Genomic DNA, 57,244 nt, shown 5'->3' on the forward strand with positions numbered 1-57,244 from the left:
CCCCGCGATGAGCGTCTGGTCCGGCGCCGTCACCGGCACGACCTCTCCCGTCTCGATCACCGTCGCCTCGTCGAACTGGCGGGCGACGACGCTGGACAGGCTCTCTAGCTCGCCGACCGCGGAGAGCACCGTGTCGAGGAAGTGCGCGGCGACGATCGTGAGCACGTGGGCGCCGTTCTTCGCGTCGGCCGCGTACGCGTCGGCGCGCGGCCGCCGCGCGGCGGCCATCGGCAGCGCGACGTGCATCGTCACCGAGCGCAGCCGGCCCACGTAGCCCTCGGCGATCAGCTCGCGCAGGTGGAGCACGCTCGGCGCGAGGCGCCGCTGGAGCCCGATCGCCGTGCGGATGCCGGCGGCCTCGGCGGCCCCGGCGAGCTCGGTGGCCTCGGCGAGCGAGACGCCGAGCGGCCACTCGCACAAGATGTCCTTCTTCGCGGCGACGGCGGCGCGGACGGGCCGCGCGTGCTCGGGGGCGCGGACCGAGACGACGACGAGATCGACGTCGGGGTGCTCGATGAGCGGCTCGGCGCGGTCGAACGCGTGGCGCGCCCCGAAGCGGCGCGCGGCCTCGTCGGCGCTCGCCTGCCTCGTGGTGCTCACCGCCGTGAGCTCGTATGCGCCGCCGAGCGCCGCCAGCGCCGGCAGGTGCGTCGCCGCGGCCCAGCCGCGGTCCGGGCTCGCCCCGATGATCCCCACGCGAATCTTCTTCGATCCCCTGATTCCGCTCATGGTCGCTCCTCGATGGGCCGCTCCGGCCGAACCGGAGGGGCGCTCCGTTATAACCGGAGGGTTGCTCCGGTTAACATACGGAGGGATCCTCCGTTTTGCAATGCCCTCCGCGCGATCGACCCCGACCCCTCCGTCCGCCGGCGCGAGCGAGCCGTCTTCTGCCGGCGCGAGCGAGCCGCAACGCCCGCTCCGCGCGGACGCGCGGCGCAACCGCGAGCGGCTCCTCGTCGCCGCCGACGCGGTGTTCACGGAGCGCGGCGCCGACGCGTCGCTGGAGGACGTCGCCCGGCGCGCCGGCGTCGGGATCGGCACGCTCTACCGGCATTTCCCCACGCGCGAGGCGCTGCTCGTCGCGACCGTCGAGGATCAGCTGCACGCGCTCGCGCGGAAGACGCAGGCGCTCGCGGGGTCGGCGTCGCCGGGCGACGCGCTGGCGGAGTTCATCGCGGCGTTCGTCGCGCACGCGAGCACCTACCGCGGTCTGGCGACCTCGCTCGGCGTCGCGTTCCACGGCGGCTCGCCGGCGTGCTGCGCGGCCTCGGAGGCGGCTTCCCACCTGCTCTCGCTCGCCCAGGCAGCAGGAGAGATACGGCGCGACATCGACCTGGACGACATCGTGAGCCTGGTGACGGCCATCGCGCTCGCCGCGCAGCAGCCGCCCGAGGGCCCGGCGCGCGCGCAGCGCCTCCTGGCGACCTTCCTCGCGGGGCTCCGGACGCCCTCCGCGCCGCCGCAGGCGCCTGCCTCGCCCAAGCGGGCGCGCAAGGGCCCTCCAGCGCCTGCCGCCGGCCGAGGCGGCGCCGCGGCGTCGTCGGGCAGCAGCGGTGAGCGCCGGCGCGCCGTCAGGCGGCGATAGTTCCGCCCGCCAGAAGTCCGGCCAGGGATCCGGAGAGAGAGTTCAACGCAAAGGCGCAAAGGCGCAAAGACGCAAAAAAAAGATTTGTAGTTTTGCGCCTTTGCGCCTTTGCGCCTTTGCGCCTTTGCGTCTTTGCGTTTATTTCTCTTCGCTCGCGAGGCAGGTCCCTGGCGCGAGTTCTGATCCGCGGTACTAGACACTAGAAGGTCGCGAGCTTTTCGGGGTTCATCATCCAGTAGATGCGCTCGATGCCCTCGGCGGACGCGTCGATGGCCGCGAACGCCACCGCGACGCCGTCCCGGCGGATGAGGGCGGACGGCTGGCCGTTCGTCTCCAGCCACGTGACGGTGGTGCCCGGCCAGAAACGGCTCGCGAAGCCAGCGACGAGCTTCGCGACGCGCTCGCGGCCGTGCACCGGGACGCGGGCCGCCATCCGCACGCGTCCGTTGCTGTCCGTGATCGACGCGACGTCGGCCGCGAAGAGGCGCTCGAGCGCGGAGAGGTCCCCCTTCTGCGCGGCGGCGATGAAGCCCTCGAGGAGGCGCCGCTGCTGCTCGACGCCGACCGCGGCGCGACGCTCGCCGGCGAGGTGCTTCCGCGCGCGGACGAGCAGCTGGCGCACGTTCGCCTCGCCGAGGTCGAGGATCCCGGCGATCTCCTCGTACGGGTAGTCGAACACCTCGCGGAGCACGTACACCGCGCGCTCCGTGGGCGAGAGCTTCTCGAGGAGCACGAGCACGGCCAGGGCGAGGCCCTCCTGCGTCTCGGCGCCGAGCTCCGCGCTGGGGCTCGTGTCGATCGGCTCGGGCAGCCAGGGCCCGACGTACGCCTCGCGGCGGACACGCGCGGACTGGGCCACGTTGATCGCCAGGCGCGTGGTGGCGGTCACCAGGAACCCCGTCGGCTCCTGCACGGTCGCCCGATCGGTCGCCTGCCAGCGGACCCAGGTGTCTTGCACGACGTCATCCGCCTCGGCCCGGCTGCCGAGGATCCGATACGCGATGCCGAGGAGCCGGGGCCGGAGCGCGAAGAACGGGTCGGCCGCAGGCTGCGGGCCTCCGGGGACGCGGGGCGCCGTCACTTTTCTTGCTCCGACCTGTCACAAGGCGGCGGGCTGTCCGGTCCTCCCCGCAACGGAGCATCCGGTCGGGATGCGCGAACCAGGAGAATCGTCATGAAGGTCGTCGTGTTCGGGGGTAGCGGGCTCATCGGGAAGAAGCTGGTCGGGATCCTTCGCGAGAAGGGCCACGAGGTTATACCGGCGTCGACCTCCACGGGCGTCGACATCTTGACCGGCGCCGGCGTCGCCGAGGCGGTCCGCGGCGCCGAGGTCGTCGTGGACGTCGTCAACGCGCCCTCGTTCGAGGCCGATGCCGCGATGAGCTTCTTCCAGAGGGCGGCCGGGGTGATCCTGCCCGCCGAGGCCGCCGCAGGCGTCCGCCATCACATCGCGCTCTCCATCGTGGGGGTCGACCGCCTGCCGACGAGCGATTACATGCGCGCGAAGGTGGCGCAGGAGGCGGCGATCCGCGCGGCAGGGGTGCCGTACACGATCGTGCGCGCGACGCAGTTCTTCGAGTTCGTCAACGCGATCGTCGACGCTGCAACGAAGGGCGATACGGCCACGCTGACGCCCGCCCTCCTCCAGCCGATCGCGGCCGACGACGTGGCGGCCGCGCTGGCAGCCATCGCGGAGGAGCCGCCCAGGAACGGCATGATCGAGCTCGCCGGCCCCGAGCCGCTCGGCCTCGACGAGCTCGGCCGCCGGTGGCTCGCGGCGAAGAAGGACCCGCGCAAGGTCGTCTCGGACGCCGCAGCCGAGTATTTCGGCGCGCAGCTCGACGACCGCTCGCTCACCCCCGGCCCGGCCCCGCGCCTCGGAGCCCTCCGCTTCGACGCGTGGCTCGCGCGCGCGTGAGCGACCGACCGCGGCATCCGACGTCACCGGCGAGCTCCGCGTGTCAGAAATGCCGCCAGGATTCCGCCGCGGCGCCGAACCGTCGCGATCCGTTACTTTCGGCGGGATTTCGGGAGGGCGTGACGACGGATCGCACCCCCTCAGGAGGCCTACGAAGGCGGACGAAGGCGCCGCTTCGAAACGCAAGCGTGGCGGCTATCGGGCGATCGACAAACCGCGCCGAGCTCCTGCGCCGCACATTTGCGATCGACGTCCTCGAGTGCCCAGCTTGCAAGGGGCGGATGAAGCTCGTCGCCATGGTGACCGAGCCAAGGAACATCGCCCGCTTCCTCTCCGCGCTCGGCGAACCGACCGACGTCCCAGCACGCTCTCCCAGCGTCCACGCGGCGGCCGCCGTACTGGAAGAGCACCGTTGTGCGCCGCAAGGCGCCCGGGGACGCCGCATAGCGTCTCGCGACGCGCCTCCCGGGCCAGACCAAAGCCCGGACGGACACGTGTGCCCACGGCACGCCGATGCGCCCCGTAGCGCGCTCGGCGCCGCCCGGACCACGCTCTTTCGACCCAGGACCGAGCCATCACGACGCCCGCGGTCCCACCCTTTCGGTTTGCTGCGCTACACTTCTTCGCGCTGCGATCCGGCTTCTTTTACCTACGCGCTTATGGCTACAACCCCGACCAGGCCGACGGCGACGGCGACGGCCTCGGCGACGTGTACGATTACTGCGCGGGGTCGGGGTACTACGACAGCGACGGCGATGGGCTCTGCGATGGGGCGGACAACTGCGCTTATGACTACAACCCCGACCAGGCGGACGTCGACGGCGACGGGATCGGCGACGCGTGCGACACGTGCGGCGCGGTCATCGACAACGGCAACGTCCAGCTCGGCGTCAACTGCCAGGGCCATCTGAACGTCCCGACGCCCGACGATCCCATCGGCCTCGGGTACATCGGGCTGCGTTACCTGGCCACAACCAACCCGTCCGTCGAGCCGGGAGCGCAGGCCGAGGGGTGGGGCGACGAGTACGTGACGATCGACATGGGACGGCCTCGGAGCTGTTCCGAACGGACACCAACGGATTCAACAGCGCGACCCCGCTCACGTTCACGAGCTACCAGCCCGGCCCGGTGACCGACGCGGGCCCGAGAGACCACGGCGCGCTCTTCGACTTCAACTTCGGCGCGCTCGCGCCCGGTGAGAGCAAGGTCTTCAAGACGTTCTACGGCGCCGCGGGCACCGAGGACGACGCCTTGAGCGCCCTGTCGGCCGTCGGTGCCGAGGCCTACTCGTTCGGCCAGCCGAACACCGCCGGCGGGCCGGATCTCGGCGAGCCGAACACCTTCATCTTCGCGTATGCGAGCGTCGCCGACGCCGCGGTCTGCGGCAACGGCCTCGTCGAGGCCGGCGAGCAGTGCGACGACGGCAACGTGGCGAGCGGCGACGGCTGCGATGCCGACTGCACCGTCGGGTGCCTCGACGCGGACGGCGACGGCTCTTGCGACGTCACGTGCGTGACGATCCAGCGGGACGTCTACGGCCAGGTGGCCGACGCGACCATCTGGGCTCGGTATCCGAGCTACAACGACGGCGGCTCGGCCTACGTGCACACGGGGCTGAGCGACGGCGCGGCGAAGGAGGCGCTCTATCGCTTCGGCCTCGATTTCATCCCGCTCGGCTCCACGGTCGAGTCCGCCACGTTCAGCACCACGCTGTACAGCTCCGGCACAAACGAGATCCGGGTGCACCGCATCAACGCCTCGTGGGCGGAGTCCGCGGTGACCTGGAGCAGCTTCGCGGACAGCTACGATCCGGCGATCGAGGCGACGCTGGTCGGCGCGTCGTCCGGCGTCAGGAGCGTCGACCTGACCGCGCTCGTCCAGGGGTGGGTCGACGGCGCGTATCCGAACCACGACTTCGTCCTGGAGGAGGACCCGACGGCGCTCACCGCCTACCGTTCCAGCGAGCACGGCAACCTCAGCAACCGCCCCTCGCTCGAGGTGTGCTTCTACTGATCTCCGCCGGATGACCGTCCGCTGACCCCGGCCGTACCCGCCGTTCGCGGCGCCCGCCTCGCCGGCCGGGGTCCTTCTCCCCTCGACCTCTGCCGTCCATTCCTTCGCCGGCCCTTCGCCGGCCCCTCGGACGCTCGAGATCTCGAAGATGCCGTCGGGCAGCTCGCCCCGTGCGAGCACGCCCACGGCTTGTCGAAGCCGAACGCTCGCTGTTCCTTTCCGTTCCTGACGCTGCATGGCAGCTCGTGCTCGCCGATGCGCTGGGCGAGCTCCTGGTTGATGATCAGGTATTGCCGTCAGCGAGCGCTCGCGTCCGGGCGGTCCCCGCCGGCCGCGATGGATGTCCACTGGTCGTCCGCGTGTGGTCTCACGGGACTCCAGCCGTCATGGTAGACTCGCCGTCGTGACTCCGGGGCGATGCATTGGAAGGCGGTTCGTGATCGAGCACCGCGCCGGCGCCGGCGGGATGGGCACCGTGTATCGAGCGCACGACTTGACGACGAGGGGCCCGGTGGCGTTGAAGGTCGTGAGCGAGCGGAGCCCCGCGGCCCTCGACCGGTTCGCGCGTGAGGCGCGCGTGATGGCCTCGCTGCGACATCCGCGTATCGTTGACTACATCGCTCATGGCGTGACGGACGATGGCGAGCCGTATCTCGTGATGGAGTGGCTCGAGGGCGAGGATCTCGCGGCGCATATCGCGCGCGGTCCGATGTCTGCGGCGTCGGCCCTGTCGCTCTGCGCCCTCGTGGCGGAGACGCTCGCCCATGCGCACACCCGCGGCGTCGTCCATCGCGACATCAAGCCTTCGAATCTCTTCTTGCCGGGCGGGGACGTCCAGCGCGTGAAGCTGCTCGACTTCGGCATTGCCCGGCTCGACAACGCGACTCGCGGGCTGACCGGCACCGGAGCGAGCCTGGGCACGCCGTCGTACATGGCGCCCGAGCAGGCCCGCGGCGAGTCCAGGATCGACGCCCGAGCCGACTTCTTCTCGCTCGGGTGCGTGCTGTTCGAATGCCTGGCCGGACGGCCTCCTTTCCTCGGAGGGCACCCTCTGGCGGTGATCACGAAGATCCTGCTCGAGGAGCCGCCGCGGCTGCGGGAGCTCCTGGCGGACGTGCCCGAGGCGGTCGATGAGCTCGTGGGGCGCATGCTCTGCAAAGACGCACAGGAGCGCCCCGGAGACGGTATCGCGGTCGCCGCGGAGATGACGGCGCTTCGTGAGATCTCCAGCGCCGCGACGGTCGCCTCGCGCTCAACGGGCTGGTTGACGGACAACGAGGTGCGTCTGGTCAGCGTGATCCTCGTCGGCGCGACGCCGGACGCGGGCGGAGACGCGTCGGCGCGTACCCTGTCGATCGAGGAGTCCGAGGCCGACCTCGAGCGGATCCGCGCCGTCGCAAGGCAGTTCCGGGCGCACCCCGAGCCGCTCCGCGACGGATCGATCGCGCTCGCGATCCAGGGGCCGAGCAGCGCGACCGATCAGGCCACCCTCTCGGCGCACTGTGCGCTCGCGCTGCGGTCGTCGCTGCCGGGCGCCGTGATGAGCCTCGCGATCGGGCGGGGGATCTGCCGCGATCGATTGCCCGTCGGCGAGGCCATCGAGCGCGCGGTCTCCCTGCTCGGCGCCAGGGCGGGGCTGCCCGGGAGGATCTACCTCGACGAGGTGACCGCGGGGCTACTCGACCACCGCTTCGAGATCGAGCGCGGCGCTCTCGGCGTCGAGCTCCAGCGCGAGCGCGAGGCAGGACCCGAAGCGGCGCGCCTGCTCCTCGGCAAGCCGACGCCGTACGTGGGCCGCGACCGCGAGCTCGCGACGGTCTTGGCCACGCTCTCCGAGTGCATCTCCGACGGCGTCGCGCGGGCCGTGCTCGTGACCGGAGCGGCGGGCGCCGGGAAGTCTCGGCTGCGGCAGGAGCTGCTCGGCGCCCTGCGGCGCCGCGACGAGCCGGTCGAGGTGTGGAGCGCCGCGGGCGACCCGATGCACGCCGGGTCGCCTTTCCGCCTCGTTCGTCAGCTGATCCGCGCCATGGCCAGCATCTCGCCGAGCGATCCGCTCGAGGTGCGCCGCGACAAGCTGCGGGCGCGCGTGGCGCTCCGCCTCGCCGGCCGCGATGCAGAGCGCGTGACCGAGTTCCTCGGCGAGCTCGCCGGCGCTCCCTTCCCGGACGACGATCGTGTCGAGCTCCGCGCGGCCCGCCAGGAGCCGCTGCTCTTCCGCGATCAGGCGCGGAGAGCGTGGGTCGACTTCCTCACGGCCGAGTGCGCGGCTCGAGCGGTGCTGCTGATGATCGACGACCTCCACGCGGGCGATCTGCCTTCGCTCCAGCTCCTCGACGCTGCTCTCTCCTCCGAGCAGGAGCGCGCCCTCATGGTGCTGGGGCTGGCTCGACCCGAAGTGCACGACGTCTTTCCGAGGCTCTGGGCGGAGCGCGGCGTCGCCGAGCTCCGGCTCGTCGAGCTGTCCCGCAAGGCGAGCGAGCGCCTGGTGCGCCAGGTGCTCGGCGGCAGCGTCTGCGACGCAGCGGTGCAGCGGATGGTCGAGCAGGCGGCGGGCAACGCGTTTTACCTCGAGGAGCTGATCCGCGCCGAGGCCGCGGGGAAGGGCGAGCAGCCGCCGGAGACGGTGCTGGCGATGGTGCAGGCCCGGCTCGCGGCGCTTCCGGCGGAAGCGCGGCAGATCATCCGGGCAGCGAGCGTGTTCGGAGGGGTGTTCTGGGAAGACGGCGTGCGCCGGTTGCTGGGCGGGCCGGGCACTGCCCTCGACGTCGGCGCGTGGATGGCGGCGCTCGTGGAGCGAGAGATCGTCGTGAGACACCTGGAGAGCAGGTTCCCCGCGCATCGGGAGTACGCGTTTCGGCACGCGCTCGTGCACGACGCGGCCTATGGCATGCTGACGGAGAGTGATCGGGCGCTGGGCCACCGGCTCGCGGCCGAATGGATCGAGGAGGCGGGGGAGGAGGACCCGGCCTCGCTCGCCGAGCATCTGGAGCGCGGCGACCAGCGCCGCCGCGCCGCCACCCTGTGGGTCAAAGCCATGGAGAGCGCCCTCGAGGCGAGTGATCTCGAGGGCGTCCTGGCGCGAGCAGAGCGGGCGATCGCGTGCGGCGCGCAGGGAGCGGAGCTCGGCGCCGTGCGGGCGATGCAGGCGGAGGCCCATCGCTGGCGCGGCGACGACGACGCCGCGGAGAACTGCTGCCGGCGGGCGGTGCCGCTCCTGCCTCGCGAGAGCGCGCCCTGGTTCGGCGCCAAGGCGGAGAGCGCCGTAATGGCCGCGTACCGTGGAGATGCGGTGTTGCTCACGGAGCTCGCGGAAGAGCTCGGACGCAGCGCACTCCCCCGAGAGGCCCGTGGATCCGCGCTGATGGCGATGGCCCGGGTGGCGAGGAACCTGTTTCAGTTCGGGATGCATAAGGCCGCAGAGCCTCTGTTCGAGCGGCTCTCCGAGGAGATGGCCGGGGCGGACCCGCTCGTCGCGGGCCAGATCCACGCGGCCTTCGCCCTCCGCGCCTTCTTCGAAGGAGATCTTCCCCGGTGCTGCGCGTCGATGACGGCGTCCGTCGACAGCTTCGCGCGGGCGGACGACCTGCGCAACGTGTCGCTCCGCAGGATGCACCTGTCGTTGTTTCTCTTGGACCTCGGCGCACAAGAGGCAGCCGAGGAGAGCGCCCGCGGCGCGCTCTCGCTGTCGCAGCGCATCGGCGCCCACCGCGTGGAGGCATGGTCGAAATACGCCATTATCCTCGCGCTCTTGCGCCGAGGCGCGCTCGACGAGGCGCTCGTCAATGCGTCTTCGCTCGCCGGGGGCGGCGCGCGGGGCGACGAGAGGTGGAAAGCCATCGTGGCACGCGGCCTCTTCGCATGGGTTCTCCTGCAGGGTCAGAGGCTCGAGCAGGCCGAGCAGGAGGCGCTCTCCGCAGTTCAGGCCGGCGACTCGGCCGGCTTGTCGCACCGGTGCTGGAACCTCGCCATCCTCGCCCGCGCGCGCCTCGCGCGCGGCCTCGCCAGCGAGGCGCGCGCCGCGAGCGACGCGGCGATGCAGCACATGGAGCGCATGGGCGGGCATACCGAGGACGGAGAGGGGCTGATCCGGCTCACCCACGCCGAGGTGCTGCACGCGAGCGGCGCTCCACGCGAGGCGCGGGAGTCCGTCGCCGCAGCGCGAGCATGGGTCCTCCATCGCGCAGGGAGGATTACCGATCCTGACTCGCGCCGTCGCTTCCTCGATGCCGTGCCGGAGAATACGCGCATCCTTGAGCTCGCGGCGGCCTGGCTTTCCGATTGACGCTTGGCTCGAGCCCACGGCCGTCGAGTTCTCGCTGGATCCAGTGATGTCGCCTCTGGTAAACTCCAGAACATCCGATGATCGTCAACGACTTGGCCGCCAAGAGGCGACGGATCGAGCAGCTGCTCGACGACGAGCACGCCTACCCCACAGGCAACCTCGACCACATCGCCGCGAAGATCCTCGAGAAGCGCGGCGCCATCCTGGACGTGGCGGCTGGACGAGCCACGCCGTTCTACCTGTATGATCGCGAGTACTTCCGGAGCGCGCTCGCTGAATTTGTGGCCGCGTTCGGCGCCCACCTCCCCGGGCATCGGCCGTTCTATGCCGTGAAGTCGAACCCCCACCCCGGCGTCATCGAGGAGGCGGTCCGGCACGGCTTCGGCCTGTACGTCTCGAGCGGCCGGGAGCTTCGGCAAGGCCTCGCGATCCCCGGGTGTCCGATCCTCTTCAGCGGTCCGGCGAAGCTACTGGAGGAGCTCCACCTCGCCGTCCTCCACGCGGACAGGGTCATCGTCAACATCGATAGCTTCCGTGAGCTCGAGCGGCTGGGCGAGCTGGCGGCACGCCTCGGTCGCTCGATCCGGGCCGGCGTCCGCGTGCCGGTCGAGCATCACAGCGCGTGGTCCAAATTCGGTATCCCGCTCGCCGAGCTCCCGCGCTTCTGGCGTGCGGCCCGCGAGCACCCGCTCGTCGAGCTCCAGGGGATCCAGCTCCACCTGAGCTCGCACCGCGACCTCGCGGCCTATGAGGGCATCATCGAGCAGCTCGGGCGCTTCTTGGAGAGGGAGCTCACCGCCGAAGAGAGGGCGAGCATTGCGTTCGTCGACGTCGGTGGCGGGTACTGGCCGCATCGAGTGGAAGGCTACTCTCCGGAGCTCCACCCGCTCGGCAAGGTGATCCGCGCGGCCGACGCGCATTACGGGCAGGACACAGAGTTCGCGCAGGCATATTATCTCAGGGAATCCTTCCCGCTGGAGGAGTATGCGCGGGCGCTCGGCGGGGCGATCGATCTCCACCTGCGGCCTTTGCTCGACTGCGTCTACTACACCGAGCCGGGACGGATAGTCTCGACGTATGCCATGCACATCGTGCTCACGGTGATGGACAAGAAGAGCGAGGATCTGGTGATCGTGGACGGCGGCGTCACCATGGTCGGCGCGCCGCGCTACCTCCACACCTACTGCCCCGTCATCAACTTATCGCGCCCTGCCATGCGCGAGATCCCGGTCCGCATCGGCGGATCTCTGTGCGACAGCGAGGATTTCTGGGGGTTCCGCTGCTACGGCGAGAGGATCGAGGAAGGCGATGTCTTGATCGTGCCTCTCCAGGGCGCTTATACGTTCTGCCTCGCCCAGGACTTTGTCCGTCCCATTCCTCCGGTGGTGGAGTTGGATCATCCTGGCGACGAGCGCGCGAGAGGTCCGGGGTGACCAGCGCGCTCCCGAGAGGGCGAGCTGCGCGGCGGCCCGTCGTGCGCGTCAGCGAGCGCCCGCGACGTCTCGCCACCACGGGGCCGGTGTGTCGACGTGCTCGGGCTCGAAGGCCGCGCCGATGCGGGGCGTCACGATGCGCGCGCGGCGCTCGGCCGCCAGGGAAAGCAGCGTCTCGGCCGGCTCGTCCCAGTCGTGGAGGGCGAGGTTGAAGGTGCCCCAGTGGACCGGCAGGAGCGTGCCGCCGCCGAGCATCTCGAACGCGGCCAGCGCGTTCTCGGGGCCGAGGTGGATCGTCCCCCACGCGGGGTGGTACGCGCCGACCTCGAGCATCACGAGGTCGAAGGGGCCGTGTCGCCGGCCGATGTCCGCGAGCTCGGGGAACAGCGCGGTGTCGCCGGAGAAGAAGACCTTGCGCCGCTCTGCCTCGATGACCCAGGAAGCCCAGAGCGTCCTGTTGCCGCTGGTCGGACCGCGACCCGAGAAGTGCTGCGAGGGCGTCGCGGTGAAGTGGACGCCGCCCACCTCCGCGCGCTCGTGCCAGTCGAGCTCGGTGATCCGCGCGGGGTCGACGCCGAGCGCCTCGAGGTGCGCGCCCACGCCGAGGGCCGTGACGAACGGGACGCGCGTGCGGGCCAGCGCCTCGATCGTGGGCGCGCAGAGGTGATCGTAATGGTCGTGCGACACGAGGACAGCGTCGAGCGGCGGCAGCTCGTCGAGCGCGGCCGGGACGGGATGGAACCGCATCGGGCCCGCGAACGAGACGGGGGAGGCGCGCTCGCCGAACACCGGATCCGTGAGGACGCGCCGGCCGTCGAGCTCGAGCAGGACGGTGGATGCGCCGACGGGCACAGACCGTCGAGGAGCGCCGAGGGCGGCGCATCGCCGTGATCGCGCTGGCGCGGCGGTTGTCCTGCGTATTTGGGGCGAGGTGGCGCGACGGCGCCCTCAGGGGCTCAGGGCCACGTGCCCACGCCAAGCATCACGTGGTCGAACCCCAGCGAGGGATCCTTGTCGTCCGTGTGGGTGATGGGACCGTCATACGTTCCGGCGAACCGCACGCGTCCGTCGGGAGCGAACGCCAGACGCTCCACGATGACTTGTCGGGGCCCCTTCAGGAGGAGGGATTCCACCCGCTCACCCTGGGCATCCATCCTCAGCAGCATGCCCTGGCCGGACTCCGTCCAGCTGTTCGTGTCCACCTGCAGAAAATCCGTGACACCCGCGAACCAGGCACGCCCCTCCACGTCCACCTGGAAGTCGTACGGGAGGTCTTCCCGCGCGAAGTCGATGACGCGATGGTGGAGCAACGTCCCATCCTCCATGTGCGCACGCATCAGGATGAGATCCCACTCGGTGGTGTCATTGGGACGGTCATACTTGGGCACACGGCTCGTTGCTCCGATGAGGAGCTCACCCCGGTAGACGCCCATCCCCACCAGTTGCTCGTCATGCTCGTTGCCATGGAGCTGGGCGGCGTGGTGGCGGCCGTCGGGACCGATGCGCTGGACGAGGACGTCCACGCGTCCGCCGCGCCACGCAAGCTCACGGCCGAAGTGCTGTCGCCAGGCCGCCGCTTCGTTTCGATGCATGCTCCAGGCGACGAGCAGGTTCCCCTCCGCATCCAACGTGAGCTGCTCCTGGCCGGCCAAGCTATCCATCCAGTCATGGCCCGGCATCAGCTGCAGGTCCCAGGCGACGTCGAGCCCCGACGTGAGCCGATAGAGCTTCACCCCGTGGGACCAGAGGATGAAGGCGGCCTCCTCCCCGAGGGCCAACGCGCGCAGGTGTACCGATCGGGAACGTTCCCAGTGCAGCTCCTGCGCGGGACTCTCCACCACCTCTGCGACACCGTCCTCGTCCAACAGATACTCCCGCGACTCACCAGGGCGCCCCGGGTCATCGAAGCCGCGCGCTGCGAGGACCCGCCCCTCGGGGGACAACCGACGCAGCCTCAGTCGGTAGGAGGTCGTCTCCGGAATGCGCTGCAGCTCGAAGAGCGTGAGCTCGCCGCTGGGATGACGCACGAACCGGTAGGGCTCGACGTTCTCCTCGCGCTCGAGCGTGAGCACTCGCTGTCCGCTGGGCGCATACACATCCAGTGCCCATCGTCCGGTGATGTCATGCGGGGACATGAAGTCCTGCCGGATGACCCAGCTGCGGCCTTCCTCATCCACCTCGAGCTGATGGACCGTGCCCTGGAAGGACTCTCCCACCTGGCGGTACCGCGTCTGCGTGGGCCAGGCCTCATGCGAGGTCCATCGCGCCGCATCCGTGACGGGAACCAGGACAGCCCTCTCTCCTCCCTCCGGAGCGGAGGGCTGGCACGCCAGCAGGAGCAGGAGGGAACCCAGGAAGCCGCGTGTCACCTTCACCTCAATACTCCTGGCGAAAGGCCAGGTCAGTCGCCGAGCGCCGCCCGCAGCCGCGCCCACATCCGCGCGTCCCCAGGCCGGCCAGGGCCTGCTCGAAGCCCTCCTGCTCGCTGCGGTACATCGCGCGCTTGTCCGGGTGCTCTCGCGACGCCTCGGCGTTCGCGATCCGGTCCGCGAGCTTGAGGATCGCCGCCTCCGGGTGCTGCCGGATCTTCTCGTACACGGCGCGGTTCCGCTCCTTGCGGTTCCTCCCGGTCCCGGTCACCGCCCACATGAGCGCCGCCACGTCCTCCCCGAAACGGGCGGCGATCTCCTCGCGTGTCGTGGCGGTATCTTCCAGGGCGTCGTGCAGCCAGGCGGCGACGCCGAGCGCGCCGCCGTGGCCGAACGCCGCGAGCACCGCGCGCACCTGGGCGAGGTGCACGCAGTACGGGTGCTGGCCGTACCGCTGGCCGGCGTGTCGCTCCTCCACGAGACGCCGCGCCGCCGCCTCGCGGGTCTCCTGGTCGGCCTGCGCGCTGGTCGGGAGCGTGTAGGCGTAGGCAGGGCGCTCCGGCATGGCTGAAGCCTACGCGCTCCGGCCCGGGAGCGCACGGGGGCTCCGCACGTGTGCAGCCCAACCCCGCGTCGGTTCACCAGGGATCGATATCCCCCTCCCGCCTCCGCTCCCGTCAGGGCATCGGGTACACGAGCGAGAGCCCGGCGACGCACATCTCGTCGAACGTGCTCCCCTCGCCGTAGACCACGTCGATCGTCGCAACCATATTCGCCTCCTTGAGCGCCTTGACCACGTACGGGTTCTCCGTCGAGTTATTGTACGTGCACCGGATCCGGAGCACATCGCCCGGCTCGAGCGTCGGGAGCGTCTCGATGGGCGCGTCGTACGAGTACGAGCGCTGCCAGCCGAACTCCCACTTCGGCGCGTGCGCCAGGCACTCCTCCTCCGGTTGATCGGGTGAGCCGTTCGCCCGCGTGACCGTCACCTTCTCGTCGAAGCCCAGGTAGTGCATGTGCAGGAACTGGCCATAGATGCGCGTGCCCGGCGGGAACGGCATCTGTTGCGCTACGGGCGAGTCCGGGGCCGGGACCGTGATCTGCTGCGTCTCCACGTGGTTCTTGCTGTCCGCGGGGATCAGGAACTCGACGCCGTCCTTGTCGCTCGGCCCGGGGAGCAGCCCGAAGCCAAACTCGTTGACCGGATCGTCGAAGTTGCCGATCAGGTGGTACAGGAAGCCGTACTTCGGCTTCTCTTTGGTGAGCCTGAGCTGGATGCGCGTCAGATCCGGGTCGGCCGTCGTGCCGGCGGGGTGGTAATGAATCTGCATCACGATGAGCGACCCCTTCGGGATCAGCTGACCCACCCCCTCGGGCAGATCGACCGGGTCGGTGCCGGGAGCCCAGGCTGTGAGCATCTGGAGCGAGTCCACATCCATGCCCATCGGGACATCGCCGGCGCCACACGGAAAGCTCCCGTCGGGGCCGGCTTGGCTCGCGGACGTCCCCTCCGGATCGATGGAGATGATCCCATGGTGAACGACCTTGTGGTTGCCGGGCACCATCTGTACACCGCTGAGGTACTGGTCCTCGGTGAGCCCGGGATCGATGACGAAGCAGCGGAACTCGTCCTGCTCACCGGAGGTGACGTAGGGCTCGTTCGGATGAACCTCGAGGGTCATGCCCGGCAGCTCGGGGCTCTTCGGCACGAACGAGGCGGGCGCGTCCTTCGGATCACCCTTGGGGGCGCCGGCCTTGCTCCAGGCCTCCAGCGTGCTGATCTCCTCGTCGGAGAGGCGGATGTCGCCCTTCCACGCGTGTCGGGTCGAGCACTCGTCCGTGTCGCGCACGGCGAAGGGCGGCATCGTGCCCGCCTTTGTCGACTGGACCATGAGCGCCGCGACAGCCTTGGCGTCGTCGTACGCGGTAAGGCTGAAGGGCGCGATGTTGCCCTCGGAGTGGCAGCTCATGCAGCTCCTCTGCAGGATGGGCTCGACGTCCCTGTGGAACGTGGGGGTGCTCCCGGCAGCCTGGGGCTCCGTGGGCTCGTCGCCCCCGGAGCAGCCGGTGAACGAGGCGGCGGCTGGCAGGGCGAGGGCGAGGGTCAGGGCGGACCGCGAGACTCGGGCGACGGAACGCGAACGTCTTGAAGCAGGCATGAGACCTCCGGGCAGCCGGATCCTTCACGAGCGGAGGGTCCGGGCGCTTGGTAAGGAGCCACGTTTTGCGCGACTGCGTCTCTTATACGTGTATTATGCATATAGTCGCCCCGCCCGGAGCGTCAAGAAATTTTGTGCAAAATACACGCATCACACAAAAGAAGCTCCGCGAGCTCCACGGAGCCGTGGTCGATCCGATCGCGCTCATGAAGCAGCCGCAGCGCGATCGGGCGCTGCTCGCGGAGGCGGGGCATCTCCCTGGAACGAGCCGTCTCCGCGCTGCTGGTGAGGATCGAGCGCTTCGGGCCGATCGGCGTGGTCGACCTTTCGGACCGCGCCGGGCGCGACTACACGACCGCGAGCCGCCAGGCCGCAAAGCTCGCGAGCCTGGGGCCGGCGCCCGGCGCGTCCGCGCGGGGCCCACCACGGGGAGCGCGCCGGGCGCCCGTTGGCTCTCCCTCGCGGGCGCTCACGCGCCTGGGAAGAGCTCCTCGGCCGTCATGTACTTCGCCCCGAGCGCTTGCGCGAACTCCCGGTCGCTTTCCATATCGCCGACCATGACCAGGTGCTCTCGCGCGAGCTTGTGGCGCTGGATCAGCGCTACCCCGAGCCCCGGCAGGGGCTTGCGGCAGAAGCAGCCGACCGGAAACGCCGGGTGCGGGCAGTACACGACCTCGGCCACGGGCAGGCCGAGGAGCTCGATCGTCCGCGAGAACGCGGCCAGGACAGCCGCTTCGGTCACCGATCCTTTCGAGATGCCGCTCTGGTTCGACACGAAGAAGAGCGTGTATCCGTCGTTGACCCAGCGCTCCAGGACCGCGCGCCGACCGGGCAGGAGCTCGACGTCGTCGGGGTCGCGCGGGTAGATCTCGCCGCTCTTCGTCCTTCGCAGCGTGCCGTCGACGTCGAGGAGCAGGCCCTTGCCCGTGAAGAGCGGATCGACGCGCCGGGCGAACGCGATCTCCTCGACCACCGAGAACCCCTCATCCGCGTGCGGCGCCTCGAAATTCGCGGCCCACCGCGAGAGCGCCTGCGGCGGCGGCAGGTTGGGATCCTCTTTGCCGAGCGCTCTCATGTCCTCCGGGCCAAGCAGCTTGCCGTAGCGCTCGAGGACGCGCAGGACGACGTTCGCGTAGGCCTCGTTGATGGGCGTGGCCAGGTACCGGCACCGGACGGGCACGCCGTGCGCGTGCGCCATCCGGAGCACCGCGTAGCGCGACGCGCGCGTGCCGTACGTATTGTCGAGGACCACCCGCGTCTGCCCCGAGGAGAGCAGCTCCCCGAGCTTCTTGACCACGCCGTCGAGCGTGCCGCCGAGCTCATCTCGGTTCAGGCGCGCGTACCCCTTGGCCGTGTAGCGGGCGACCTCCGACGATTTGCCTGCCCCTTGGATCCCCATGACCACGACCACCTCGGGCGCGTCGCCGGGGCCCTCTCCGGGCTCGAGCTTGCGCAGGCCGGCGGGGACCACGGGGGGCGCGACCGAGGCCAGCACATCGGCCGTGGGCGCGAAGCTGGTCTTCGAGAGGTCGGCTCGATCGGGCGCGCCAAAGGGGACCCGGAGCGCGCGCAAACAGGACTCGACGCTCTCCCGCTTTGTCGCCCCGAACAGGGGAAGGACCGGGGGGCCGAGATCGAGCAGGGCCGCGAGGGCCGCCTCCTGGGGCGTGATGCCGTGCCGCGCGGCGATGGGCTTGATCGCGCGGTTCTTGAGGAGGCTATCGACCTTGGCGTGACCGCCGAGCGGCCGGTGGGCGAGGAACGGGATGCCCATTTGCCTGGCGAGCTCGAAGAGGCCTCGGGCGGCGCTGCCGCGATCGAGGACGCTCAGCTCCTCCTGGATGGCCCGCACCGGGAAATGCCGCTCGGCCTGGCGGACCTCGGCGATGGAGGTGTTGCTGAGGCCGAGGTGCTCGATGAGGCCCTCTCTCTGGAGCTCGGCGAGGGCAGCGAGGCTCTCTTCGAGCGGGGTCCTGGGGTCGGTCACGTGGAGGAGGAGCATGAACATCCGCGAGACGCCGAGCGCCTTCAGGCTGCCCTCGACCGTGCGGCGCAGGTGGTCGCGGCCGCCGTTCGGGGCCCATCGCCCTTTGGGTCGGGTGAGGCCCGCCTTGGTGATCACGCGCACGTCGTCGCGCGGGCCGGACCACGCGTCGAGCGCCTTGCGGACGAGGCGCTCTCCATAGTGGACCTCGCGGTCGGTGAGGCAGTAGGAGTCGGCGGTGTCGAGGAGGCGTATGCCTTGCTCGAGGGCAACGTGGATGACGGCGATCGCGTCGTCTTCCGAGGGGCGCCCCTCCGTGGCCAGCCGGAGCAGGCCGAGGCCGAGGGGAACGTCGAGGTGGCCTAGGACACCGTAGGGCGAGGGGGCGTGCGTCACGGAGGCGCCGACGTAACCAGGTCCGCGGCTCGACGCAAGCGCCAGCGCCGAGATTGCAGGGGCTCGCGCGCGCGGGCGATACCCCCGCCCGGGACAAGGACGCACGATCTCTCGCTCCGCGAGGCCGACCTCAGCCGGCTGGATCGCACGAGGTGACCTCGAAGCGCCCGCACACGGCGAGGTCCGTGCTGCCGGAGCCGACGGAGAGATCCCACGAGAGGCCCGAGGGCGTGCCGACGAATGGCTCGACCGTGATCTCGCCCTCGACCTCGTCGATCCCCCTCCTCGCGCGCGCGATGCCCCGAGGCGTCTCGACGTCGACGACGAAGGTGCCCGGTTGACCGTCCCAATCCCCGATCCCCAGGACGAGGACGTCCTCCGTGTTCACGTTGGATGACGGCACGCAGGCCGAGGAGGCGTCCGGCCAGATCTCGACGAAGAGCACGAGCCCGCCCCCTCCGCATCTCGTCTGCGAGAAGGTCTGGCCGGGTGGAACCATCCGGCTGGGCCCTGCGTCGCCGGGCGCAGCGTCTTGGGCAGCGCCCGCGCTGCTCGAGCTGCTGCCCGAGCCATCGCTGCCCCCGGAGCCCTCGGAGCTGCCAGGCTCCGGGACGGTGGTCACGGATCCGCCGCACCCGGCGAGCGCGGCAACGAGAAGGCAAGCGCGGAGACGCATCGCCGCAGCGTACCGACCAGGACGCGCAATCACAAGCGCGCGACGCGGCTTCGCGGCCACGCCCGAATGCCAGGCGAGGAGGTCGGACTACATGTCCTGAACGACCGCGGACGCCTGCTTCAGCGCGCGGCTATCGCGCAGCGGCGAGTTGCCGAACATGCGCGAATACTCGCGGCTGAACTGCGAGGCGCTCGTGTAGCCGACGCGGTAGGCCGAGACCTCGGCGCCCATGCCCTCTTCGACCATCAGGCGGCGCGCCTCGAGCAGGCGCAGGCGCTTCTGGTACTGCAGCGGGCTCATCGCGGTGGCCTCCTTGAACCGCTTGAAGAACGCCGCCCGGCTCATCCCCGCGGCGCGCGCGAGCGCGGCGATATCGACGTCCTCGTCGAGCGACGACTGCAGGCGATGCACCGCCTCGGCGATGCGGTGCGCCTGGCTGCCCGCGCGCACGAGCTGGCGGATCGCCGGGCCGTCGGGGCCCTTCAGCAGGTGGAACATCAGCTCCCTGGTCACGAGCGGCGCGAGCACGGCCGCGTCGTCGGGCGTCGCGAGCAGCGCGCCCAGCCGGATCGCGGCGTCGAGCAACCGGTCGCTCGCCCTGCCGATGAAGATCGCGCGCCCCGGGCGCTCGACGTCGTCCGGCCGCGCGCGGTCGAGCTGCGCCGCGACCTCGCGCAGCGCGGCCGCATCGAAGTCCAGCTTCAGGCACAGAAGCGGCTGCGCCGACGACGCGCCCACGACCCGGCTCGTCACCGGCAGGTCGATCGGGCTGACGACGTAGTGCGGCTCGCGCTCGCGATAGACCTGCCCCTCGAGCAGGATCTCCTTCGTGCCCTGCGGGACGATGCAGATCGACGCGCGCCAGTGCCGCTTCGCGCGCTGCTGCGGGCGCGAGACTTTGATGCAAGAAATTCCGGGCACCGGCGAGGCGTGCACACCGTCGTCGGGGCACCACCGTGCGATGAGGTCCTTCAGCCGTTCGCGCGCGGCGATCACCAGGGCAGCCTAGCCCCGCGTAGACGATCGGGCAAGAACTGGAGACGGCCGTGTATTTCGCGCGCGCCGCGCAGGTGCCATGGTGGCTCTCGAACCAAGGAGGTCTCTCATGCGTGTCTTCCTCACGGGAGCCAGCGGCTTCATCGGCTCTGCCATCATCCCCCAGCTCGTCCGCGCCGGCCACCGCGTGCTCGGCCTCGCGCGCTCGGACGCGTCCGCCGCAAAGCTCGCCGGCGCCGGCGTCGACGTGCACCGCGGCGATCTCACGGATCTCGATGGCCTGCGCCGCGGCGCCGCCGCCTGCGACGGGGTGATCCACTGCGCGTTCTCCCACGACGACTTCAACGATTACGCCAACAACTGCGCGAAGGACCGCGGCGCCATCGAGACGCTCGGCGGCGCGCTCGCGGGCTCCGATCGCCCGCTCGTCATCGCCAGCGGCATTGCGCGCCTCACGCCGGGCCGCGTCGTCACCGAGGACGAGACGCCCGACGAGTCGACCGGCGGCCTGCGGGCCGCCTCCGAGCGGCTCGCCCTCTCGTTCGCGAGCCGCGGCGTGCGGGTGTCCTCGCTGCGGCTGCCGCCATCGGTCCACGGGGATGGCGACCACGGGTTCGTCCCGATGCTGATCGAGATCGCCCGCAAGGCCGGGCGCTCCGGGTACGTCGGTGACGGCGAGAACCGGTGGCCCGCGGTGCATCGGCTCGACGCCGCGCGGCTGTTCGTCCTCGCGCTCGAGAAGGCGCCGGCCGGCGCGCGGCTCCACGCGGTCGGCGACGAGGGGATCCCGACCCGCGACATCGCCGGCGTGATCGGCCGCAAGCTCGGCCTGCCGGTCGAGTCGGCCCCCAAAGAGCACTTCGGCTGGCTCGGCGGGTTCTTCGCGCTCGACACCCCCGCGACGAGCGCGCTCACGCAGGCGCGGTTCGGCTGGAAGCCCGAGCAGCCCGGCCTGCTCGCCGACCTCGAGCACGGCACCTACTTCGCGCGCGCCTAGGTGAGCTCATGGCTAGGGCCCGGGGTCGGGAGGGCCGGCACGGCGGTCAGCCCTTGCTCAGCGGCCGCGCGATCTGGACGATCTTCTCCCGCGCGAACCTGCAAGCATCGTCGTCGTCGGTGGCGGCGGGCCAGAGCAGCTCCATGTACCCGGGCTGGATCTCGAACGGCAGGGGCTTGGTCCGGAGGTGCGGCCTGACGGCGCGGATGTCGGCGGCGACGATCTCGGGCACGGTCGCCAGCATCGCGGTGCCGTCGATCAGCGCGCCCAGGTTGGAGAAGGTCGCGACGGAACACCGGATCTTTCGCGTCTTGCCGAACGCGTCCTCCACGAAGCCGCGCAGGTCCCCGTTGTACGAGACGATGACGTGCTCGTGCGCGAAGTACTCGGCCTCGGTCAGCTTGCGCAGGCGCGCGTGGCGCGGGTCGTAGAGGCAGGTGAAGCCGGTCTTCAAGAGCCGCTTCCGGCGGATGTTCGAGGGGAGATCGTCGGCGACCGTGATCGCCGCGTCGACGCCGCCCGCGAGCGCCGCGCCCACGGTGCGGAACTGCACGGGCACGGCGATGACGCGCATGCGCGGCGCCTCGCGCTCGAGCGCGCGCAAGAGCGGCGGGAGCAGCCACACCTCGGCCGTGTCGGAGAGCCCGAGGCGGAGGGTGCGCTCGCACGTCTTCGGGTCGAAGCTCGGCGGCGCGAGCGCGGCCTCGATCAGGGCGCCGAGGTGCGGCTTCAGCGCCGCGCGCAGCCGTTCGCCCCGGCTCGTCAGCGCGAGCCCGCGCCCGCTCCGCACGAAGAGCGGCGCGCCGACCGTCGCGGTCAGCCGCCGGAGCGCGGCGCTCACCGCCGGCTGCGTCAGGTACAGCCGGCTCGCCGCCTCCGTGACGCTGCCCGCCTCGGCGACGACGGCGAAGACGCGGAGCAGGTTCAGGTCGAGGTCCTTTCCATAAATATCAGGCATGTCAAGAATACATACTATTCATTGGAGCAATGAAACGCGAGCCCCTAGGGTAACTGCATGACAACGACGAACACCACCAAGCTCGGCAAAACTGGCCCCTCCGTCTTCCCCCTCGCCCTCGGCTGCATGAGCATGGCCGGCGGCAGCCCGTACGGCGCGAGCGACGAGGCGGAGAGCATCGCGACCATCCACGCGGCGCTCGATCGGGGCGTGAACGTCCTCGACACCGGCGACTTCTACGGCATGGGCAAGAACGAGATGCTCGTCGGCCGGGCGATCAAGGACCGGCGCGACAAGGTCGTGCTCAGCGTGAAGTACGGCGGCCTGCGCGCGCCCGACGGCACCTTCATCGGCTTCGACACCCGTCCGGTCGCGACGAAGAACTTCCTCGCCCATAGCCTGTCGCGCCTCGGCGTCGACTACATCGACGTCTACCGGCCCGCGCGCCTGGACCCGGCGGTGCCGATCGAGGACACGATCGGCGCCATCGCCGACATGGTGAAGGCGGGGTATGTCCGCCATATCGCCCTCTCCGAGGTGGGTGTGGAGACGATCCGCCGCGCCGCGAAGGTGCACCCGATCGTGGACCTCCAGATCGAGTATGCGATCGTGAGCCGCGGCCCCGAGGCGACGATCTTCCCCGCGCTCGCCGAGCTCGGCGTCGCGGTCACCGCGTACGGCGTGCTCTCGCGCGGCCTGCTGGCCGGGAGCAAGCCGGCCGGCGCGGGCGACATGCGGGCCCACTTGCCGCGCTTCTCGGGCGAGAACGGCCGGAAGAACCAGGCCCTCGTCGACGCCTTCGTCCGGCTCGCAGAGAGGCGCGGCGTCACCCCCGCGCAGCTCGCGGTCGCCTGGGTCCGCGCCAAGGGGGCCGCGCAGGGCGTCACGATCATCCCGACGATGGGCGCGCGCACGCGGAAGCAGCTTGAGGATGCCCTCGCCGGCCTCGAGATCGCGCTCTCGCCCGCCGACGTCGCCGAGCTCGAGGCCGCCGTCCCCGCGGAGGAGATCGCCGGCACCCGCTACCCCGCGCCGATGATGGCGATGCTCGACAGCGAGAAGTGACCGAGGGGCGCCCGCAGGTGGTGGCCCAATTTACCCCGAAGTGATTCACATGAGGCGGGAAGGCAGGAAGAGCATTGATCTTTTCTTGCCGCCATCCCGCCTTCCCGCCTTCATGTTCAAATCCGGCCACCGCCCGCCAGCAGGCCGTGGCGTGACTACGGCCCCTTCAATGCATGGATGAGCTGTCGATACAGCGTCACTCTTCCAGGAGGGGCGGGTCGCGCCGGCGCGGGGCGGCGCCCAGCGGGCTCAGGGCGCGTCGAAGCGGTACGCGGTCGCCTGCGCCGACGCGCGCTGGCCGAAGTCGTCGCAGAAGGCCGACAGGGCGCGATAGCCGCTCGTGGGCAGCAGCTTCCGGAACTCGAGGTGCGTGACGAGGCAGAACGCGCAGGCCTCCAGGTAGCTGACGTCACGATCCGGGGGCAGCGCGGCGCGCACCGCCTCGATGTTGTCGTCGAGCCAGGCGAGCATGTTGAGCAGGCTCTTTTGCAGCTTCACGAGCTGCGCGTCCTCCTTCGGCGTCCCCGCGAGCTGGCCCATGATCAGCGTGACCTCGGTCGCCATCGCCTGCACGACGAGCTCCTGCGCGTTCGCGGTCAGCGCCTCGGTGAGGTGCTCGGGCCAGACCACGCGTCGCGGCGCGGGCGCCCGGCGGGCGAGCTCGCGGCAGATGTTGAGCGAGCCGAGCCACGTGGTCGCCCCCGTCCGCAGGATCGGCATGCGCAGCGCCGGGTTGCCCGCGTAATCCGCGGCGTCCACGGAGCGCAGATCGGGGACGACCTCGAAGGCGTAGGCGACCCCGAGCTCCGCGGCGAAGAGGCGCGTGACGCGCGTGAAATGGGAGCTCGAACGGCCGACGAGCGTGGGGATGCTGCCAGGATCGGGTGTGGGCTCGGTCACCCGAACGACGTACCACGAGCGCCGCCGCGAGGGCCAGACGGCTGCGGGGTTGCTGCGGCGGCAGGGGTGGCAGGTCCATCCCGTCGTACAGCCACGCTGCACACGTCGGCCGGACAGAGGATCTTCATTCAGTCCCCTCTCGCGAGAAAGCAGCGCTGAATCGAGAATCGCTCACGGATCGAGATCGGACGCTCGCGACGTCGGGCGGACGAGGCGCACCCGACATGGGCTGGCCCTGGACCGCGCCCGAGCGCGTCCCTCCGGAAAAAAACCGCCGAGACGCCGAGGACGCCGGGAGAGCAGAAGATTTTTCCGGCGTCCCGGCCGGCTGTCCCATCCCCGCCTGCGGGCTCCGCCCGTCGACAGCACATGAATCCGGGACACGCAGCGCGACTCGATAGATATTTCCAACACCCATCTTCCTGCGGAAAGCCCTCCAGATGAACGACAACACCCCCTGTGTGCGCACAACAGCAGGAGCTCGCGACAGCCATCGATGTCCAGCGCCGCGATTGCATTGCAGTATTGTCGTCACATATACGATCCCCTCATCCAGCATCGCGCATTGCGTCGCGCGCGCTCGCGTGCTTTCTAATCTTTTCATGAATCGGTCGAGCGGCGAACGTCGCGCGGCCATCACCATGAAGAGGTTACCTCGCTTTACTATAACACTCCGCTTCGACTGGTCCTGTGCCTGGCCATCGGCCTCTCGGCGACGGCCTGCAACGGCCTCAACATCGATCCAGAGGATTGGGGCATCGGCGGCGGCGACGGCTCGGACGACGGCGACGCCGCCAGCACGACCGACAGCGCCAGCAGCTCGAGCCAGGGCGGCGGCAGCGCCACCGCGGGCTCCGGCGGCGCGGGCGGCGACGCAACCACCGGCGGCGTGGGCGGCGACGCCGCCACCACGGGAGCGGGTGGCGACGCCACCACCGCCGGCGCCGGCGGAGAGGGCGGCAGCACCACGACCACCGCGGGCTCGGGCGGCGCGGGCGGCAGCACCACGACCACCGCGGGCTCGGGCGGCGCGGGCGGCGCGGGCGGCGGCGCCACCACCGCGGGCGCCGGCGGCGCGCCTCCGCTGGATCCCGCCTGCGGCCCGGACACCGCGACCTTCGCCGATGTGGCGCCCATCCTGGAGCGGAGCTGCTCGAACCAGTACTGCCACGGCAACGCCAGCTCGCCGGCCGGCGGGCTCGATCTGCGCACGGCCGCGGCGGTCTCCGCGATGGTCAATCAGGACGCCGGCTCGTGCTCCAGCGAAAAGGCGCTCGTCGTGCCGCTCATGCCGAGCAGCAGCTATCTCATGAACAAGCTGAAGGGGGTCGATCTGTGCGACCCTGACGAGTTCAGGATGCCCATAGGCACGCCGCTGCCCGACGCCGAGATCAAGACGATCAACGACTGGATCTGCGCCGGCGCCCCCGACCGCTGAGCATCGTCCGCCCCCGCGGACCTCGCGCCGCCCCCCGCCGGCGGCGCGCATCGACCGAGAACGCCCTCCCCGCCTCCCCCAGCTCGCCCCGTCCAAAGCTGACGAGCGGCCCATCGCGCCGATTTCCGCCGCGCCCCCCCCTGCCGCGCGCCTTATCGCCGACGCACGCGCGCGCGGCGAGGCCACGGCCGGGGCTCATGTGCGCTGCCGCGGTCGGAGACGCCCCCGCGGAGATGGAGACGGACGGAGCCCTCTGCCGGCGACGCCGCGCGCGGGCGCTCCCCCGCAACGCCGCGACGCCGCGAGCCACGAAGACAAACCAGCGCGGACGTCGTCCGCCTCCGCGGTAAGGCGTCGCGATCCGTGCTCTTCACCTACTTTGCAGTTGTCAGTCGCCACGTGTTCTGTAGCATCCGAAGCTGAGCATCTCTCCTTCGCTTGCATCTTAGGCGCACGAGCACGACCCCCCAATCAAGGAGGATCCATGAACGCAAGGAGCATCGGGCTCTCGAGGCGCGGCATTGGCCGTGCCCTCTCCAGGGTTGCCTTCGCCGCGACCCTGTTCGCCGGCGTGTCGTCGGGCCCGGAGGCCATCGCCGCTCCGTCCTACCGGCTGTTCGAGAGCGGGCAGGTCCGTCCGCTCGCGCTCTCGCCGAACGGCAAGCTGCTCTTCGCCGTCAACACCCCGGACAACCGCCTGGAGGTCTTTGCCGTCAACGCGGGCGGCCTGGCCCACCGCGCCTCGATCCCCGTCGGGCTCGAGCCGGTCGCGGTCGCGGCGCGCAGCGACGAGGAGGTCTGGGTCGTCAACCACCTGTCCGACAGCGTGAGCGTGGTGCGCCTCGGCCCGCTCGGGTACCGCGGCGCCGTCGTGCGCACCCTGCTCGTGGGCGACGAGCCGCGCGATATCGTCTTCGCCGGCCGGAACAAGCGGCGCGCCTTCATCACCACGGCCCACCGAGGGCAAAACATCCCTCACGACCCGCAGCTCACGACGCCCGGGGTCGGCCGCGCCGACGTGTGGGTCTTCGACGCCGCGAGCCTCGGCGCCTCGCTCGGCGGCGACCCGCTCACCATCGTCACCCTGTTCGGCGACACGCCCCGCGCGCTGGCGGCGACGCCCGACGGGTCCCGCGTCTACGCGGCCGCGTTCCACTCGGGCAACCGCACCACCATCGTCCACGACTCCCTCGTTCCCGACGGGGGCGAGGAGGCCGGCGGGCTGCCCGGCCCGACGACGAACTTCGAGGGGGTCCCGAGGCCCGAGGTGGGGCTCATCGTCAAGTTCGACGGCGAGCACTGGGTCGATGAGCTGAGCCGCCCCTGGGACGACAAGCTGCGGCTGTCGCTGCCGGACAAGGACGTCTTCGTCATCGACGCCAAGGCCAATCCGCCGGCGCAGCTCCCTGGCTCGAGCGGCTTCTACACCGGCGTCGGCACCATCCTCTTCAACATGGCCGTGAACCCGGTGAGCGGGAAGGTGTATGTCAGCAACACCGAGGCGCGCAACGACCTCCGCTTCGAGGGGCCGGGCATCTTCGCCGGCAGCAGCCTGCGCGGCCACCTGCACGAGAGCCGGATCACGGTGCTGAGCTCCGCCGGCGTCGCCCCGCGGCACCTCAACAAGCACATCGATTACGACGCTTGCTGCGCCCCGCTCCCGAACGACGAGAACGAGAAGAGCCTCGCGCAGCCGCTCGGCATGGCGGTGAGCGGCGACGGCAAGACGCTGTACGTCGCCGCGTTCGGCTCCTCGAAGATCGGCGTCTACGACACCGCCGCGCTCGAGGGCGACACCTTCACGCCGAGCACGGCCGCGCAGATCCCGCTCACCGGCGGCGGGCCGACCGGGATGGCGCTCGACCAGGCCCGCAAGCGCATGTACGTGATGACCCGCTTCGACAACGCGATCTCCGTGATCGACACCGCCGCGCGCGAGGAGATCGCGCACCTGCCCCTCTACAACCCCGAGCCGCCGAGCGTCGTCGCGGGGCGGCCGTTCCTCTACGACGCCCGGATGAGCTCGAGCCACGGGGACTCGTCCTGCGGGAGCTGCCATGTCTTCGGCGATTTCGACAGCCTCGCCTGGGACCTCGGCAACCCGGACGGCTCGGTGGTCAACAATCCCACGCTGGTCGTCCCGCCCATCCCCGGCGCCGGGTTCGGCGACGACGGGTTCTTCGGCGAGGACCCCGATTTCCACCCGATGAAGGGGCCGATGGTGACGCAGAGCCTGCGCGGCATGGACAACCACGGCCCCATGCACTGGCGCGGCGACCGCACCGGCGGCAACGCCGAGCCCACGTCGCAGCCGGACGAGGGCGGCTTCGACGAGGAGGCGGCGTTCAAGAAGTTCAACCCCGCGTTCATGGACCTGCTCGGGCGGCACGCGGAGCTCGGCGACCCGGAGATGCAGGCCTTCACCGACTTCATCCTCCAGGTCACCTACCCGCCCAACCCGATCCGCAACCTCGACAACTCGCTCACCCCGGCTCAGCAGAGCGGGCGCGACACCTTCATGAACACCGTCGTCGCGCCGACGGGCTCGTGCGAGAGCTGCCACCGGCTCGATCCCGGCGCAAACCCGTCGGAGGGCGTCTTCGCCGGCTTCTTCGGGACCGACGGACGCGCGGCGGTCTCACCGGATCCGCAGTTCTTCAAGGTCCCGCACCTCCGCAACCAGTACCAGAAGGTCGGGATGTTCGGCGCGGCCTTCACCACCCTCTCGCACGGCCCCGATCCGTTCCTCGGCGATCAGGTGCGCGGCTTCGGCTTCAACCACGACGGCGCTTTCCCGGACCTGTTCCGCTTCAACAGCGGGTTCGACCAGTTCGAGGGCAACCCCGTCGGCCTCCCGGTGACCCCCGAGAACGCTCAGCTCAAGCGGGACATGGAGCAGTTCATGCTGGCCTTCGACTCGAACCTCGCGCCGATCGTCGGGCAGCAGACGACGCTCACCGCGAGCACCTACGCCGCGGTCGAGGGGCGCATCGATCTCCTCATCGAACGCGCGGACGCCGGCGAGTGCGATCTCATCGCGAAGGGCCGGATCGCGCAGCAGGAGTTCGGGTTCCTCTACCTCGGCGGCGGCCACTTCGCGGCCGACCGGCAGTCGCTCGGCGCCGTGCCGGACGCGCTGCTGCGGTTGCTGGTCGCCCTGCCCGGCAGCGCGCTGACCTACACCTGCGCGCCGCCGGGATCCGGCGAGCGCATGGGGGTCGACCGCGATCTCGACGGGCACCTCGACGGCGACGAGACCTCGGCGGGCAGCGATCCGGCCGATCCCCAGAGCACGCCCTGAGGCGGCGCGCTCCGCCGGAACCCGGCCGCCGCGGCCCGGCGCGCCGCCGCGGAGAATCGGCGGTATCGAGGAGCGCTCGAGTTCTGCGGCGGCGCCGAGCACGCTAGAGTGCGGCGCATGACGTCGACAATTCAGGTGGGGCTCGTCGGTGATCGCGACGACGCGGTGACGGCCCACCGGGCCATCCCGGTGGCGCTGCGGCTCGCGGGGGAGGCGCTGGCGGCGCCGCTCGCGTTCGCGTGGGTGCCGACCGAGGAGGTTGTCGACGCGTCGCGGGTGGCGCGCTACGACGCCCTCTGGTGCGTGCCGGCCAGCCCGTACCGGAGCATGGACGGCGCGCTGCGGGCGATCCGCTTCGCCCGCGAGCAGCGGCGCCCGTTCCTCGGCACCTGCGGCGGCTTCCAGCACGCGATCGTCGAATACGCGCGCCACGTGCTGGGCTGGTCGGACGCCGAGCACGCGGAGACGGCGCCGGAGGCGCGGCGCGCGGTGATCGCGCCGCTTGAATGCGCGCTCGTGGAGGCCGCCGGCACGGTTCGTTTCCGCGCCGGCAGCCGCATCGCGCAGGCGTACGGCCGCGCCGAGGCCACCGAAGGATACCGCTGCCGCTACGGCCTGAACCCGGAGTTCCAGGCCGCGCTGGTCTCGGGGCCGCTGCGCGTCAGCGCGGAGGACGACGCCGGCGACGTGCGCGCCGTGGAGCTGGACGGGCATCCGTTCTTCGTCGCCACGCTGTTCCAGCCGGAGCGCGCCGCGCTCGCCGGTCAGCTGCCGCCGCTCGTGGCCGAGCTCATCCGGGCGTGCTCGGGCCGCGCCAGGTGAACGCCACCAATTCCCCGGGTCAGAAATCCCGCCAGAAAAACCGGTCGATGACGAGCGGTTGCCGGAAACAGTAGCGATTCTCATGGTTTCCGCCTGTTTCGCCGCCGAGGGCGGCTCTGGTGTGGCCCAACGGGGCGCCCTCCGCCGTCGCGTCGCCCGCGTTTAAGGGCCCGCGGCATCACCGATCGGGGTCGGCGCCTGGCCTGGCGGCGCAGCGCCGCGGGATTCTCCTTCGCTCGCCGCCCTGTCGTCGGGCCCCTTGATGCGCTGCCGCCTGTTTCGGGCTCGTGCCTGCGTGCCCGCACTCTGCCAGCCCAACCTTGAATTAATCGAATCGAGCTCCTGCCCGATGGACGCATTGCGTCCTTGCTGAAGACACCTCGGCGGGGACGCACTGACCGCGTCATGAGTCCAATGGAGTTCATGGCCCGGCTCGCGGCTTTGATTCCTCCGCCGAAGATCCCGCTTGTGAGATACCATGGCGTGTTCGCGCCTCGCTCGTCGTGGCGCTCTCTCGTGACACCCAAACCTCCGGCCCGCGCCGCGAAGTCTGAGCCGTGCGCGGGGCACGCGCCTCTGCCCGCCGCGCCCGCGCCCGCCGCGCCCGCGTCGCCGTGCGCTCCGCCGGCGCTCTCAGCGAGGTCGCTCGCGCATGCCGAGCCCACGGTGCGAGTTGAGCCGACCCTGATCTCGGCCTTGCACTGGGGGCGGCTGCTCGAAAGGGAGTTGTTCGCAACGTCGCGCTACGTCGAGTGGGCCGTGCTCATGAAGCGTTCGTTCGGCTTCGATGCGCTCCGCTTCCCGAGATGCGAACGGAGGATGCGCGTGCTTTCCACGATCACCGACTCAGCGGTGGTGCGCCGCATCCTCGATCATCTGAACTTGCCCTCGCAGCCCCGAACGGCAGCACCCGCGCGCGATCCAACGTGGGAACCGATGGCGTTCGGGTTCGACGCGGCGTAGGCGGGCACCCGGCCCGAGCCCGTCATGGCGAACGCACGTCGCGGTCGTCGAGCCAGAGCTGCACCCAATGCACGGCGCGCGGGCCCTGCGACGGGGCGAGCGGGTGTTTGATGCGCGATAGACGGCTCGCCCGGCGCCGTTCCCGCGGGGCTTGACACGGGCGAGAGCACTATGGTTTCCTATCCGCTCGGCCGCATGAAGGAGGGCAAGGACACCATCAGGCTCACCGGCAACGTGCTGCGCGACTACCTGACGGACCTGTTCCCGATCCTCGAGTTGGGCACCAGCGCCAAGATGCTCTCCATCGTGCCGCTCTTGGCCGGCGGCGGCCTCTACGAGACCGGCGCCGGCGGCTCGGCGCCGAAGCACGTCCAGCAGCTGCAGAAAGAGAACTACCTGCGCTGGGACTCGCTCGGTGAGTTCCTGGCGCTTCAGGTCTCGATCGAGGACCTTGCCAACAAGACCAACAACGCCAAGGCCAAGGTGCTCGCCAAGGCGCTGGACACGGCGATCGGCCTGCTCCTCGAGAACAACAAGAGCCCGGCGCGCAAGGTCGGCGAGATCGACAACCGCGGCAGCCACTTCTACCTAGCGCTCTACTGGGCGCAGTCCCTCGCCAAGCAGACCGAGGACGAGGAGCTGGCGGCCAGGCTCGGCAAGCTCGCCCAGACCCTGACGGACAACGAGTCCAAGATCGACGGCGAGCTGCTCGGCGCGCAGGGCAAGCCCGTCGACCTCGGCGGCTACTACCACTTCGACGATCAGAAGACGTTCGCCGCGATGCGGCCCAGCGCCACGCTGAACGCGGCCATCGACGGCTTCTCCTGAGCCGCGCCGGGTCCCCGCCGAGCGCGCGCGTGGTCACAGGCGACGCGCTCGGCGGCCACGGCCGTTCAACCACCGCACGACCGAGTTCCGCGCCGGGTGAGCGCCTTGACACCCACCACCAAACGATGACACCATGTCTGAAATCGTTTGGTGGACTGGAGCAGGGAATGGCCGGACGAGGACGATCGATCAGCGGAGATAAGCCCAAGCCCGGCGCTGGCGGCGGTGGAGAAATCTCTCCAGGGAAGCTGGATCCGTTCGAAGGGAAGGACTCCTTCGACGGTGAGACGTTCGATGGGCTCACCCTGGAACGAGCGGACCTGAGCGGCCGAGATTTTTGCGGTTGCGTGTTCCGGCGTTCGAAGCTCGGCGAGAGCCGCTGGACGCGCGCTCGGCTCGAGGACTGTGTCTTCGAGAGCTGTGATTTGACCAAGGCCGACCTCACCATGCTCTCGCTGCGCGGCGTGGCGTTCAACTCCTGCAAGCTGCTGGGCGTCGACTGGACGAACATCGCGAAATACCCCGACGTGTCGTTCGAGGATTGCGACTTGCGGTATGTCATCATGGATTCGCTCGCGCTGCGCAAGACGCGCTTCGAGCGGTGCGCGATCACCGAGTCGGTCTTCGCCGCGACGGACCTCTCCGGGGCGGTGTTCGAGGAGTGCCGCTTCGCGGGGACGCGCTTCGAGGACTGCGACCTTCGAAACGCGCAGTTCCCTCGATCCCAGGATCTGTTCATCGACCCGGCGAAGAACAACGTGAAGGACGCCCGCATCCCGCTCGAGGCGGCGATCCTCCTCGCGGCCTCGTTCGGCATGCGCGTGCTCGGCTTCACGGAGAAGGACGGCGGATAACGGCCCGGGTCGCCGTGCGCCGCGGCGCGCGCGGAGCGGCCAAGACCGGCTCCGTGACGGCCGTGCAACGCACGTCCAGCGACCTCGGATTGAATCCATACCTGCACGTGCTCTTTCTCGAGACGTGCTCGAGTGCCCGAGCTGCAAGGGGAGGATGAAGCTTGTCGCGATGATCACCGAGCCGAGCAGCATCGCCCGCTTCCTCACCGCGCTCTGTGAGCGTACTTGCGCGGTGCGCATCGCAGCGGATGACGGCGGTCGACGATCCGCGCGCGAGAGGCTCGTGCGGTACTGCTCCCGCTCGGCCTTCGCACTCGATCGAATCGAGCTCCTGCCCGATGGACGCATTGCGTCCTTGCTGAAGACACCCCGGCGGGGACGCACTGACCGCGTCATGAGTCCAATGGAGTTCATGGCCCGGCTCGCGGCTTTGATTCCTCCGCCGAAGATCCCGCTTGTGAGATGGCGTTCGGGTTCGACGCGGCGTAGGCGGGCACCCGGCCCGAGCCCGTCATGGCGAACGCACGTCGCGGTCGTCGAGCCAGAGCTGCACCCAATGCACGGCGCGCGGGCCCTGCGACGGGGCGAGCGGGTGTTTGATGCGCGATAGACGGCTCGCCCGGCGCCGTTCCCGCGGGGCTTGACACGGGCGAGAGCTCTATAGTTTCCTACGGATGGGCCCTGGTGAGCTTCACCGGCCTCGCCGAAGCGGGAAGTCTCAACATGCGCAGGTGGCTGCGGCAGACCTTGTCGGCGTGCGGGCAACCCGACTACAGCCTAGGCGGCATCTTGCAGCGTTTTTCTGAGCGTGCGACCGCGCACTTCCGGACGTGCCCCGACATACAGAGGGTAGCCGCGGCTTCGCGGCGCACGACGTTCATCTTCTCGGCTTACATGTACTACGTGGACGGGACGCCGCCACTCGGAGCGGTGGCGCTCGTGAGCAACTTCGAGAATGGTGCGCTGGAGAAACCTAATGACGAATTCACCATCGCGTGCATGAACGAGCCGCCGGAACTACCCGAGGATCACCAGTGGGTGATTCCGGCTGGAATCTTCCCTTGGGGAGTGGAGGTGCTGCGACCCGTTCGCGAGTTGCTCGCGCGCCGTCTGCCGCCGGAGCACGTCATTGGACGCGCCGTAGCCCTGATGCGTGAGCTCGCCAACCGCCCTCGCGCACAGGGCGCCATCGGGGAGCAACTGCTCTCTTGTATTCTTTGGCGAGACAAGCCCGGGCTGGTCCCATCGTATTATCACGCTCGAAAGGTATGCCTGACGGAGCCGGGACCCGACATCGCCTTTGCGCACCCAGACGGGTCGTGGAACAGCGCGGGCATGCGCATCAAAGGGTTCGGCCCGGATGGTAGGGAAGTGCCCATGTACGTACCACCCGCAAAGCCGAATGCGCCATGTCCGTGCAACAGCGGTCGGAAGTACCGCGACTGCCACGACGTAAGCCGCCGAAAGTACGGCGCACGTCACTAATCGGCGGCATCACCCCAAGGCGCTCTTCGACGCCATGTTCGACTGTCTTGAGACTGGGTCGGGAGGCCACGGAGGAGATCATGACGACGGCGGAGATGCTCAGGCGAGAGGGACGAGACCAGGGACTTCGGGAGGAACGTCAAGAGGGTGAGATCCTCGGCAAGCGGGGAACGCTCCTCCTTCAGCTCCGCCAACGCTTCGGACGCCTCCCCGTGGCAACCGTTACACTGATCGGAGTCCACGCGAGCGGCGGGCTCGACGTTCGGCCCAGGCCTGCTCACCCCTCCGCTGCGACCGGCAGCCTGAGCAGCCGGCCGATCGCCTCGTGAACGACCCGGGCGCCCACCTCATCCCCCAGGGTGACGGCGCAGCTCATGGTGCTGGCGAGCGAGGCGACCACCGCAGCCCGACGGGACGGCTCGGTCACGGCGAGCTCCCCAAGCCCGGGGTTTGGCCGTTGGGCCCGGGTTGGGCCCATTCCGCCCGACGGGCTGCGATCCGTCGTCACGCCCTCCCCAAATCCCCCGGGATGCGACGGATCGCGACGGTTCGCCCCCGCGGAACAGTCCCGCCAGGAATTCCCGGATTCCCGGTCGGAGAGGGGCTGTCGTCAGAAATCTTAGTGATTCCAATAGCCTCCGCCGGTTTCACCGCCGAGGGCGGCTCCGACGTGGCCCAACGCGGGTCCAACGGGCCGCCCTCTGCCGCCCCGTCGCTCGCTGTCGAGGGGACCGCGGCATCGCGAGCCGCTTGCCCACGCCGGCGGCGGCCGCGCTCCTGTGGACGCTCAGCCGGCTCGAGGCGATCCGCAAGACGGGCGCCGCCGGGCCCGGCGAGGACGCTCGGGGACCCGCTGCGAGACGCCATGCAGGAGTCGCGACGCCACCATCACACGGTGCGCGAGGAAGTGAGCTGGCTCCGGGGCTTCGCTCGGCTCCTGGAGTCTCGGCACGTCGGGCGGCTCGCGTTCGAGTGGGACGTGGGCCGCTCGGCGGAGGACTGCGTCCTTCCGGCATTGCTGCTGCAGCCGCTGCTGGAGAACGCGGTTCATCACGGCGCGCTCCGTCGGCCCACCAGCTCGCCTCCTATCTCGGCCTGGTCCCCTTGGAGGACACCTCCGGGGGGCGCGACAAGCGGCGACTGGGCTCGATCACCAAGCAAGGCAACGCCTATCTGCGCGCGCTGCTGACGCAGGCTGCGCACACGATCCTGCGGCACAAGAAGCGGAACGACGCCCGATCAGGGCGAAGGGAGACGCCCATACCGAAACGACCTGCACTGACGACGCCGAGCGCCGCGGCTGCCGAGCCGAAGCCGGCCAGCCGCGCAAGGAGAGCGCTCAAGCCCTTGACCTCAGGGCTGCCTCATCGTCGATGCATGGATAAGTTGCTGATACAGCGTCGCTTTTCCAGGAGGGATGCGGGCTGTACGGTGGGATGGACAGCCGCCCTTCAGAGCGGCCGCTTAGTTCGTTGGCATCCCCGGCGACGTCGAAGCGCTCGTGGTCTCTCCGAGCCCTCTTGCCCAGATCCCGGCGGGATCATCGCTGGCCGGCCTTGAGGCGCTTCATCCGCTCGGTGCCCCAGGCGCCCAGCGGGCGGAGGGCTTCATTGAGCGTGCGGCCGTGCTCGGTGAGCGAGTACTCGACCTTGGGTGGCACCTCGCGGTACACCTCGCGATGGATCAGTCCGTCCTCCTCCATCTCGCGCAGGTGCTGGATGAGCATCTTCTCGCTGACGCCCGGCAGGCCACTCTTCAGTTCGCCGAAGCGGCGGGTGCCGTGATTGTTCAGCTCCCACAGGATCAGCGATTTCCACTTGCCTGACACCACGTCCATCGCGGCGTCGATGCCGCAGATGTACGGACCACGTCTCGCTGTCGTTGCCATCGAACTCCTTTGCGTCATGACTGCGCCCGCTCGATCCTTACCAAAAGGTGTGTATCAAACAAAAAAGTAGGTACTTGTCAGCTCGGCGGTGCGAGCCAATGATGGCTTGGCATGAGAAACAACACCACCCCGACGACGGTGCTCGGCCTCGGCGCGATGGGTTCCGCTCTCGCTGCCGCGCTGATCGACGCCGGGCACCCCACCACCGTCTGGAACCGCTCGCCCGCCAGGGCACGGCCGCTCGTCGCTCGCGGCGCTACCGCAGCGGGCTCCGCCGAGTCTGCCGTCTCCGCCAGCCCCCTCATCGTCGCCTGCCTGTTCGACCACGCCTCGGTCCACGAGGTGCTCGGCCCGACCGCAGGGAGCCTGCGCGGGCGCACCCTCGTGAACCTCACAACCACCACGCCGAACCAGGCTCGTGAGCTGGCGGCGTGGTCGGCGTCCCATGGCATCGACTACCTCGACGGCGGGATCATGGCCGTCCCCGAGATGATTGGCGGCCCGGGTTCCTCGATCCTCTACAGCGGCTCGCAGACCGCGTTCGACGCACACCGGGCGCTGCTCGACTTGTGGGGTAAGAGCACCTACTTTGGGTCCGACGCCGGCATGGCCTCGCTCTACGACCTGGCGATGCTCGCCGGCATGTACGCGATGTTCGCCGGCTTCCTGCACGGCGCGGCGATGGTCGGCTCCGAGGGCGTGTCGGCGACCGAGTTCGCCGCCCGCGCCACCCCGTTCCTTGCCGCCATGACGGGCGCGTTCGCCGGGTTCGCCGCCACAATCGACGCCAAGGACTACGCGGGCGAGGGCCAGCAAAGTCTGGAGTTCTCCGACCTCACCAAGCTCGTCGCGGCGAGCACCGAGCAGGGCGTGAGCGCCGAGGTGCTGCAACCGGTGCACCAGATGATCCGCCGCCAGATCGCCGCCGGGCACGGCAAGGAAGGCTTCGCCCGCATCTTCGAAGAATTGAGGAGCACCCGATGAACTCATCTCACGATCTCGCCCCGGTGACCGTCATCGGCCTCGGCCCGATGGGTCGAGCGATGGTGACCACGCTGATGAACGCCGGGCACCCCGTGACGGTATGGAACCGCACGCCGAGCCGGGCCGCTGAGCTCGTCACTGCGGGAGCCACGCTGGCACCCACGCCGGCCGACGCCCTTGTGGCCAGCGAGCTGATCATCCTCAGCCTCACCGACTACCCGGCGATGTACGACATCCTCGGTGGTTCCACCGGCGCGCTGGCCGGCAAAGTGCTCGTCAACCTCAGCTCCGATACACCGGAGGCCTCGCGTGAGGCTACGGCGTGGGCCGCCAAGCACGGCGCCAGCTTCCTGACCGGCGGCGTGATGGTGCCCGCCCCGATGGTCGGCACCGAGGCCGCGTATGTGTACTACAGCGGTCCAGAGGCGCTGCTTCGGGAGCACGAGTCGGTGCTCCGACTCCTCGGCGCACCGCGCTACGTCGGCAAGGATCCCGGTCTGGCCCAGCTGTGGTACCAAGCGCAGCTGACCGTCTTCCTCACCGCGCTGTCGGGACTCCTCCAGGCGGCGGCGCTGGTGAGCGCGGCGGGCGTGCCGGTGGGCGACTTCCTGCCCGACGCGCTCGACACGTTCACCGGCATCCCGGTGATGCTGGCAGGCGGGCAAGAGCTGGCCAAGAGCCTGGAGACCGGCGTGCACCCCGGCGACCTGAGCACCGTGCTGATGATGGGCGCCACCGCCGATCACATCGTGCGCACCAGCGAGACGCTCGGCGTCGACGTCGACGTGCCCAAGGCGGTCAAGTCGCACTACGACCGGACGATCGCCGCCGGCCGCGGCACCGACAACTGGACCGCCCTCTATGAGGTAATCAAGTCCCGGCGTTGACCCCATACCTCCCAAGCGCCACGAGCGATTTAGCCGCTACCACCGCACAGCTTGCGTGAGGAACTTGTAGGTCATCAGAAGTCGGCCCTGCGGGCCTCGGGGTAGGTGGCTCGTGGCGCACCTCGGCAGCAGCTCGATCGCGGCGGGGCGCGGCGCCTCGGCGCGTAGGTAAAAGAAGCCGGATCGCAGCGCGAAGAAGCGTAGCGCAGCCAACCGAAAGGGTGGGACCGCGAGCGTCGTGATGGCTCGGTCCTGGGTCGAAAGCGCGGCGGCGGAACGCTGGCCGCGAGGCGGCACAAGAGCGAGAGCGGATCCATGTCCACCGCGACAGTCCCGTCAGCGAAGGCGCGCTTGAGCGACAGCCGCACCAGGAGTAGCGGCTTGTTCGGCAGCCCCCGTTGCGTGCGACTACACGTCATGGGCGGTTGGACGATATCACCACGGCGATCGAGCAGGTCGACGGCCGCACGGTCAATGTTCGTGCACTACCGCCTCCAGCCGGTGGCCGTCGAGGTCGCGAACGAACGACGCGTAGTAACCGGGATCGTAGTTCTCGCGAACGCCGGGCGGTCCCTCATCGACACCACCCTTGCTGAGTGCCTCCGCATGGAAACGATCGACCGCCTCGCGACTCGGGGCGGCAAAGGCGAGGTGGAAGCCCCGACCGGGAGGCTTCGCCTCAGGACCGGACGCGACGATGGCGAAGGGCGCCTCAGCTTCGTATCCCTCGGGTCCGTACCCCGCGCTACGGGCGTTTTGCCAAAGCCGGACATAACCGAGCGGCGCGAGACAGGCGTCGTAGAACGACGTAGCACGCTCGAGGTTCTCGACACCGACCGAAATATGATCGAAAACGAACACCCTGGCGTCCTTGGGCATTGCTACGAGATACCCCTCGCGGTCGTCCGAGGCAAGCGAGAAGGTGCGGGAGCGCCGCTGGCGTCGCGGGCTCCGCGCACGTTGGCGCGCCGCCATCGGTGCGATCCGTCATCACGCTCTCCCCACATGCCGGGGCATCCGACGGTTCGAGACGGTTCGCCCCCGCGGAACAGTCCCGCCAGAGATCTGCCTCGCGAGCGAAGAGAAGCTTCAATGCAAAGATGCAGAGATCGAAGGCGCAATACGTAATATTTGTCCCTTCGCGCTTTTGCCCCTTTGCGTTGAACTCTCTCCCCGGATCCATGGCCGGGCTCCTGGTGGCTGGAACTAGCAGTCGCGAGCCGCCCGAAGAGGAAGAGAGACACCGCAAAGGCCCAAGAAAGAAAGAGAGGCTATCTCTTCCTGGCGTCATTCTGGAGCGGTACATTCTCAGAGTTCTTCTTGCGCACGTCGTTTCCCCTCTTGCGCCTTCCGCGCATGGCGATGCGTCCACGCGAGGAAACATGGCGATACGTGCACACGACGAATCATGCCGATTCCTCGCGAGGCGCCGCGCTGCGGCGCAGGCGCTCAGCGCGATCGCAGGAAGTACCTGCGCGCCGCCTCGCAGAGCTCCGGCCAGCGCTGGGCGAGCGCGGGATCGGCGGCAAGGCGGGCGGCCCAGAAGGCGTCGAGCGCGGCGCGCGCGGCGGGGGTCGGGACGCCGTACCGCGCGTGCGTGCTCTCGATGTAGGCGGGGTACAGTTCGCAGGCGACGACGAGGCCGGCGTACTGGTTGAGCGTGAGCGGCGGCGGCGAGCGCATGCTGAGCGGATCCCCGACGCTCGCAGGCGCCGGCGCGGACGGCGGCGGGACGCTCTGCGCGGGGGGCGGGTGGGCGCCCGGCGTGGCCGCGGGCGGGATGCTCGGCGTGGCCGCGGGCGGGATGCTCGGCGTGGCCGCGGGCGGGATGCTCGGCGTGGCCGCGGGCGGGATGCTCGGCGTGGCCGCGGGCGGGATGCTCGGCGTGGCCGCGGGCGGGACGCTCGGCGTGGCCGCGGGCGAGATGCTCGGCGTGGCCGCGGGCGGGACGCTCGGCGCCGAGGCCGGCGGGGCGCTCGGGCCTGCAGCCACGGGAGGGCGCTCGTGGTGGGGCGACACCGACGCGGGGCCGGGGTGCGCCGCCGCCGGGGGAGGCTCGCGCGGCGGCGTCCCGTCGCTCGCGACGGGCTGGAAAGGGAGGGCCGCGTCGAAGCGCGCTACGGACGGCCGCGGGCGCTCCTCGGACGCCACCTGGATGAAGGGCAGCGCCGGGCCGACGAGCCGGCCCGTCTCGGGGAGCGTCTTGCTGAACGGCCTGGGCCGCTCGCTCCCCACGGGCGGCTCGATCCGAGAGGACGGCGGCTCCGTCGCGGAAGACGGCGGCTCCGTCCGGGAAACCGGCGGCTCCGTCCGAGAAACCGGCGCGGACTCGGACGCAGGCGCGGGCGCGGCTACCGGCGCGGGCGCGGCTACCGGCGCAGGCACCGCCACCGGCGCAGGCGCGGCCACCGGCGCGAAGGGCAGTCCCCCGCCCGGCCGTGACAGCGGCCCCGACGCCTCGACCAGCGCCGGCGCGCTCGTCACGGCACCAGCATCCTCCGCCTCGCGCACGGCCATCGGCGGGGGCACAGCCATCGGCGGGGGCACAGCCATCGGCGGGGGCACCGCCACCGGCGCAGGCACCGCCACCGGCGCAGGCACCGCCACCGGCGCAGGCACCGCCACCGGCGCAGGCACCGCCACCGGCGCAGGCGCAGGCACCGACGCAGGCGCGGGCACCGCGGCCAGCGCAGCCAGGCTCATCGGCGGGGGTGCCGCCACCGACGCAGGCGCCGCCACGAAGGGCAATCCCCCGCCCGGCCACGAGTGCGGCCCCGACGCCTCGACCAGCGCCGGCGCGCCCGTCGTGGCAGCGGCGGCCTCGGCCTCGCGCTGCGCAGCGGCCCGCTTCGCCTCGGCCAGCCGCTCGTCGAGCGCGCGGCGCGCGTCCTGAAGCGCGCCCATCGCCTCGGCGCTCTCGCCGTCCGGGCCGAGGACCCGGCCGATCGCCAGGATCATCTCGCGCGCGGCCCGCAGCGCCGGCTCGTCCACCGCGCGGCCAGGCAGGTGCCGGCTCGAGAACGCCGCGAGCTCGTCGTCCTCGCAGCGCGCCAGGTCCGCGAGCCGGGCCGCCACGCGGCGCCGCTCCGGATCGGCGCTGCTGCCCCGCAGCGGGCGCATCGCCGCGTCGAGCTTCGCCAGCGCCTCGGCGAGCGGGCGCCTCTCGGACGAGGACGCTTCCATCGCGGGCAGGGGGCGCGCGCCGCTCACGGGGAGAGCACGACCACCGTGGTGACGCTCGGCACGATCGCCATGCCCACCGTGTTCGTGCTGTTCTGCAGCGAGAGGCTCGTCAGGCGCGTCATCGGCGCGCAGCCGACGATCACCGTGAAGGCCGCGGTGATGTTGCGCGACGGGCCCATCACCATCCCGGACGCGACGCCGAGCGCGACGCCCGGGTTGTCCCCCATCGTGAGCGGCGCGACGGTCAGCATGTTGTGCGCCGGCGCGCACGTGACCAGCACGTTCGGCACGAACAGCACGCTCATCGGGTGCAGCGAGATGTTCGGGTACGGGATCGGCACCGGCGCCGGCGTGGGGGTCAAACACACGTCGGGGAACGCCAAGCACATCCCCCCTGCGGTCGTCTTCGCGAGCATCGCTTCACCCCTCGTCCTTGCCAGCGTCCGCGGCGCCCCGCGGCGCGGGCCCTCAGCCGATCTTCACCTGCTCGCCGTCGAGCTTCGCGAGCGTCCGCGCGGCGACGATCGTGTTCTCCCCGCGGACGGCCGCGAGCCCCTCCGCGCGCAGGTCGAAGACCCCCGCGCGCACCTGCTCGAGCGCCTCGACGAAGCGGAACGCCTGCTTCGCCCGCTGCACGAGGCGGCCTGCGCGCGCTTCCATGCGCTCGGCCACGACGACCGCCTTCTGGAGGTGCGCCTCGAGCGACCCGCCCACCAGCCCGAGCTCCTCGATCGCGGCGGCCGCCGCCTGCGCGCGGACCTGGAGCTTGCCCGCGAACAGCCCCACCTCCCGGGCGGCGGCGATCTCGATCTGGTCCCCCGCGCCGAGCGCGAGGCGCCCCGTCGCCTGCACCTTCAGGTCGCCCTCGGCGACCACCCGCGTCGTCGCGCCGGCCTCGCCCTCGAGCACCGCGAGGACGAACACCTGATCCCCGTCCGTCGCGCAGAGCACCCGATCCCCCGCGTCCGGCGCCACGAGGCAGCTCTTCGCGCGCCGCGCGATCACCGGGCCGCCGCCGAGCTCGACCAGGAGCCCCGACGCCGTGCCCCGGACGACGCCCGTCTCGAGCGACGGCGCGCGCCGCGGCGCCGCCTCCACCGGCGGCAGATCCACCGCGGCCAGGAGGTCGTCCTGCGCGCTGTCGTCGTGTGCCACCGTCAGGGGCTCGCGGGCCGCCGTGCTCTGCATCTCGGATCTCCTCGGCCCGGCTCCGCCCGTTCGGGACGTGCAGGCCGCCGCGCCAGTTTCTGGCAATTTTCGAGGGGAATCAACGGCATCTCGCGTCTCACGGGCGCTCTGCGTCGCGCTCGCCACGCTCGCCACGCTCGTCTCGCTCGCCGCCGCGCTTCGGCTTCCAGTCCTCGAGCGCGGCGAGCTTCTCGTCGTCGCCCAGCCACCCTGCCCCGGCCGGCAGCCGCGCGCCGTCGCGGCGGGCGCGGTGCAGCTTCGCGCGGAACATCGACGCCTGCGTGAAGTCGGCGCCGGACAGATCGCAGTGCGAGAGGTCCGCGTACGCGAGCTTCGCGCCGACGAAGCGCGCGCCGGGGCACGAGGCGAACGCGAGGTACGCCTCGACGAGCTCCGCGCCCGAGAAATCGGCCTCCGCGAGCGCGGCCCGCTCGAAGATCGTGTTCTTCAGCCTCGCCCGCGGGAACCGCGCCTGCGCCGCCTTCGCCTCGCCGAAGAGCGCCTGCGTCAGGACCGCGTCGCTGAAGTCGCAGCCCGACACGTCGACGCCGGTGAAGTTGCACTGCGTCGCGTCGCAGCCCGCGAAGCTGGAGCCCGCGACGCTGCCGCGCATGAACTGCGTGCGGAACAGCCTGATCCCCTGGAACGCCCGCGCGCCCAGCGCGGCCTCGACCAGCGTCGTGAGCGTCAGGTTCGCGCCGTCGAGCAGCGCGGTGCGCAGGTCGAGCCTGTACAGCGTCGCCTTCTCGAGGTTGGCGCGAGAGAAATTGGCGCCGTCGGCCCTGACCTCGACGAGGTTCGCCCGGTCGAGGTTCGCCCCCTCGAACGAGGCGCGCTCGACCGAGCACGTCGTCCACGTCGCGATGGGCGCCTCCGCGCCCGACAGCGCCGCGCCCTCGAGCGTCGACTCGACGAAGCTCGCGCCGACGAGCCTCGCCCCCGAGAGCGTCGCCCCGTCGAGGCGGCTCCGGAAGAAGGTCGTCAGGTGCAGGTCCACGCCCGCCGCGTCCACGCCCGACAGGTCGCACTCCGCGAACGTCGACTCCTTGACGAGCGCGCCCCGCATCGCGCGGGGCATGCGGACCCGGTCGAACACCGCGCCCGAGAGATCCGCGCCCGTCAGGTCGAGCCCGGAGATGTCCACGGCCTGGATCGGCTCCCCGTGGCGGACCTTGTCGAGCACCTCGTCGCGGTTCATGTCGCGCCTCCGGGAGCCGGCGCCGCCTGCCGGTCGAACCGGGCGAAGTCGACGCTCGCCTCGGCGAACGTCGTCCGGCTGTCCCCGCGCGCGCGGCTGAAATCGGCCCGGCAGAGCTGCGCGCCCGTGAAGTCGGCCCCCGCCAGGCGCGATTTCGAGAGGATCGCCTCCGTCAGGTTGCACCCGCGGAGCGAGGCGCGGTCGAGGTTCGTCCGGATCAGGAGGGCGTTCTTCATGACCGCGCGGTCGAAGATCGCGCCCGTCGCGTCGGCCTCGGAGAGATCGGTCATCGTCATCTGGGCGCGATCGAAGCGCGCGCCGCGCAGGTCGGTCGTCCGGAAGCAGGTCCTGTCGAGCACCGCGTCGCGGAAGTCGGCCTCGGGCAGGCCGCTCTTGTGGACGGCGACCCCCTCGGAGAAGCGCGCGCCCGCGAAGCGCGCCCGCGACCCCGTGCAGCTCATCAGCGACGTCTTGTGCAGCCGCGCGCCCGACAGGTCCGCGTCGTCGAGCGAGCACTCCAGCAGCGTCGCCCGCTCGAGGTTCGCCCCGGCGAGGTTCGCGTCGGCGAAGCTCGTCTGGACGAACGAGCAGAGCGAGAGGTCCGCGCCCGAGAGATCCACGCCGGCCCAGCTCACCTGGAGCACGTCCGCGCGCTCGAGCCGCGCCCGCTTCAGGCTCGCCCCGGCGAGCCTCGCGCCCATCAGGACGGCCTCGGTCAGGTCGGCGTCGTCGAGCACCGCGCCCTCGAGGTTCGCCTTGCCCAGGTTCGCGCCCCGGAGCCGCGCGCCCGTGAGGTTCGCGCCCGTGAGGTCGGCCCTCGCGAGCACCGCGCCCTCGAGCACCGCGCCCGAGAGGTCGCAGCCGCGCAGGTCGGCCCCCTCGAGGAACGCGCGCACGAAGCGCATCCCCCGCAGATCGACCCCGCGGAAGTCGGCGCCGGTGAGGTCGCGCTCGTCGAGCGGCTCGCCCGCTTCGCGCGCCGCATCGACGACGACGCGCGCCATCTGCGCGGCCTCGGCGGTCATCGGCAGGGCCTCGGACCGGAGGTGCGCCGAGCCGCGGTAGCCCTCGCGCGCCGTCTGCTCCAGGCGCAAGAGCTGCTCGTGGAACGCCGGATCGGCGAGCATCGCCTCGAGCTCGAGGTTGGGCACGCCGCCGCGGCGCCCCGCCTCGGCCAGCTCGGCGTACTGCTGGAGCTGCGCCTGCGCCGAGAACTTCGGCGGGCCGCCGGGCGGCTCGTCCTCGTTCTCGGCGCGCCGGAGCGTCTCCTCGGACACGCCCATGTCCGCGGCCCGCGCTTTCATGCGCTCCTCGGCCTCCTTCTTGAGGCGCGCGGCCCGCTCCTCCTCCTCCTTCATCTTCCGCGACGCGGCGTCCAGGTACACGACCAGCGCGTCGAGATCGTCGACCGGCGGCGGCGCTTCCTCCTCCGGCAGCGGCCCGTCGAGGCCGTAGCGCGCGGGGTCGATGCCGTCGGCGAGGAGCTCCTCGCGGCGGCGCTCGCGCTCCCGCTCCGCGCCGCGCCGCAGGTTCGGCGCGGCGAGGTTCTCGCTCTTGATCCACTGCATCATCTGGAGCCCGGCGACGTTCGCGACGACGCCCGACTCGCGCGGCGGCATGAGATCGCTGTCGCTGAGGGACGCGATCGCGCCCCGGTCCCTGTCGATCCGCCGGGCGAGCGCCTCGCGGTAGTGCTCGATCGGCCGGGGGCGGCCGATCTCCTCGCAGGCGACGACGAGATCGACGATGTCCGCGGCGTCGTCCTCGGCCACGGGCATCGAGCCGTGGAAGATCACCACGCCGAAATTGGCCGAGGGGAAGAGCCACACCGTGTCGCAGCGGACGGGCAGCTCCACGAACGCCTCCCCGCCCGCGTCGCGGCGGGTGACGAGCACGCGCGCGGCGAGGCCGGGGAGCGCGCCCTCGATGCGCGGGCGCGTCGGGTGCATGTTCTCCACGACGAACGCCTCGTCGCCGCGCAGCGGCTCGGCGCTCCATTGATCGCTCGGCGCGACGTTGAAGAAGGCGGGATCCACGTCGGGCGGCAGGCCGGGCGCCCACTTCTCGGCGTAGTCCGGGCCGTACGTCCCCGCGCGGGCGCGGCGCTGGGCGAACGTCACGTCCATCGGGAGGAAGGACGCCGGGCCCGGCCGGTCGCCGGGCGAGCGGATCAGCGCGCCGTAGTGCTCCACGTTCGGCAGCGGCCGGACGCGCTGCCCGCCGCGCTCGACCTCCTCGAGCCCCTTGCCGTAGGGGTTCGCCGCGTCCTTCGGCCCGCCGAGGGCGTGCGCCCAGTCGATGGGCATCTCCGCGAACGGCTCCGGCTCCGTGAAGCCGTGGCCGGTCCAGTGCCGGTCGCCCAGCACGGCCAGGCGCTTGTCGACGGCGCCGAGCCGCGCGCGCACGAACGACGCGGCGACGCGGCGGCCCTCCGGGGCGTAGCACCGGCCCGCGACGAGCAGCTCGCCGCGCGCCTTCGCGATGCCGTCGTCGAGCGGGAGGCTCCCGAGCTCCGGGGTCGCGGCCTGCCAGAACGTCATCTCGTCGACGAGCGAGCGCGGCGCGTCGAGGGGGAACGCCACCATCGCGCCCACGTGGAACCTGAGGCGCCGCGCGACCTCGACGACGCGCGTGAGCGCCGGGACCTTGAGGGGTTTGACGACTCGCATCCGCGCTCAGAGCTTCGTGAAGCCGGCGTTGTACGCGATGACCCCGGCGAGGATCAGGCCGATCGCCTTCTGCTTCAGGTAGGTGCCGAACTGGTTCATCTTGAGGCCGACGGCCTTCTTGTCCATCCCGACGTAGTCGAGCTTGATCCCCACGAGCTCGAGCTTGAGCCCGTACAGCGTCTGGTAGAGCGCGGCGTGGTCGGTCTTGAGGACGCCGCTCGCGCCCTTGTAGACGTAGAGCTCGTGCTTGTTCGGCGTGAGGTCGAACGTCAGCCCGAGCACCTCCCACTTCAGGTCGGTGGCGGTGATCTTCGCGCTCGGCGCCTTGATCACGAAGCTCGTGTCGCTCTTCAGGTCGACGTTGCCGCCGAAGTGGCCGTTCCAGGTGGTGGCGACCTCGGTCTTCCAGCTCTGGTAGTCGTCGAAGCTCAGGTCCGTGACCTTGTGCGTCCACGGCCCGGTCACCGTCGACGAGCCCTCCGGCTCGATCGTCTGCTCGTACGTGCCGTGGACGTCGTGCTTCATCCCGCCGCTCGTGATGGTCAGCTGCATCCCGTCGGTGATCGTCTGCTTCATGCCGCCGGCTTCCACGGTGTCCACGCGGCCCGTCTTGATCGTGGTCGTGCGCGTCGCGTAGTACGTCTCCGTCGCCGCGCCGGTGACCTGGAACGTGTACGTCGCGCCGACGCCCGCCCAGAGGTCGCCCACCACCATGCTGAACTTCTGCCCGCCGACGTTCTCCCAGGAGTCGCCGCCGATCCAGGACCCGCCGTCGCCGCACGTCGTCTCGAGGTAGCTGAACGTGACGTCAACGAGGCTGCTGCCCGCGACCGCCGGGTCGGCGTTCTCGGGGGACAGGAACGTGCCGACCTGCGTCTCGCCGTCGCCCGTGTAGACCGACGAGTGGCCGCCGCTCGGCGTGCCCATGTAGATGCCGGTGCGGTTGTTCGGCGTGTGGAGGAAGATGAACTCCTTGCCCTGCTCGTCCTCGAGCACGAGCTGGTTGCCGCTGCCGGTCCGGATGATGTTCTGGCTGAGGTTGCGCTCCCCGACGACGCTCGGCCGGTGCGCGTTCGGCACGACCCCGGCGATGAACGGCCGGTCCGGGTCGCCGCCGAGGAAGGCGATCATCACCTCGGTCCCCTTGCGCAGCGGGAAGTGGAAGCCCTCGGTCGTCCCGCCGTGGGGCTGCATCATGCGCACCCGCGTCGAGACGCGCGCGTCGGGCAGGCCGCTCGTGTCGAACTCGAAGCGCACGAGGTAGCGGCCGTCGGCGTCGATCTGGGCGTACTGGCTGTCGGCGGGGCCGCAGACCACGGCGTTCTCGAGCCCGTAGATGCGCGGCCACGGCGTCGTCTGCGGCGCGCGGAACTGCACGTCGGCCGGGATCGCGAGCAGCTTCACGCCGTAGATGTCCTTGTCCGAGAGCCGCGTGAGCTTCGCGATCTCGGGCGTGATCCCGGCGATCGACGCGGTGTGGTGCACCTCCAGCGCGAGCCACTCCTCGCCGACGTCGCCCGGCTGGTCCTCCAGCGAGAACCGGTACCCGGCGCGGGGGCCGAGCACGTCGCCGCTGCCGCGCAAGGTCACCTCGCGGCAGCCGATCGACTGCGCGCGCACCTGCGCGAGGCGCTCGGCGTCGCTCTGCATGAAGACGCGGTAGCCGTACTCGCGGATCGCGCCCAGCCCGTTCTGGGTGATGCTGCTCTCGCCCTTCACCGACGCGGACGGGTTCGAGTAGTTGTAATCGGCGATGGTGACCGACTTCGGGAGCCACTGCACGTCCTGCTCGAGGTGGTGCAGGCCCGGCGGCGCGGTCACGTCTTCGCCGAAGAGGGGCACGTAGCGCACGGCGCCGCCGCCCGGGAAGTCGTCGTGCAGCCCGCGGTCGTCCACGACGACGAGCACCTCGCCGGGCCCGTCCTCGGGGTGCTCGAAGTAGTAGTAGAGCCCCTCGCGCTCGAGCCACCGGTGGAAGAACGCGAGCTGCGTCTCGCGGTACTGCGCGACGAACTCCTCGACCGGGTAGTCGGCGTCGTCGATCGAGAAGCGGAACTCGCTGGCCGCGAGCCCGCCGCTCTGGAGCGTCGCCGAGAGGAACTCCTTGACGGCCTGGTTCGTGAAGACGTGGCTGCGCCAGAAGTGGCGCAGGAGCCAGAGCTTCGGCACGAGCAGCGCCTGGTACAGCGCCCGATCCGCGTTCTGGTGCAGGAGGCGCACGCTCGCGATCACCCCGTGCAGCACGAACGGGTCGTTCCCCTGGCCGCGGTTCGCGCGGACGGTCGCCCGCTCGCCCACCGCCTTGCGCACGTCGGTGTTCGCGGGGACGGAGAAGAAGAGCTCGAACTCGTACGGCTGCGAGACGTGCTCGGTGCCCCGGAAGCCGATGAAAGCGACGCTGGCGAGCGCCGAGCACGAGAGCGTGAAACCGTCGTGGCGCATCAAGAGTCTCCCGTCCCAGACCTAAGTGTTGACGGCGGAATCTCAGCGCATCGCGCCGCGGCGTCAACGCTCAGCTGCTGCCGGGCGGCGCCGCGAAACAGGGGATCCGGCGGTGGGATGAGCGCGCACGTGTGTGCGTCCGGCGCCTGACCGCGCAGCGCCGACGACGCGCGCACCGCGTGGTCGTGCCGCGTCGCCGCGCGGGCGGTATTGTGCAGCGTCATCGTGCGATGGCGGCTTCGTCATCGCGCGATGGCGGCCTCTTCACGGCTTCGTCGCGGCTTCGTCATCGCGCATGGCGGCTTCTTCACGGCTTCGTCGCGGCTTCGTCATCGCGCATGGTGGCTCCGTCATCGCGCGGCGGCGGCGTCCTCGTGCGGCGTCGTCGCGCCGTGATCTCGCGCGGCGGCCGCGAGCGCGGCCACGACGCCGCGCGCGAAGCCGCGGAGGCGCGCGACGTCCTCGGGGCGAGGCGTGAACGAGGGCGCGTCGCAGTAAAGCCGGCGGGCGAGCTCGACCTGGAGCGCGTGCACCCCCTCGTCGCGGCGCGCGTGCCGCTCGATCGCATGGCCGCCGGGGAACGGGTCGTCCAGCGCGAGCGACAGGCCGTGCGCGCGCGCGACGTCGGCGACCGCGTCGCGCGCCCAGCCGGCCGCGCTCGCGCCGCCCCGCGTCCCGAGCACGACGTCGGCCGCGCGCGGGAACAGGACGTCGGGGTAGCTGTGCGCCGACACGAGGATCGCCACGCCGTGGCGCGCGCGCGCGGCGGCGAGGCGCGCGGCGACCTCCGCGTGGTACGGCTCGAACACCTCGCGCACGCGGCGCTCGACCTCGGCGCGCGGCGGCGGGCTGTCGAGCCACGCCTCGCCGCTCGCCGAGCGCCGCCGCACCTCCCGCAGCCCGTAGGGGAGCTTGTCCTCGTAGGGCGTGGGCACGCGCGGGGCCGTGTTGAGGTCGATGACGAAGCGGCTCGCCGTCGCCACCACGAGCGCGGCGCCCTCCTCTGCGACGTCGCCGAAGAGCGCGTCCGCCGCGACGTCCGCGTCGGCCACGAGCGCGCGCTCCGGCACCCGCGTGAAGCGCGCCGCGCGCTCGTCCACGGCGAGGCCCGCGTGCGGGACCTCGACGACGACCGGCCCCGGCACGGCGGGCTCGTGGACGCGGAACGGACGGAGCGGAGGCGGCGGCGCGGACATGATCCTCTCCGCGGGTGTACGCGCGGGACGCGCGGAAGGAAACGGGCTCCCGCGCCCTCGCCGGGAGCGCCGGACCGACGCGCCCTCCGGCGATCTTCGCGCGCGCGACCACGCGGAGGCGCCGCCGCGGAGGCGCCGGGTTTTTCGCACGGGCGCCCCGCTTTGCGCTCTCATGGCGGGCCATGGGACACCGCCTCTTGTCGATCGTCAGCGACCACCACCTCGACGCCTGGCTGTCGTCGGTCCTGGTGGACGGCGTCGCGACGGTCGGCCTGCTCGTCCTCGCCGCCCACGCCGTCCGGCTGGCGCTCCGCGAGCGGCGCGCCGCCGCGCAGGCCGAGGCGTCGTTCGATCCCGGCGTCGCGCTCGCGCCCGGCGAGGCCGTCGTCATGGGCACCGTCGAGCGAGCGCAAGGGGCGGACGTGGCCGTGCGCGTCGAGGTCGAGCAGGAGGGGTCCGAGACGGAGAGCTCCGGCGTCTGGAGCCACGAGTGGTCCGAGACCGATCGCAAGGTCCGGGTGCAGCCCTTCTACCTGCGCCACGCCTCGGGCGCGCGCGTCCGCGTGGAGCCCGGCGAGGACGTGACGCTCGTCGACGCGCTCGACGGCATGATCCTCGTCGATCGCACGAAGCGCGTCCGCGTGGCCGAGCTCGTGCCCGGCGAGCAGGTCTTCGCGGTCGGCGAGCTCCGGCGCGCGCCCGACCCCGAGGCGCCGACCCAGGGATACCGCGGCGCGGCGCAGGGGTTCCTGCTCGTGCCCCGCTCGCATGGGCGGCGCATGCTCCTCTCGTCCGAGCCGCTCGGGCAGCGGTTCGCGCGCCGGGCGGCGTTCCACCTGCGGTGGGCCGCCTTCGCCGCGGTCGCGTCGATCGCGTTCAACGCCGCGTTCGCGGGCTTCCACGCGCGCCGCTGGCTGGGAGAGACGATCGATGTCCGCGTGACCGAGCTGCGAGAGATCGAGAGGGGCGACACCGACTACCACGAGGTGACGGTGCAGGGCGAAGGCGGCGCCGCGATCGTGGACGAGGTGTCCCACGCCGCCTTCGCCCGACTCCGGAAGGGCGACGCGCTGAAGGCGCGCCACGTCCCGTCGTGGCCGTTGGCCAGCGCGGTCGGCCCCGGCGTGACGGCCCACTCCGCGGCCTGGGTCGCCTTGCCGCTCCTCGGCGTCCTCGCGTTCGCCTACCTGATCCGCGCGCACGGCACGCGGCCCTGGTACGAGAAGAAGGTGGTCGATCAGGGGAACGGCAAGCTGCCCGACGTCGAGCCCGGGGCGCAGGCGGCCGTCGCGAAGAAGGCCCCGAAGCGCCCCGAAGGTCGCCGCCGGAAGACCTCGTCCGGCTGACCGGCCGCGCGCGGCGCCGTCGCGCGGCCGGGCGCGGTCATCCGCCCGCGTTCGCGAGCTCGCTCGGCTTGATGAGGGTGAAGGCCGTGCCCCAGGGATCGGTGACGACCGACTGCCGACCATACGGCGTGTCGAAGGGCGGCACTTGCACCTTGCCGCCCAGCGCCTCGACCTTCGCGAGCGCGGCGTCGAGGTCGTCGACGGCGAAATACGTCATCCAGTGCGGCGGGACGTCGGCCGGCCACTGCGCGTTCATCTGGAGCACGCCGCCCGCCGTCTTCTGGCCCTTGTGGAGCGTCACGTAGTCGATCCCGGGCGCGTCGAGCTTCTGCGCCTCGAGGTCGAAGACGCGACAGTAGAAGTCCGCCGCCTTCTTGTGATCGCGGGTGTTCACCTCGTGCCAGATCATCGAGCCGTGCTCGAGGATCGCCTGCGCGCCGGTGTGGTTCTTCGGCTCCCAGACGCCGAAGGCGGCGCCGGTCGGGTCGGACGCGACGAGCATGCGCCCGTGATCCGCCACCGCCATCGGCCCCATCAGGATCTGCCCGCCATTCGCGCGGATGCGATCGGCGATCCGGTCGGCGTCCTCGCCGTCGAAATAGACGCTCCACACCGGGGGGAACGTGGCGCCCGCGGGCCGCTGGCCGATGCCGGCCGCGCGGCGCCCGCCGACGCTGCACGTCGTGTAGTGGTGGAGCTCCGGCGGGCCGACTTCGAACGTCCACCCGAAGAGCGCGCCATAGAACTTCATCGCGCCGTCGAGGTCGGGCGTCATCAGATCGACCCACGATAGGGTCCCCGGGGTATGCCGCTCAATCGTGCTCATGTGAGGTCCTCCGTGCGGTGGCGTGAACGGCGGCGACCCTATCACGGCTCCCCGCCATCGACGGTGGTCCGGCGCGCGCCGCGTCGCCGCTGCGCCGAGCGGAGGCGCATTGCGCGGCGTCGCTTCTTTCTTCCATCCGCCGCGCGCGGGAGCCTCGTATAAGGGACCTGCACCATGAAGATCTCCGAGTACACCGCCTTCGATGCCCTGGGCCTCGCGGAGCTGGTCCGCCGGCGCGAGGTCACCCCTTCCGAGCTCATGGACGTGGCCTCGACCGCCATCGAGCAGGTCAACCCGGCCCTGAACGCGGTGATCTCCTCGCTGCGCGACGACGCCGAGCGGGCGATCCGCGCGGGGCTGCCGGAGGGGCCGTTCACCGGGGTGCCGTACCTCGTGAAGGACCTCGGCATCCTCGTCGCGGGCACGCCGACCGGCATGGGCTCTCGGCTGTTTCAGGGCCTCGTCTCGTCCGCGGACGACGAGCTCATGACGCGCTTCCGGCGCGCGGGGCTCGTGTCCGTGGGCAAGACGAACACCCCGGAGCTCGGCCTCAACGTGGTCACCGAGCCGGCGGCGCACGGGCCGACGCGCAACCCGTGGCGCCCGGATCGCACGCCCGGGGGCTCGAGCGGCGGGGCGGCCGCGGCCGTGGCGGCGCGCATGGTGCCGATGGCCCACGGCAACGACGTCGCCGGGTCGATCCGCATCCCGTCGTCGTGCTGCAACCTCTTCGGGCTGAAGCCCACCCGCGGCCGCGTCCCGACCGGGCCGATCGAGGGCGAGGTCCTGATGGGCTTCGCCACCGACCACGTGCTGACGCGCTCGGTGCGGGACAGCGCGGCGCTGCTCGACGCGATCGCCGGGCCCGACGCGGGCGCGCCGTACTTCACGGCGTCGGCCCCGCGGTCGTTCCTGGAGGAGGCGCGCACGCCGCCGGGGCGGCTGCGGATCGCGTTCACCGACGCCTCCTGGAGCGGGGTGCCGGTGCACGACGAGTGCAAGCTGGCGGTGCGCCGGGCCGCGGCGCTGTGCGAGCAGCTGGGGCACGAGGTCGTGCCGGCGCGGCCGGACATCGCGTGGGAGAAGGTGCGGATCGCCTTCCGGATGCTGCTGTCGTACCACGCCCACATGTTCGACCGCGTCTGCCCGCTGTACGGGCTCGCGGCGGGGCGCGACACGCTCGAGGCGACCACGCTGACCATGGCCGAGGCCGGCCGGCGGATGAGCGCCGTGGATCTGCACGACGTGCTCGTCGCGCGCGACCAGCTCGCGCGGCAGCTCGGGCAGTTCTTCACGCAGTTCGACGCCCTGCTCACGCCGACGCTGGCCACGCTCCCCATCCCGTCCGGCACGCTCGACGCGAACGATCCGACCGTGAGCGCCGAGGGCTGGCTCGACCGGATCTTCGAGTTCGCGGCGTTCACGCCCCTCTTCAACGTGAACGGGAGCCCGGCCATGTCGGTGCCGCTCCACATGAGCGCCGACGGCCTGCCGGTCGGCGTGCAGTTCGCCGGCCGGTACGCCGACGACGCGACGCTGCTGCGGCTCGCCGGCCAGCTCGAGCAGGCGGCGCCGTGGGACAAGCGCCGGCCGGGGATCTGCGCGAAATGAGCGGGCGTCCCCCCGCCGCGCGCCTCCGGCTCAGCTGACGTTCTGCGCGAGCCGGCGCTGCCCGGAGGCGATCAGCGGCTGCAGCACCGCGCGCGAGACCGGCTTGACCAGGTGATGGTCGAAGCCGGCCGCCCGCGAGCGGCGCCGATCTTCATCCTGGCCGTACCCGCTCAGGGCCACGAGGAGCGCCCGCTCCAGCTCGGGCTGCCGGCGGAGCTGCCTGGCGACCTCGTACCCGTCCATCCCCGGCAGCCCGATGTCCAGCAGCACGACGTCCGGCAGGAACGCCGGGGCCGCCTCGAGCGCCTCGGGGCCGCTCCTCGCCATGGCGACCTCGTGGCCCAGGGCCTGCAGCAGCATGACGAGGGACTCGGCCACGTCGGGGTTGTCCTCGACGACCAGGATGCGCCTCGTGCTCGCGGGGCCCGGGCGCGCCTGCGGGAGCGCCGCGGAGGGCGCCTCCGCGCCCGCGGCGCCGGCGGCGAGGGCCTCCGCCGGCAGCCGCACGATGAACTCGCTCCCCTTCCCCGGCCCGTCGCTCGCGGCGCGCACGAACCCTCCGTGCATCTCGACCAGGCGGCGCACCAGCGTCAGCCCGAGGCCGAGCCCCCCTGGGACCGGTCCAGCGCGCGGTCTCCCTGGGTGAACGGATCGAACAACTTCGGCAGGAGGTCCGGCGGCATCGCATGGCTGTCGCGCGGCGGAGCTCCCAGCCGCTCACGGCCGCGACGTTATGACTTTACGGCTGCTGCCGCCTTCCGGTACAACCTCGAGAGCGCCAGCCCTCCGGCTGGCGTTTTCGTTGCTGGCCACGCTCGCGACGAGGCCTGCGCGCGCCGCCGCGGCTCCGTGAAGATGCTTGTCGCCCGCGAGGCGACGAGCGCGCGTGCGCCGTGTCGCACGATCTCGCGCCGATGGATCGAGGCGGTCACTCCATGCCTCGATGCGCAGGCCACGGCTCGTCTCGTCGCGCCCACACCGAGGAGAGGATCCATGAGAGACAGGACGATGGATGAGAGGACGTCTCCGAAGCACGCGTCGTCGGGCGAGCTTCACGCAGCGGCGCGCGGCGCGGCGCATCTCCACCTCATCGCCGGCCCGGTCGGCGCCGGCAAATCGACGTTCGCGCTCGAGCTCTGTCGAGCGCAGCGCGCCGTGCGGATGAACCTGGACGAGTGGATGACGGCGCTCTTCAGCCCGGATCGCCCGGATACGGGCGTGCTGGCGTGGTACATCGAGCGAACGGAGCGGTGTATCGATCAGATCTGGACGCTCGCCGAGAGGATGCTCGACGTGGGCACCAGCGTCGTGCTCGAGATCGGCCTCATCCGCCGGGACGCCAGGGAGAGGTTTTACGAGCGCGTCGACGCCAGCGGATACGGCCTCACCATCTACGTGCTCGATGCGCCGCGCGCGCTGCGGCGCGAGCGCGTGGAGCGGCGCAATCGCGAGCAGGGGAGCACCTTCTCGATGGTGGTTTCACCTCAGTTCTTCGAGCTGGCCAGCGACAGGTGGGAGCCGCTCGACGATGACGAGCGAGAAGGACGCGACGTGCGGCTCCTGTCCACCGGGGGCTGAGCGCGCCGCCGGCGGACGAGCCGTGATGGCCGGGCGAGCGCGAGACGAGGCCTGTCGTCCGTCGCCGGGATCGGCCATCCTTCGCCGATGCAGCTGTGGCTCGCGTTCACCTCGCCGTTCGCTCGCAAGGTCCGCATCGCCGCCCACGAGCTCGGCCTCGCAGGGGAGATCGCGCTGGTCGAGACCGATCCGTGGACGGATCCGCGCCTGCGCGCGGTCAACCCCCTGGCCAAGGTGCCGACCCTGGTCCTCGACGACGGCGAGATCCTCTACGAGTCGTCCGCGATCTGCGATCACCTCGACGAGCGCGCCGGCGGCGGGCGCCTCGTTCCCCGCTCCGGCCGCGAGCGTCGCCGCGCCTTGCGGCTGCAGGGCCTGACCGACGGCGCGGCCACGGCCGCCGGGCGCCTGTTTGCCGCCGAGCGCCGCGCCGCGACGCAGCCGGACCCGATGACCCCGCGGTTCGAGCAAGCGATCGCCGCGTCGCTCGACGCGCTCGAGACCGAGCCGCTGTCGACCGAGGTCTTCACGATGGCCGAGGTCGGGGCCGCGTGCCTGCTCGGCTATCTCGGCTTCCGCTGGCCCGAGCGCGACTGGCGCCCCGGGCGCCCCGCCCTCTCGGCCTTCTGGGCCGCCGTGGCCAGCCGCCCCTCGATCGTCGAGACGGCGCACCGCCTGCCGGCGGCCGCGCCCCGTCCCTGAGGGCGCATCGCCTCGACGCGTGGTCCGCGACCGCGAGGTCCGCGACCCCGACGCCGAGCAGGCCGGGCGGGCGCGTCCGGCGCTTATCGCCGCAGCGTCTTGTAGAACATGTAGCCGAGGCCCAGCGTCAGCGCGACGAGCACGGCCCCGCCGATCGCGGCGAGCGGCAGGACCTTCGCGCGCGCTTGCCGCTCCATCTCGCCGACGCGGCTCACGAGGTGCTCGCGGACCGCGTCGGCCCGCTGTTCGAGGCGCTCGCGCTCCGGCGAGTCCTTCGCCTCCTTGTCCCTGACCTCGGGCCCTGCGCCGCCGCGAGCCATGAGGACCTCCTCCTCGCTCCTCCGCTCGAGCTCGTCCAGGCTCGCGCGGACGCTCTCGCGGAGCAGGGCGGCGCGGTGTTCCAGGTCGTCGATGCCATCGGTGTTCGTGCTCATGCGATCTCTTCCTTCAGCAGGTTGGCCTGGGCCTGGGCGTGCTCCTTCGTGGCGTCGAGCGGCGGCTCCCGCGGGATGAGCCGGTATCCGACGAGCCCGGCGACCCCCGCCGTGACGAGCAGGACGCCCGCGATGACGAGGGCCGGCGCCGGCCCGCCCATCGCGAGCGCCGCCGCGACGAGGAGCATCGCCAGCGTCAGGATCGCGGCGGCGAAGGCCACGCCGAACGCGATGGCCGCATTCTTGAACTTGACGACGTCCCGCTTCGTCTCGTTCCTCGCGAGCGCGACCTCGATCCGGATCAGCTCCTGCGTGTCCTGGATGGCGTCCTTCACGAGCTCGACGAGCCCGCTCTCCCTGGGCTGGTGGTTGTTCGCCATGGCTTCCTCGCGTGGATGGGTCGGCCGGGGAACCTCCATCCGGCGCCTCGCCGGCGGGCTCATCCGCTCGTCCGCATCGGTCAGCTCCGTCAACGGCCAGTCGTGGGAGGCGCCAATGCATCCATCGGACCAGGCAGAGAGTTGGTGGGAGCGCCCCCCGCTGCGCGGACTGACAGGTCTCCCGCGTCGATGGCAGCGTCCTTTGCGCCACATGTGGCGACCCTGCGCGTGCAGCGTAGGGCGCCTCGCCCAATCGCCGCGAGCGCGGCGCTGCCGGCCGGCGCTCCGCCGCGGTGCGGCAGGGCGCGCTGCCGGCGCTGGCCGGGACGCCCGGGTGAGCTGCGCCGGAAGCCCGATCGAGGCGGCGGCGATCGGATCCTCGTCGGCGGGTCTCGCCCCGCGGCGTCGCGGGGCGCTAGTGGACTGTTCGATAAGTTTTTTAACATAATCACGCGGCATGCCGCTCAACCCAGCGGTGCATTTTCTGCCGCGTCCAGGACCACCTGAACGGGTGAGCGTAGAGCTGGTCGTACTCTCGCCAGCTCGCGTCCAGGTGCTCGACGAGCTGCTGGCGGCTGTTCCAGCTGCCGCGCTTCAGGTAGCGCTCGCTGAACGCGCGGAGCAGCAACTCAGCCTGGTTGAGCCACGAGGCGTGCGCCGGCGTCACGAGGACGCGGACGTGCGGGTAGAGGGTACGCAGCAGGGTGGTGGTCTCCTGTGCGACGTGGGACGGGGCTCCGTCCCAGATCAGGTGCACGCGTCGCGCATCGCAGCACTCGTGGAGTAACTCGGGCAGGATCGCGCGCAGGTGCTCGCTATCGTTCCGGTTGGGGCACCATCCGCGCATCTTGCCCGTGTGCACATCGAGGACCGCGGCGAAGTTCACCGTCCCGTGCCGGATGTACTCGAACTCCTGGTGCTCGGCCTGGCCGGGCCTCACGGGGCGCGTCGGTCGCCGGCGTTCGAGCACCTGGATGTTCGGCTTCTCGTCGAAGCAAAGTACAAGCTCGCCGCGCGCGGCTAGATCCGAGGCTCTTTCGTAGCACCACAGGATGCGCGTCACCCTCCTCTCGAAGTCGGCATCGATCGTGGGCGTCTTCCAGTACCGCGAACGGTGGGGTTGCAGATCGGCGGTACGCAGGATCAGCGAGACGGTCGAGTGCGCGATCTTCGGCACCAGCCCACGCTCAGCCGCCACCTTCGCCAGGCTGCGCGTCGACCAGTGCGTCATGTGCAGCCCGAGCCCTGCGGGCTCACAACAGGCGAGCATCTCGAGGCCGACGCGTTGCAGAGGGGGAAAAAGTCCGAGG

The 57,244-nt window shown here is 71.1% G+C and carries 47 protein-coding genes and 2 pseudogenes (1 of these 49 only partly in view); 23 read left to right on the forward strand and 26 right to left on the reverse strand.

Annotated elements, in window-relative coordinates; all coding sequences use genetic code 11:
• Nucleotides 1-729 carry the 5' portion of a Gfo/Idh/MocA family protein gene (locus WME98_RS01140; RefSeq protein WP_437949539.1) on the reverse strand. The gene continues 372 nt to the left of window position 1, outside the view, so only the first 729 of its 1,101 coding nucleotides appear in the window; it begins with the start codon at nucleotides 727-729; its stop codon lies off the left edge, out of view.
• Nucleotides 730-829: 100 nt separating this feature from the next.
• On the opposite strand from WME98_RS01140, the gene WME98_RS01145 reads away from it, so the two are divergent.
• Nucleotides 830-1,585 (forward strand): TetR/AcrR family transcriptional regulator, encoded by a 756-nt coding sequence (locus tag WME98_RS01145; RefSeq protein ID WP_437949540.1) that lies wholly within the window; start codon nucleotides 830-832, stop codon nucleotides 1,583-1,585.
• Nucleotides 1,586-1,784: 199 nt separating this feature from the next.
• On the opposite strand, the gene sigJ is transcribed toward WME98_RS01145, so the two are convergent.
• Nucleotides 1,785-2,666: an RNA polymerase sigma factor SigJ gene (gene sigJ / locus WME98_RS01150; RefSeq protein WP_437949541.1), complete on the reverse strand. Its 882-nt coding sequence runs from the start codon at nucleotides 2,664-2,666 to the stop codon at nucleotides 1,785-1,787.
• A 93-nt stretch (nucleotides 2,667-2,759) separates the two neighbouring features.
• Between sigJ and WME98_RS01155 the strand changes: the two genes are divergently transcribed.
• The 5 genes from WME98_RS01155 to WME98_RS01175 all read left to right on the forward strand — a co-directional run bounded on the left by WME98_RS01155 (nucleotide 2,760) and on the right by WME98_RS01175 (nucleotide 11,231).
• Entirely contained in the window at nucleotides 2,760-3,503 is a 744-nt protein-coding gene (locus WME98_RS01155; RefSeq protein WP_437949542.1) for an SDR family oxidoreductase, read from the forward strand.
• A gap of 709 nt (nucleotides 3,504-4,212) precedes the next feature.
• Complete coding sequence (locus tag WME98_RS01160; protein ID WP_437949544.1) at nucleotides 4,213-4,635, forward strand: hypothetical protein; 423 nt, start codon at nucleotides 4,213-4,215, stop codon at nucleotides 4,633-4,635.
• On the forward strand, nucleotides 4,632-5,516 hold the full coding sequence (locus tag WME98_RS01165; protein ID WP_437949546.1) for a DNRLRE domain-containing protein: 885 nt from the start codon (nucleotides 4,632-4,634) through the stop codon (nucleotides 5,514-5,516). Before WME98_RS01160 ends, WME98_RS01165 begins: the two co-directional genes overlap by 4 nt.
• A gap of 436 nt (nucleotides 5,517-5,952) precedes the next feature.
• On the forward strand, nucleotides 5,953-9,798 hold the full coding sequence (locus WME98_RS01170; RefSeq protein WP_437949548.1) for a protein kinase domain-containing protein: 3,846 nt from the start codon (nucleotides 5,953-5,955) through the stop codon (nucleotides 9,796-9,798).
• Between the two features lie 77 nt (nucleotides 9,799-9,875).
• A complete protein-coding gene (locus WME98_RS01175) occupies nucleotides 9,876-11,231 on the forward strand; it encodes a diaminopimelate decarboxylase family protein (protein ID WP_437949550.1) in 1,356 nt (451 codons plus the stop codon).
• Nucleotides 11,232-11,279: 48 nt separating this feature from the next.
• Here the strand turns inward: WME98_RS01175 and WME98_RS01180 are convergent.
• The 7 genes and pseudogenes from WME98_RS01180 to WME98_RS01210 form a co-directional block, all read right to left on the reverse strand.
• A pseudogene (locus tag WME98_RS01180) lies at nucleotides 11,280-12,077 on the reverse strand (MBL fold metallo-hydrolase); the annotation flags it as partial.
• Nucleotides 12,078-12,187: 110 nt separating this feature from the next.
• Nucleotides 12,188-13,606, reverse strand: a complete 1,419-nt coding sequence (locus WME98_RS01185) for a hypothetical protein (protein WP_437949552.1) — start codon at nucleotides 13,604-13,606, stop codon at nucleotides 12,188-12,190.
• A 1-nt stretch (nucleotide 13,607) separates the two neighbouring features.
• Entirely contained in the window at nucleotides 13,608-14,165 is a 558-nt protein-coding gene (locus tag WME98_RS01190; RefSeq protein ID WP_437949554.1) for an HD domain-containing protein, read from the reverse strand.
• A gap of 112 nt (nucleotides 14,166-14,277) precedes the next feature.
• Nucleotides 14,278-15,570, reverse strand: a complete 1,293-nt coding sequence (locus WME98_RS01195; protein ID WP_437949555.1) for a hypothetical protein — start codon at nucleotides 15,568-15,570, stop codon at nucleotides 14,278-14,280.
• A gap of 658 nt (nucleotides 15,571-16,228) precedes the next feature.
• Nucleotides 16,229-18,139, reverse strand: coding sequence for an aldo/keto reductase (locus WME98_RS01200; RefSeq protein ID WP_437949557.1), 1,911 nt, complete (start codon nucleotides 18,137-18,139; stop codon nucleotides 16,229-16,231).
• 130 nt (nucleotides 18,140-18,269) lie between these two features.
• Complete coding sequence (locus WME98_RS01205; protein ID WP_437949559.1) at nucleotides 18,270-18,761, reverse strand: hypothetical protein; 492 nt, start codon at nucleotides 18,759-18,761, stop codon at nucleotides 18,270-18,272.
• Between the two features lie 141 nt (nucleotides 18,762-18,902).
• Nucleotides 18,903-19,811, reverse strand: a complete 909-nt coding sequence (locus tag WME98_RS01210) for an AraC family transcriptional regulator N-terminal domain-containing protein (protein ID WP_437949561.1) — start codon at nucleotides 19,809-19,811, stop codon at nucleotides 18,903-18,905.
• Nucleotides 19,812-19,920: 109 nt separating this feature from the next.
• Between WME98_RS01210 and WME98_RS01215 the strand changes: the two genes are divergently transcribed.
• Nucleotides 19,921-20,808 (forward strand): SDR family oxidoreductase, encoded by an 888-nt coding sequence (locus tag WME98_RS01215; RefSeq protein WP_437949563.1) that lies wholly within the window; start codon nucleotides 19,921-19,923, stop codon nucleotides 20,806-20,808.
• A 46-nt stretch (nucleotides 20,809-20,854) separates the two neighbouring features.
• On the opposite strand, the gene WME98_RS01220 is transcribed toward WME98_RS01215, so the two are convergent.
• On the reverse strand, nucleotides 20,855-21,766 hold the full coding sequence (locus WME98_RS01220; RefSeq protein ID WP_437949565.1) for a LysR family transcriptional regulator: 912 nt from the start codon (nucleotides 21,764-21,766) through the stop codon (nucleotides 20,855-20,857).
• 57 nt (nucleotides 21,767-21,823) lie between these two features.
• Here WME98_RS01220 and WME98_RS01225 point away from each other — a divergent pair, with 57 nt between their 5' ends.
• A complete protein-coding gene (locus tag WME98_RS01225) occupies nucleotides 21,824-22,831 on the forward strand; it encodes an aldo/keto reductase (RefSeq protein ID WP_437949567.1) in 1,008 nt (335 codons plus the stop codon).
• Nucleotides 22,832-23,080: 249 nt separating this feature from the next.
• On the opposite strand, the gene WME98_RS01230 is transcribed toward WME98_RS01225, so the two are convergent.
• Complete coding sequence (locus WME98_RS01230; RefSeq protein WP_437949569.1) at nucleotides 23,081-23,731, reverse strand: glutathione S-transferase N-terminal domain-containing protein; 651 nt, start codon at nucleotides 23,729-23,731, stop codon at nucleotides 23,081-23,083.
• A gap of 889 nt (nucleotides 23,732-24,620) precedes the next feature.
• Here WME98_RS01230 and WME98_RS01235 point away from each other — a divergent pair.
• The 8 genes and pseudogenes from WME98_RS01235 to WME98_RS01270 all read left to right on the forward strand — a co-directional run bounded on the left by WME98_RS01235 (nucleotide 24,621) and on the right by WME98_RS01270 (nucleotide 33,422).
• Entirely contained in the window at nucleotides 24,621-25,169 is a 549-nt protein-coding gene (locus WME98_RS01235) for a hypothetical protein (RefSeq protein WP_437949571.1), read from the forward strand.
• 484 nt (nucleotides 25,170-25,653) lie between these two features.
• Nucleotides 25,654-28,470, forward strand: coding sequence for a hypothetical protein (locus tag WME98_RS01240; RefSeq protein WP_437949573.1), 2,817 nt, complete (start codon nucleotides 25,654-25,656; stop codon nucleotides 28,468-28,470).
• Nucleotides 28,471-28,587: 117 nt separating this feature from the next.
• Entirely contained in the window at nucleotides 28,588-29,292 is a 705-nt protein-coding gene (locus tag WME98_RS01245) for a CTP synthase C-terminal region-related (seleno)protein (RefSeq protein ID WP_437949575.1), read from the forward strand.
• 366 nt (nucleotides 29,293-29,658) lie between these two features.
• The gene (locus WME98_RS01250) at nucleotides 29,659-30,255 is read left to right on the forward strand and encodes a transposase (RefSeq protein WP_437949577.1); all 597 of its coding nucleotides are present in this window, start codon (nucleotides 29,659-29,661) and stop codon (nucleotides 30,253-30,255) included.
• A 186-nt stretch (nucleotides 30,256-30,441) separates the two neighbouring features.
• A pseudogene (locus tag WME98_RS01255) lies at nucleotides 30,442-31,083 on the forward strand (NADP-dependent isocitrate dehydrogenase); the annotation flags it as partial.
• A gap of 167 nt (nucleotides 31,084-31,250) precedes the next feature.
• On the forward strand, nucleotides 31,251-31,937 hold the full coding sequence (locus WME98_RS01260; RefSeq protein WP_437949579.1) for a pentapeptide repeat-containing protein: 687 nt from the start codon (nucleotides 31,251-31,253) through the stop codon (nucleotides 31,935-31,937).
• Nucleotides 31,938-32,106: 169 nt separating this feature from the next.
• Entirely contained in the window at nucleotides 32,107-32,547 is a 441-nt protein-coding gene (locus tag WME98_RS01265; RefSeq protein WP_437949581.1) for a transposase, read from the forward strand.
• Nucleotides 32,548-32,621: 74 nt separating this feature from the next.
• Nucleotides 32,622-33,422: an SEC-C metal-binding domain-containing protein gene (locus WME98_RS01270; RefSeq protein WP_437949583.1), complete on the forward strand. Its 801-nt coding sequence runs from the start codon at nucleotides 32,622-32,624 to the stop codon at nucleotides 33,420-33,422.
• 277 nt (nucleotides 33,423-33,699) lie between these two features.
• Here WME98_RS01270 and WME98_RS01275 read toward each other — a convergent pair whose 3' ends face one another.
• The gene (locus WME98_RS01275) at nucleotides 33,700-33,849 is read right to left on the reverse strand and encodes a hypothetical protein (protein ID WP_437949585.1); all 150 of its coding nucleotides are present in this window, start codon (nucleotides 33,847-33,849) and stop codon (nucleotides 33,700-33,702) included.
• Between the two features lie 545 nt (nucleotides 33,850-34,394).
• Here WME98_RS01275 and WME98_RS01280 point away from each other — a divergent pair.
• Nucleotides 34,395-34,982, forward strand: coding sequence for a transposase (locus WME98_RS01280; protein WP_437949587.1), 588 nt, complete (start codon nucleotides 34,395-34,397; stop codon nucleotides 34,980-34,982).
• Here the strand turns inward: WME98_RS01280 and WME98_RS01285 are convergent.
• On the reverse strand, nucleotides 34,963-35,310 hold the full coding sequence (locus WME98_RS01285) for a winged helix-turn-helix transcriptional regulator (RefSeq protein WP_437507249.1): 348 nt from the start codon (nucleotides 35,308-35,310) through the stop codon (nucleotides 34,963-34,965). The two genes, WME98_RS01280 and WME98_RS01285, sit on opposite strands and share 20 nt — an antisense overlap.
• 111 nt (nucleotides 35,311-35,421) lie before the next feature.
• On the opposite strand from WME98_RS01285, the gene WME98_RS01290 reads away from it, so the two are divergent.
• Both WME98_RS01290 and WME98_RS01295 read left to right on the forward strand, forming a co-directional pair.
• Complete coding sequence (locus tag WME98_RS01290) at nucleotides 35,422-36,294, forward strand: NAD(P)-dependent oxidoreductase (RefSeq protein ID WP_437949589.1); 873 nt, start codon at nucleotides 35,422-35,424, stop codon at nucleotides 36,292-36,294.
• Nucleotides 36,291-37,181 (forward strand): NAD(P)-dependent oxidoreductase, encoded by an 891-nt coding sequence (locus tag WME98_RS01295; RefSeq protein ID WP_437949591.1) that lies wholly within the window; start codon nucleotides 36,291-36,293, stop codon nucleotides 37,179-37,181. The genes WME98_RS01290 and WME98_RS01295 overlap by 4 nt, the downstream gene beginning before the upstream one ends.
• A 471-nt stretch (nucleotides 37,182-37,652) precedes the next feature.
• On the opposite strand, the gene WME98_RS01300 is transcribed toward WME98_RS01295, so the two are convergent.
• The 8 genes from WME98_RS01300 to WME98_RS01335 all read right to left on the reverse strand — a co-directional run bounded on the left by WME98_RS01300 (nucleotide 37,653) and on the right by WME98_RS01335 (nucleotide 49,057).
• Nucleotides 37,653-38,060 (reverse strand): VOC family protein, encoded by a 408-nt coding sequence (locus tag WME98_RS01300; protein ID WP_437949593.1) that lies wholly within the window; start codon nucleotides 38,058-38,060, stop codon nucleotides 37,653-37,655.
• Nucleotides 38,061-38,630: 570 nt separating this feature from the next.
• Complete coding sequence (locus WME98_RS01305; protein WP_437949595.1) at nucleotides 38,631-40,391, reverse strand: hypothetical protein; 1,761 nt, start codon at nucleotides 40,389-40,391, stop codon at nucleotides 38,631-38,633.
• Nucleotides 40,388-40,780 carry a DUF4150 domain-containing protein gene (locus WME98_RS01310; protein ID WP_020737870.1) on the reverse strand — a complete coding sequence of 131 codons (393 nt, stop codon included), beginning with the start codon at nucleotides 40,778-40,780 and terminating at the stop codon, nucleotides 40,388-40,390. Before WME98_RS01310 ends, WME98_RS01305 begins: the two co-directional genes overlap by 4 nt.
• A gap of 52 nt (nucleotides 40,781-40,832) precedes the next feature.
• Nucleotides 40,833-41,552 (reverse strand): DUF3540 domain-containing protein, encoded by a 720-nt coding sequence (locus WME98_RS01315; protein WP_437949597.1) that lies wholly within the window; start codon nucleotides 41,550-41,552, stop codon nucleotides 40,833-40,835.
• Nucleotides 41,553-41,649: 97 nt separating this feature from the next.
• A complete protein-coding gene (locus WME98_RS01320) occupies nucleotides 41,650-42,750 on the reverse strand; it encodes a pentapeptide repeat-containing protein (protein WP_437949599.1) in 1,101 nt (366 codons plus the stop codon).
• Nucleotides 42,747-45,419: a DUF2169 family type VI secretion system accessory protein gene (locus tag WME98_RS01325; RefSeq protein ID WP_437949601.1), complete on the reverse strand. Its 2,673-nt coding sequence runs from the start codon at nucleotides 45,417-45,419 to the stop codon at nucleotides 42,747-42,749. Before WME98_RS01325 ends, WME98_RS01320 begins: the two co-directional genes overlap by 4 nt.
• Before the next feature lie 6 nt (nucleotides 45,420-45,425).
• Nucleotides 45,426-47,861, reverse strand: coding sequence for a type VI secretion system Vgr family protein (locus WME98_RS01330; RefSeq protein WP_437949603.1), 2,436 nt, complete (start codon nucleotides 47,859-47,861; stop codon nucleotides 45,426-45,428).
• A gap of 350 nt (nucleotides 47,862-48,211) precedes the next feature.
• On the reverse strand, nucleotides 48,212-49,057 hold the full coding sequence (locus WME98_RS01335) for an N-formylglutamate amidohydrolase (RefSeq protein ID WP_437949605.1): 846 nt from the start codon (nucleotides 49,055-49,057) through the stop codon (nucleotides 48,212-48,214).
• A 182-nt stretch (nucleotides 49,058-49,239) separates the two neighbouring features.
• Between WME98_RS01335 and WME98_RS01340 the strand changes: the two genes are divergently transcribed.
• Entirely contained in the window at nucleotides 49,240-50,403 is a 1,164-nt protein-coding gene (locus WME98_RS01340; protein WP_437949607.1) for a hypothetical protein, read from the forward strand.
• Between the two features lie 37 nt (nucleotides 50,404-50,440).
• On the opposite strand, the gene WME98_RS01345 is transcribed toward WME98_RS01340, so the two are convergent.
• Nucleotides 50,441-51,229: a VOC family protein gene (locus WME98_RS01345; RefSeq protein WP_437949609.1), complete on the reverse strand. Its 789-nt coding sequence runs from the start codon at nucleotides 51,227-51,229 to the stop codon at nucleotides 50,441-50,443.
• Nucleotides 51,230-51,403: 174 nt separating this feature from the next.
• On the opposite strand from WME98_RS01345, the gene WME98_RS01350 reads away from it, so the two are divergent.
• Nucleotides 51,404-52,840 (forward strand): amidase, encoded by a 1,437-nt coding sequence (locus tag WME98_RS01350; protein ID WP_437949611.1) that lies wholly within the window; start codon nucleotides 51,404-51,406, stop codon nucleotides 52,838-52,840.
• A gap of 30 nt (nucleotides 52,841-52,870) precedes the next feature.
• On the opposite strand, the gene WME98_RS01355 is transcribed toward WME98_RS01350, so the two are convergent.
• Nucleotides 52,871-53,425 (reverse strand): ATP-binding response regulator, encoded by a 555-nt coding sequence (locus WME98_RS01355; protein ID WP_437949613.1) that lies wholly within the window; start codon nucleotides 53,423-53,425, stop codon nucleotides 52,871-52,873.
• A gap of 408 nt (nucleotides 53,426-53,833) precedes the next feature.
• Here WME98_RS01355 and WME98_RS01360 point away from each other — a divergent pair, with 408 nt between their 5' ends.
• Both WME98_RS01360 and WME98_RS01365 read left to right on the forward strand, forming a co-directional pair.
• Nucleotides 53,834-54,418: an AAA family ATPase gene (locus tag WME98_RS01360; protein ID WP_437949614.1), complete on the forward strand. Its 585-nt coding sequence runs from the start codon at nucleotides 53,834-53,836 to the stop codon at nucleotides 54,416-54,418.
• 87 nt (nucleotides 54,419-54,505) lie between these two features.
• Nucleotides 54,506-55,120, forward strand: coding sequence for a glutathione S-transferase family protein (locus WME98_RS01365; RefSeq protein ID WP_437949615.1), 615 nt, complete (start codon nucleotides 54,506-54,508; stop codon nucleotides 55,118-55,120).
• 83 nt (nucleotides 55,121-55,203) lie between these two features.
• Here the strand turns inward: WME98_RS01365 and WME98_RS01370 are convergent, their stop codons facing one another.
• From WME98_RS01370 to WME98_RS01380, 3 genes are all read right to left on the reverse strand, one after another.
• Complete coding sequence (locus tag WME98_RS01370) at nucleotides 55,204-55,554, reverse strand: hypothetical protein (protein WP_437949616.1); 351 nt, start codon at nucleotides 55,552-55,554, stop codon at nucleotides 55,204-55,206.
• Nucleotides 55,551-55,934, reverse strand: coding sequence for a phage holin family protein (locus tag WME98_RS01375; protein WP_437949617.1), 384 nt, complete (start codon nucleotides 55,932-55,934; stop codon nucleotides 55,551-55,553). The genes WME98_RS01370 and WME98_RS01375 overlap by 4 nt, the downstream gene beginning before the upstream one ends.
• A 448-nt stretch (nucleotides 55,935-56,382) precedes the next feature.
• Nucleotides 56,383-57,204: an IS630 family transposase gene (locus tag WME98_RS01380; RefSeq protein WP_437948501.1), complete on the reverse strand. Its 822-nt coding sequence runs from the start codon at nucleotides 57,202-57,204 to the stop codon at nucleotides 56,383-56,385.
• Nucleotides 57,205-57,244 lie beyond the last annotated feature (40 nt).

This window comes from Sorangium sp. So ce296 (genome assembly GCF_051529605.1).
In the GTDB taxonomy this organism is placed as follows: Bacteria; Myxococcota_A; Polyangia; order Polyangiales; family Polyangiaceae; genus Sorangium; species Sorangium cellulosum_D.

What these genes read in the sequence shown, in the direction of transcription:
- WME98_RS01290 (WP_437949589.1), top strand. Translation starts at nt 35,422, where the DNA reads ATGAGAAACAACACCACCCCGACGACGGTGCTCGGCCTCGGCGCGATG.
- WME98_RS01365 (WP_437949615.1), top strand. Translation starts at nt 54,506, where the DNA reads ATGCAGCTGTGGCTCGCGTTCACCTCGCCGTTCGCTCGCAAGGTCCGC.
- WME98_RS01310 (WP_020737870.1), bottom strand. Translation starts at nt 40,780, where the DNA reads ATGCTCGCGAAGACGACCGCAGGGGGGATGTGCTTGGCGTTCCCCGAC.
- WME98_RS01195 (WP_437949555.1), bottom strand. Translation starts at nt 15,570, where the DNA reads ATGAGCTGCCACTCCGAGGGCAACATCGCGCCCTTCAGCCTTACCGCG.
- WME98_RS01375 (WP_437949617.1), bottom strand. Translation starts at nt 55,934, where the DNA reads ATGGCGAACAACCACCAGCCCAGGGAGAGCGGGCTCGTCGAGCTCGTG.
- WME98_RS01190 (WP_437949554.1), bottom strand. Translation starts at nt 14,165, where the DNA reads ATGCCGGAGCGCCCTGCCTACGCCTACACGCTCCCGACCAGCGCGCAG.
- WME98_RS01380 (WP_437948501.1), bottom strand. Translation starts at nt 57,204, where the DNA reads ATGCTCGCCTGTTGTGAGCCCGCAGGGCTCGGGCTGCACATGACGCAC.
- WME98_RS01330 (WP_437949603.1), bottom strand. Translation starts at nt 47,861, where the DNA reads ATGCGCCACGACGGTTTCACGCTCTCGTGCTCGGCGCTCGCCAGCGTC.
- WME98_RS01315 (WP_437949597.1), bottom strand. Translation starts at nt 41,552, where the DNA reads ATGCAGAGCACGGCGGCCCGCGAGCCCCTGACGGTGGCACACGACGAC.
- WME98_RS01320 (WP_437949599.1), bottom strand. Translation starts at nt 42,750, where the DNA reads ATGAACCGCGACGAGGTGCTCGACAAGGTCCGCCACGGGGAGCCGATC.
- WME98_RS01175 (WP_437949550.1), top strand. Translation starts at nt 9,876, where the DNA reads ATGATCGTCAACGACTTGGCCGCCAAGAGGCGACGGATCGAGCAGCTG.
- WME98_RS01300 (WP_437949593.1), bottom strand. Translation starts at nt 38,060, where the DNA reads ATGCCCAAGGACGCCAGGGTGTTCGTTTTCGATCATATTTCGGTCGGT.
- WME98_RS01155 (WP_437949542.1), top strand. Translation starts at nt 2,760, where the DNA reads ATGAAGGTCGTCGTGTTCGGGGGTAGCGGGCTCATCGGGAAGAAGCTG.
- WME98_RS01285 (WP_437507249.1), bottom strand. Translation starts at nt 35,310, where the DNA reads ATGGCAACGACAGCGAGACGTGGTCCGTACATCTGCGGCATCGACGCC.
- WME98_RS01245 (WP_437949575.1), top strand. Translation starts at nt 28,588, where the DNA reads ATGACGTCGACAATTCAGGTGGGGCTCGTCGGTGATCGCGACGACGCG.
- WME98_RS01350 (WP_437949611.1), top strand. Translation starts at nt 51,404, where the DNA reads ATGAAGATCTCCGAGTACACCGCCTTCGATGCCCTGGGCCTCGCGGAG.
- WME98_RS01295 (WP_437949591.1), top strand. Translation starts at nt 36,291, where the DNA reads ATGAACTCATCTCACGATCTCGCCCCGGTGACCGTCATCGGCCTCGGC.
- WME98_RS01225 (WP_437949567.1), top strand. Translation starts at nt 21,824, where the DNA reads ATGACAACGACGAACACCACCAAGCTCGGCAAAACTGGCCCCTCCGTC.
- WME98_RS01145 (WP_437949540.1), top strand. Translation starts at nt 830, where the DNA reads ATGCCCTCCGCGCGATCGACCCCGACCCCTCCGTCCGCCGGCGCGAGC.
- WME98_RS01220 (WP_437949565.1), bottom strand. Translation starts at nt 21,766, where the DNA reads ATGCCTGATATTTATGGAAAGGACCTCGACCTGAACCTGCTCCGCGTC.
- WME98_RS01335 (WP_437949605.1), bottom strand. Translation starts at nt 49,057, where the DNA reads ATGTCCGCGCCGCCGCCTCCGCTCCGTCCGTTCCGCGTCCACGAGCCC.
- WME98_RS01370 (WP_437949616.1), bottom strand. Translation starts at nt 55,554, where the DNA reads ATGAGCACGAACACCGATGGCATCGACGACCTGGAACACCGCGCCGCC.
- WME98_RS01360 (WP_437949614.1), top strand. Translation starts at nt 53,834, where the DNA reads ATGAGAGACAGGACGATGGATGAGAGGACGTCTCCGAAGCACGCGTCG.
- WME98_RS01215 (WP_437949563.1), top strand. Translation starts at nt 19,921, where the DNA reads ATGCGTGTCTTCCTCACGGGAGCCAGCGGCTTCATCGGCTCTGCCATC.
- WME98_RS01260 (WP_437949579.1), top strand. Translation starts at nt 31,251, where the DNA reads ATGGCCGGACGAGGACGATCGATCAGCGGAGATAAGCCCAAGCCCGGC.
- WME98_RS01240 (WP_437949573.1), top strand. Translation starts at nt 25,654, where the DNA reads ATGAACGCAAGGAGCATCGGGCTCTCGAGGCGCGGCATTGGCCGTGCC.
- WME98_RS01345 (WP_437949609.1), bottom strand. Translation starts at nt 51,229, where the DNA reads ATGAGCACGATTGAGCGGCATACCCCGGGGACCCTATCGTGGGTCGAT.
- WME98_RS01265 (WP_437949581.1), top strand. Translation starts at nt 32,107, where the DNA reads ATGATCACCGAGCCGAGCAGCATCGCCCGCTTCCTCACCGCGCTCTGT.
- WME98_RS01325 (WP_437949601.1), bottom strand. Translation starts at nt 45,419, where the DNA reads ATGCGAGTCGTCAAACCCCTCAAGGTCCCGGCGCTCACGCGCGTCGTC.
- WME98_RS01340 (WP_437949607.1), top strand. Translation starts at nt 49,240, where the DNA reads ATGGGACACCGCCTCTTGTCGATCGTCAGCGACCACCACCTCGACGCC.